Genomic DNA, 57,395 nt, shown 5'->3' with positions numbered 1-57,395 from the left:
CTCTTTTGCAGATCCAAATATCCTTAAATTTTGTAATGTAATTTAAAAATTTTTTAAGAGACTGTATTCTACCAGGTCTTCCAATTAATCTACAATGTAAGCCAACCGACATCATCTTTGGTGAAGTTTTTCCTTCCTCATAAAGGGCATCGAAACTATCTTTTAAATAATTATAAAATTGTTCACCCGAATTAAATCCTTGATTAGTTGCAAATCTCATATCATTGTTATCGAGTGTATAAGGAACCATGAGTTGTTTTTTACTACCTTTTTTTATCCAATAAGGAAGATCATCACTATATGTGTCGCTACAGTATAAAAAATCACCATTTTCGATTACTAAATCTAAAGTATTTGTACTACACCTACCAGTGTACCAACCAGCAGGTTGATAGCCAAAAATCTTTTTTATAGATTTGACTGCAAGTTTCATATCATTCTTTTCTTTTTTCTTTGATACATTTTGATAATCAATCCATCTCCACCCATGACAAGCAACTTCATACTTTGCTTTTTTTATAGCAGAACAAACTTCTTTATTTCTCTCCAATGCCATACCAACTCCAAAAATAGTAAGTGGAATTTTCTTTTTATTAAATAGATCATGAATTCTCCAAAACCCTCTTCTTGATCCATATTCATAAATTGATTCCATATTTAAGTGTCGACCTTTAATTGGTTTTGCTCCTATAATTTCTGATAAAAATACTTCTGAAGTTTTATCACCATGAAGAGTACAATTTTCTGCTCCCTCCTCGTAATTAAGTACAAATTGCAAAGCTAACTTAGCATTACCAGGCCACTTTACCTTAACTTTTTTGGAACCATATCCCACTAAATCTCTTGGGTATTTTTTTTTCATTTTTTCAAAATAATTTTATCTTTTTTAAATTTATAAATAACAAGATTGTTTCCTTTTCCTTTTCTATCAACAATTAGAAAATTCATATTTTTCATAGAAATCAACGGAAAGTGCCAAATACCAGCATTGTAATTAACTCCAGTTTGTTTTGGGACTAAAAAGGATTGGATTTTATTTACATCTGGTTTATCTCCTTTTGGTGCTACAAATACTAAAAATTTTGTATCTTCCATTGGTATAAAGGCTTGGCTTCCTAAAGGATGTTTTTCCATCATGTCAATTTTCATAGGAAACCTTCTTTTTTTTGCTTTAAAAATACTAACAATTGCTTTCCCTTTGTTTTTAGATGCATCTACGTTAATTAAATTATCAAATCTTTTTGCATACCCATCATTAATATTTATAGGATTTTTTTTTGACGTATCTATTAATTGACCAAATTTAGAAAAATTTTTTTTAGTAATTTTTTTTGCTTTTATTATTTTCATCTCACAAAATTTCCAAATGCCCTTATTCTTGAAATTCCACCGTCTGGATAGATATTTATTTTAAGATAATTTTCCTTACTTCTCTTAATTAAGAATTTTTTAAAAATATGTTTCTTGTGAGCTGACAGTTTTGACTTATTTATAATAAACTTCCAATTTTTTGAATTATTGACAATTGATTTATTGGACAGTTTTTTTGAAATGCTTGCAGTTTGAATTGAACAACTATCGGGATAGTTTCCTTTAAAATGATGGGTATCTATCTCTAGCTTTTTTATTAATCCTGGTTTTCCAAATTTTATTATAAGCCAATCAAAGTTTTTTCCTCTACTTCTTCTTGTTTCCCAACCATCTCCCATATTTTTTCCTTTACCAGGTGCTATGATATTTTCAGCTCTGCCAAAATGTTCATTATTACAACCAATAATTGAAGCGCCATTTAAAACAGATGTAAGGTTAATAGTTTTGTTATTTAAAAAGTTTTTCTCCATTTCAATTTTTCCATAAAGCCTTAACCTTGCAACTCCACCATCTGGAAAAATATTTAGTCTTATATAATTAAAAACAGATTTGTTGTTTGATTTGAAGCTATGGTTTCGGCTTGGCCCAAGTTTTTTTTTGCTCAGTAAAGAAATCCATTTAGTTTTCTTATTAGGCTTTGTTTTACTTAAGCAACCCTCTAACGAAGCATGTGTGGGCTGATTTCCATTGAAATGTGTTGTGTCAATGTCTATATCAAATATCTTTCCAGGTTTACCAAGTTTTAAAATTAAATAATCAAAACCTTTTGATCTTCTTCTTCTTGTTTCCCATCCATCCATCCATTTACCATGTTTGTCAAATAGTCCATCTTTAAAAACTGGAGTTTTAATATTTAATATTCTGTGAGCAGCTGCAAAAAAATCGTCAGTCTTAAAAATTACTTTAGATCCAATTCTTGGATCCGCTAAGTTAATCATTTTTGCACTTATAAATTTTTTCATTTTTTATTTATTTCATTCAAACGAAAGGTTGCGATTTTTTTTACTTGTTTTTTTGCTTCAAGGAATTCACTTTCTACATCACTTTGTATTCTTTGTCTAAAATTATTCAAAATTTCATTTTTATCTTTACCTTTTACGGCAATTATAAAAGGAAAATTAAACTTTTTTTTATATTCTGAATTTAATTTTTTAAATTCTTCATATTCATCATTAGAACATTGGTTTAATTTTGCAGAAGCTTGTTCTGATATAGATTCGGAGGTCATTTTTTTTGCTACAGCAAGCTCAGGATGAGCATTTAAAATCTCTAAAATTTTATTCTTTTCGTAATTTTCATAAATATCAAGCATTTTAAACATAATATCTTCGAAGTTTTTAAATGGTTTTGACTCAAATGCTTCCACTGCAACTGACTCAGTTTTTTCAAAAACATTACCAAATAAAGACAAAAAATCAGACTTGTTAAGATCGTTAATGTTATCTATTGTTCTCATATAACTTTAAAATAATTTAAGTTTAAAACTAAATGATATTATAATTTTATGACAAAGCTCACAACTCATGTTTTAGATGTGTATTCTGGTAAACCTGGCAATGGTATCCTAGTTGAGTTGTTTTATATTAATAATTCAGAACGAAAAAAATTAACGTCAACAAAACTCAATGACGATGGTAGAGCTAATTCACCATTAGCTGAGGGCGATATTTTTATTAAGGGTAAATATGAATTAGTTTTTCATATTGGTGATTATTTTAAAAATACATCTGCAGCTAGCGATGTTCCATTCCTGGATGATGTTATTATCAGATTTGGTATTTCAGATCCCTCACAGCACTATCATGTTCCTTTACTTGTTTCACCTTGGAGTTATTCTACTTATAGAGGTAGTTAAGTGATATCGAGCTCTGTTAAATTTCTATTAAATGATAAACTTATAGTAATCAATAATCCTGATCCAAATCAAACCATACTTAATTATATTAGAACCGAATTAAAAAAGACTGGAACCAAAGAAGGATGTTCAGAGGGTGGTTGTGGCGCGTGTACAATTGTTTTAGGTGAATTAGTCGATAATAAGATTATATATAAAGCAATTAATTCCTGTATTTCATTTGTTCCATCATTAAATGGTAAACAACTTTTAATTGTAGAAGATTTGGTTTCCAAAGATGGCAAACTTCACCCTGTACAAGATGCGATGGTAAAATTTCATGGTTCCCAATGCGGTTTCTGTACACCAGGATTTGTTATGGCTTTATTTTCAATGTTTAAAAATAACAAAAATCTTAATAATGAATTAATAACAGATTCTATATCAGGTAATTTATGTCGTTGCACTGGATATAGACCTATATTAGATGCTGCAAAAAGTTTAGACAAGAAAAACAGGAATGATCAATTTAGTAAAAATAATAATAAAGTTATTCAATTATTAAAAAAAATTAAACCAAAAAATATTTATATTAAAAAAGATGATAAAATTTATTTTTCACCAAAGAATATTAAGGATTTAAAAAATATAATTAAAAAATACTCAAATTTTAGTTTTCTTGCAGGTGGAACAGACTTATCTTTAAAAGTTACAAAAGAAAGAAAAGAAATTCCTTTTATAATTGATTTAAAAGAAATAAAAGAATTAGACTTTATAAAAGTAAATAAAAATTACCTTGAGGTTGGCGCCTCTACACCTTTAATAAAATTTGAAAAAGAAATTAAAAAACATTATCCAGATTTTTATTTAGTTCTTAAAAGATATGGTTCTGTTCAAATTCGAAATGTAGGAACTATAGGTGGTAACATTGCAACAGCATCTCCGATAGGTGATACATTACCAATTTTGTTATCTTTAAATGCAGAAATTTTAATTGAAAGCTTCAATCAAAGAAAAGTTATTCCTATAAACAATTTTTTCCTTGATTATAGAAAAACTAAATTAAAAAAGAATGAATTTATTCACTCAATAAAAATACCATTATTTAAGAAAAATATTTTTAAAGCATTTAAAATATCAAAAAGATTTGATGATGATATTTCATCTGTTTGTGGATCTTTTAATTTTGAAATTGATAAAAATAAAATTAAAGAGGTTTTTATTGCTTTTGGAGGTATGGCAGCTGTACCAAAAAGAGCTAAAGCCTGTGAGAAAATTCTTAAGAATAAACCTCTTAATTTAAGTACTTTTAATCAAGCCAAAAATTATCTTGATAAAGACCTAAGTCCTATAGGGGATATGAGAGCAAGTAAAGAATATAGACTAGAGATAGCAAAAAATTTATTGATGAAATGTTTCGTAGAAATACATTCTAATAAGCTAACGAGAGTTAATTAAATGAGCAAAGAGAACTATATTAATGATGTAAGACCACATGATAGTGCTTATAAGCATGTAAGTGGATACGCTGAATACACTGACGACATTAATGAACCAAAAAATACAATTTATGGTGCTATTGGTTTAAGTAAAAAAGCTCATGCAATAATCAAAAAAATAGACTTAAGCGATGTAAAAAAAAGTGAAGGGGTGATATCAGTAGTCACTCAAAGTGATATCTCAGGAAGGAACGATGTAGGCCCTGTTTTTGATGGTGATCCAATATTTCCAGATAAAAAAGTTGAGTTTTTTGGTCAACCTTTGTTCGCTGTAGCCGCCACAACTACTGAACTTGCAAGAAAAGCAGTATTAAAGGCAAAAATCACTTATAAAGATTTAAAACCAGTTATCACAATAAAAGATGCTTTAAATAAAAAACAATTTTTATTTAAGCCTAGAAAAATTAAAAAAGGAAACCCTTCTAAGAAAATTAAAAATTCAAAATATAATTTGAAAGGAAACTTTACAACCGGAAGTCAAGAACACTTTTATTTAGAGGGTCAGGCAGCGTTTGTTATACCTAAAGAAGATGATAATTTTTTAGTTTACAGTTCAACACAACATCCTTCTGAGACACAACAATTAATTGCAAAAATGTTTAATCAGAAAAGTAATTCTATAAATGTTGAAGTAAGAAGAATTGGAGGTGGATTTGGAGGGAAAGAGACAAATTTTATGACTGCATGTATTTGTGCGTTGTTGGCAAAAAAAACAGGTCAGCCTGTGAAATTAAGACTAGATAGAGATGATGATATAATTTTGACTGGTAAAAGGCATGAATTTTTATCTGAATACGAAGTTGGATTTAATGATGAAGGAATTATTGAAGGATTAAAAATTAACTTATCATCAAATTGTGGAATGTCGCCTGATTTATCAGCAGCAATAAATGAAAGAGCTCTTCTTCATATAGACAATGCGTATTACATATCAGATATCGAGGTAACAAATAATTTATGCAAGACAAATATTCCAACTTCAACTGCATTTAGAGGCTTTGGTGGAAATCAAGGAATGATGGCTATAGAAAATGTTATTGATAATATTTCAAGGTATTTAAAAATAGATCCTATTCAAGTTCGAAAGAAAAATTTTTATCAAAAAGATAAAAAAAATATAACTCACTATGGAATGACTATTGAAGACAATGTGATTAATGAAATATTTAAAAATTTAGAAAATAAATCTAATTATAAGAAAAGATATTCAGAGATAAAAAAATTCAATGAAAAAAATAAATTTAAAAAGAAGGGTATAGCTATTACACCAGTAAAATTTGGGATTTCATTTACAACAATTCATTTAAATCAAGCTGGTGCTTTAGTGCATATTTATACAGATGGAAGTGTGTACTTGAACCATGGTGGTATAGAAATGGGTCAAGGGACTCATACAAAAATAGCTCAACTAGTGGCCAATTCCTTGGGATTACCATATAATTTAGTACATATTTCATCAACAAATACAGCTAAGGTACCAAATACTTCAGCTAGCGCTGCATCTTCAACCACAGACCTTAATGGTGCTGCAGCATTAAATGCAGTAGCAAAAATTAAATTAAATTTAGAAAAATTTATTAAAAAAAAATATAAGATTTACAATCAAGAAGCAATTTATAAGGATCAATATATAATATTTGGAAACAGACAATTTGAATTTAAAAGTATTATCCAAGAAGCATATTTAAATAGAATTTCTCTTTCATCCTCAGGTTTTTATTCAACGCCAAAAATAAACTTTGATAAAAAAAAATTTAGAGGAAGACCATTTTATTATTTTTGTTATGGTGCAGCTGTTTCAGAAGTAACTATAGATACGCTAACAGGTGAAAATATCCTAGAAAGAGTTGATATTTTGCATGATGCAGGAAAACCAATAAATCCTGCACTTGAATTAGGTCAGATCGAAGGGGGTTTTGTTCAAGGACAAGGTTGGTTAACTATTGAAGAACTAAATTGGAAATCAAATGGTCAAATTACAACTTTCTCTCCATCAACGTATAAAATTCCTGCTGTAAGTGATATTCCAAAAAAATTTAATGTAGAAATTTTTAAAGATGGAATAAATAAAGAAAAAGTTGTTAATAAAGCAAAGACAACAGGCGAACCTCCTCTAATGTTAGCTATGAGTGTTTTTTATGCAATTAAAGATGCAGTTGCTTCAGTTGGAAATTATCAGTTTGTACCAGAACTTAATGCGCCAGCAACACCTGAAAGAATTTTAATGAGTATTAACAAAATTAAAAATAAAATAAAAAAAAAAAATGGAAGATAAAAAAAAATTTATGGCAAAAGCCATTGAACTTTCAATAAAAAGTGCGAATACTATAGGAGGTCCCTTTGGAAGTGTTATAGTTAAGGATCAAAAGATTATTGCAGAGGGCTCTAACAAAGTTACTTCCACAAATGATCCAACTGCTCATGGAGAAATAGTAGCAATTCGAGAAGCTTGTAAAAATTTAAATACTTTTGATCTATCTGGATGCGAGATTTATACATCTTGTGAACCTTGCCCAATGTGTCTTTCAGCAATTTATTGGTCAAGATTAGGTAAAATATATTATGCTAACACTAGAGAAGATGCAAAAAATATAGATTTTGATGATTCTTTTATTTATACAGAAATTCCAAAAAAAATTGATGATAGAAAAATTAAAATGGTACAAATGCTTAGAGAAGAAGCTTTAAAAGCTTTTGAAATTTGGGATAAAAAAGTAGATAAAATAAAATACTGATGGAATTTTTACCTTATACAATTAAATGGTTAGAAGTTATTCTAAGATGGGGCCATGTAGTATTTGCAATATTATGGGTAGGTAACAGTTTTTTATTTAATTACTTAGACAATAATTTAAATAAAAATATAACAAGTGATGATGTCGATGGAGAAGGATATCTGATGCATTCTGGTTTTTTTTATAAACTTTCAAGGTTAAAAACCTCACCACCACAGGATTATTTAAATAGATTAGTAATTTTTAAATGGCAAAGTTACCTAACTTTTGTAACAGGAATGTTGCTCTTAGTTGTAATTTATTATTATAACGCTGGTGTATTAATGGTCGATAAACGTGTTCTGTTGATGCCTCCTAGTTACGCCATTATTATCTCGCTTTTATCATTAATTATTTTTTGGTTTATATACGATCTATTGTGTAAATCAAAATTGATTGAAAATAATGTACTATTTATATCTACAGCAATTATTTTATTAGCAGCTGTTTCCTTTGGTTTAACAAAATTGTTTGGACCAAAATTTGCAATTTTAAGTGTTGGACTAATTATAGGAACCAATATGTTTGGTAATGTTTTTACAGTTATTATACCCAATCAAATGAACATCATCACCAGTAGTAAAAGAGGTGAAAAATTTGATATGAGTTTATCTCTTGCAGCTAAACAGAGATCAATTCATAATAATTATTCCACTTTTTTAGTATTGTTTATAATGCTTTCTGGACACTCAAGTTTCTTAGTTTATCATCAGTATAATTGGTTAATATTATGTGCATTAGCAGTTATTACTGGAGTAGCACGACATTATTTTAATTTAAGAGGAAGAAACATTCATAGGTTGTATATCTTAATATCTTCAATAATTGCACTTATCGTTCTTGCAGTTTTAGTTTTATTATTTAAATAAATAGATATTAAAAAATTATGACAGAAAAAATGATTGTCAGTTGGGAAGAGTACAACCAGACTGTTGAAAAGTTAGCAATCCAAATTGATGAAAGTGGATATAAACCAACAATACTGATTGGCATCATGCGTGGTGCAGCACCAATGATAGACGTATTAAGCAGAATATTTAAATTAAAATGTGCATATCTTGCAGTTGAGTCTTACAGTGGTAAAGGAGTGGAGGATGAGCAGGGTGATATTGTGTTCTCAAGGGAAATGAGTTCTATCGCACCTAATATGGGTGGTAAAATACTTTTATGCGATGATTTATCTGATACAGGAATAACTTTTAACAAAAGTATAGACTGGTTAAAAAAATATGAACCAATAAAGGATAAAATTGAGGATATCAAGACTGCTACTTTATTTAAAAAAAAGAAATCAACATTTGAGCCAGATTTTTGTGCAAAAAAACTTCCTGATAATCCTTGGATTGTGCAGCCCTTCGAAATTTATGAAGAATTAAGAATTGAAGAAATTAAAAAAAAACATCAAATATAAAAAAGGCCAGTTAAAAAACTGGCCTTTTAAATTTTTATAAGTTTAAGAGCTTACTTCGGTATATCTCCTTCAACACCTTTAACATAAGTCATCATTCCTGCAAGCATTCCATCATCTGCAGTTTTTCCTTCAGCAACCATCAAGTTACCTTTCTGGTCATAAATTGGTCCTGTGAAAGAATGAACTTTTCCAGATGCTAAATCTGCCTGAAGTTTTTTAACTTTTGATCTCAGGTCAGCTGGCATTTGTGAATCCAAATCTGATATCACAACCATACCATCTCCAATACCATGCCAAGTATCTTTTTGGCTCCATGTACCATTTGCAACTGCTTTAACTCTGTCTACGTAATATGGTCCCCAATTGTTCTCAACTGAAGTTAATACAGCTTTAGGAGCAAACTTGTCCATATCACTTGCTTGTCCAAAAGCATATACTCCAGCTTTTTCAGCCATTTGAACAATAGCAGTACTATCTGTATGTTGAGCAATTACATCAGCACCCTGATCGATTAAAGCTTTTGCTGCCTCTGCTTCTTTACCTGGATCATACCAAGTGAAAGCCCAAACAATTTTAGTTTTAATATTTGGGTTAACTTTTTGAGCTGCTAAAGTAAATGAATTGATACCTCTGATAACTTCAGGAATTGGAAAAGATGCAACATAACCAATAACATTTGATTTTGTCATAGTTCCAGCAATTGTTCCTAAGATAGTTCTACCTTCATAGAATCTAGCTGCGTATGTTGAAACATTTGGATGTTCTCTTTTGTATCCAGTAGCATGTTCAAATTTTACATTTGGAAATTCTTTTGCAACTTTGTTAGTTGGATTCATATATCCAAAACTAGTTGTAAAGATAACATCATGACCAGAGTTAGCTAATTGTCTAAGAACCCTCTCAGCATCGGCACTTTCTGGAACACCTTCTACGTAAGTTGTTTTAAATCCGGCAGCTTCAACAGCTTTTCTACCTACATCATGCTGATATGTCCATCCATGGTCACCAGTTGGACCAATATAAACAAATGCTGCCTTAACATCTTTGGCAACTGCAGCTACAGTTAATGTAAATAATAAAACTAAAGAAGAGACGAAAGATCGAATTAAAAATTTATGCATAAATTTATTTCCCCTTTTGATTTTTTAATTATTTAAATTTAAATTAAATTATCTTAAAAAAAATAATTATTTTAGAATTAATTGTCTTTATGAAAAGATTTCCCCAGAGAACTAGGAGTACTTAGCCTAATTTTTCTACTATCACGAGAAATTACAACTAAAACTATTATTGTAACGATGTAAGGTAGAGCTGTTAAAAATTGCACAGGAATTCTTACCCCAATTGCTTGCATATGAAATTGAATAATTGTTAACCCGCCAAAAATCATAGCACCAATCAAAATTTTAATTGGGTTCCAGGTCGAGAAAACCACCAGAGCCAATGCGATCCAACCTCTTCCACCTGTCATATTTTCAATCCACTGAGGAGTATAAATCATGGATAAATATGCACCAGCAAGTCCACTCATTGCGCCTCCATAAAGTATACAAGCGTAACGAACTAGCCTAACATTTATTCCTTGATTAGATGCAGACTCAGGTGAGTCTCCTACAGCTCTTACAATTAATCCAATTTTCGTTTTTTTTAAAAAATAGCTAGTTATGAAGGGAAGGGCAAAAGCAAAATAAAAAACAATTGAATGTCCAAATAATATTGGACCTAAAAGTGGTATTGTATCTTTTAAACCTTCAAATAAAACAGGAAACTCTTTTCCAGGAATACCTACAAAATTTTTTCCTATCATCGCAGAAATACCAATTCCAAATATGGTAAGCGCCAAACCAGTAGCAACATGATTTGTGATCAATGTTTGCGTCAGGAATGCAAAAATAGTTGAAATTAAAACTCCAGCTAACATTGCACCAAAAATTGCAATAATTAAACTTCCTGTCACTGTCATTAGTGCAAAGCCTGATATAGCACCAATGATCATCATTCCTTCAACACCAAGGTTTAAAACTCCAGACCTTTCTGTAATCAGTTCACCACAAGACGCTAGGATTAATGGAACAGCGGAGGCCATGATTGATGCAATTATCAGTCCAATAAAATTTATATCGATGATCATTTTTTTAAACCTATAAATTTAATTTTGAAAAAAAGTAAATAATCTGATGCAAGAAGAAAAAATAAAATCATTCCTTGAAAAACCTGACCAGTATATTTAGGTATTTGCATAAATATTTGAGCTGTCTCAGCACCCAGATAAGTTATTGCAACGACTAGAGATGCAAAGATAATACCGACAGGATGTAAACGACCCAAAAACGCTACAATTATAGCAGTAAAACCATAATCTGGAGAAATTTCTCTATGAAGCTGTCCAATAGGTCCAGTTATTTCTCCAACTCCAGCTAAACCCGCGCAAGCACCACTTATTAGAAAAACAAGGATGATCATTTTTTTACCTTTGTATCCGGCATATTTTGCTGTCTTTAAACTAAAACCCGAAACTTTCATTTGGAACCCTAAATACGTTTTATAAAAAACAAACCAACTGATAACCACCGCAGCTAAAGCTAAGAATATTCCCGCGTGAATTCTCAGTCCTTCAAATAATAACGGAAGTTTAGCAGAGTCACTGAACTGTCTAGTTTCAGGAAAATTAAACCCCTCTGGATTACTCCAAGGGCCAACAACAAGATAGTCTAAAATTAATTTTGAGACATATACCAACATAAGACTTACTAATATTTCATTTGTATTAAAGTAAGTTTTTAATATTGCGGGTATTGATGCATAAAGCATACCACCAATTGCACCAGCTAAAATTACTGTTGGAAGAATGTAAAATCCTTCTTGCTCATAAAACAATAATGCAACTCCTCCAGAAACTATCGCCCCAAAAGTTAATTGTCCTTCGGCTCCAATATTCCAGTTATTACTTTTAAAACAAAAAGATAAACCGATTGCTATTAAACAAAGAGGTGTAGCTTTTAATAGTAATTCACTGAAACCATATTTATCTGCAATTGGAACTATGAAAAAAAATTTAAGAGCTTCAAATGGTTTAAAACCTAAAATAAAAAAAATCAAACCTCCCGCTACTAATGTTAGAAAAATAGCCAACACAGGTGTAAAGAAAAAAATAGCTCTTGATGGTTGGTCTCTTTTTACGATTTTAATCAATTTGCTCCTCCCATTAGTATCCCAAGTTTTTCAGAGGTAACTTCTTCAGAATTCATAATTTTTGACAACTTTCCTTTATGAATCACTGAAATTTTATCACTTAATTTTAATAACTCATCAGTGTCTGTAGATATTAATATAATTGATTTATTTTGTTCATTGATTTTAATCAATGTTTCGTGGATATAATTTATTGCTCCAACATCTAGACCCCAAGTTGGATTAAAACAAATTAATAAATCTGGAGATGTTATTAATTCTCTTCCAATAATTAATTTTTGAAGATTACCTCCGGACAAAAATTGGCTTTTTAATTCAATGTTGTCCGTATTAACATTAAAATCTGAAATTATTTTTTTGGAATGTTCTTTAATTTTGTTTTCGTTTATTAATCCATTATTAAAAAAATTTGATGATTTAAAATTGTTTAGAGCTACATTTTCAAAAATTTTCATTTGTGGAATTGCAGCCTGCTCAAGCCTATCCTCTGGAGAAAAGGCCATCAAATATTCTCTTCTTTCTTGAGGGCTTAAATCTCCTATGTAATTATTGTTAAATTCTATAGAGTTCTTTTCCGAAATAATTTCACCACTTAATACTTGAAATAATTCACTTTGTCCGTTTCCTGATATACCAGCAATTCCTAAACACTCCCCTCGATTAACAGAAAAATTAATATCCGTTAAATTTGTTTCAAAGGGGTCTTCACTTGTAAAATTAAGATTCGTTATTTTAATTAATTGATCTGATGAAGTTTTTGCTTTTTTTTTCTTAATTGTTTTTAGGTTCTGACCCACCATTTTGTTAGCAAGTGACTCAATATTTTCGTTCTTTATTTCACTTACAGAAACTAACTTTCCTCTTCTCATTACAGCAACTTCATCACAAAGCTGCATAACTTCCTTTAGTTTATGTGTTATATAAATAATTAAAATTCCTTCTTCTGAAAATTTTTTCAAAGATAAGAATAATTCACTCGTTTCTTGTTCTGTTAATACAGATGTTGGTTCATCCATAATTAAAACTTTTGGATTCCTTATTAGGCATCTTATTATTTCCACTTTCTGTTTTTGACCTGCTGATAGATTTAGAATAGGAATATCAAGATCAATTGAAAAATTATATTTTTTCATAATTGTATCAATTTTTTCTCTTAAACTTTCCCTTTGTTCATCTGAATCTATTATTAAGTTTTCAAATACGGACAATGTTTCAAAAAGATTAAAATGCTGGAATACCATTCCGATATCATTTTTTTTTGCATCTAATGGCGAATTAAGCTTTAGATTATTTTCATTTAAATAAATTTTACCTTCGTCAGGAATGATGACGCCTGATAGAATTTTAACTAGTGTAGATTTTCCAGCACCATTTTCTCCGAGAAGAGCATAAATTTTACCACTATTAAATTCGAGTGAAATATTGTCGTTTGCAACACACCCAGGATATATTTTAGTTACATTTGAAATTTTAAGGTTTGTATTCATTAATTAATTTAATGGTATAGAATTTCCATCCTTATTTTCCTGATATTGATTTGATAATTTTTTATATTTTTTTTTAATTTCGTCTAATTGATTTAAAATGTTTTCTTTTTTTGAAGAAGGTAAATTTTCAACAAGTAAATTTATATTCTGACTTTTCCAATAGGAATTTTCTTTATTATATTCTCCATCATTAATTTTAAATACTTCTTTGAGTATATTTAAATCATGTGGAATATTAAATTCATCATTTGTGGCAGTATACGGAAACAAATAATAAAAATTATCAAATCCAGAAAATGTGATTGCACTCAAACACATACTGCAAGGCTCATGAGAACTTAAGAACATGCAGTCTTTTTCTTTTGGTCTTTTATTTGCATCTAATTCATAAAATTTTTTAAGAGTATGCATCTCACCATGCCACAATGGATTTTCTATTTCATTGTTTGTTTCTGAAACTACAAGAGATAAATCATCTTTTTTAATTATTGCGGCACCAAATATTTTACTACCTTTGGCAACACCTTGTTCAGTTAAGGGTAAAACTTCTTTTAAAAATATATTTAGTATCTTTTCTAGGGCTTTTTCATTCATATGCTTGGACCATCAAATAAAGAACACAATTGTTACTATAATTAAACTTAAAAGTAATAAGAAATAAATTATTTATACAACTTTAAAGTTAATAATTTGTGAAACAAAAGATGTTAATTTAAACTTATGTCAAAATTTAAATCATTAATAAGTCTTGTAATTATATTAATTTTTTTTTCAGGGTGTCAAACTGTTAAAGATAAAACAGATGCTATTGTTGAAAAGGAAAATGAAAAATTAAGTAAATTTCTTGGAAAATCAGCTAGTGAACTTCAGATGGAGCTTGGAAAACCAGACGAAGATTTTAAAAATGCTAAAGGCAATTTTGAGTTTGTTTATAATAGTAAAAAATACCTTGTTCCATGCGAACGTAGGTTTGAAATAAATTCAGAGAATATAGTTGTGGGTTTTGTTTCAAACGGTTGCTTTTAAATTTTATAAATTAAAATAAATCTGCTCATTATAGGTTTTTTTCACTATCTAAGGTGGAGTTGTTCTAAACTAATCAGTTTTTTTATATTAATTCATAGCCAATAATGTAACGTCTATTTAGTTAACGACGGAGGTTATATGGCTTCAAAAAAAACAAAAGCGGGCTCTACAAACAGTCCGGATAAAAAACTTCCATTAAATAAATCCATACCTTTAGGAATTCAGCACGTACTAGCAATGTTTGCTGGTAATATAACGGTTCCTATTATTGTGGCTGGAGTTTTTGGTCAAACGCCTGAACAAAAAATATTTTTGATTCAAATGGCTTTGTTTGTTGCAGGAGTTGCAACAATTATCCAAACAGTTGGATACAAAGAAATTGGTGCAAGACTTCCTATTGTTCAAGGAACAAGTTTTGCGTTTATACCAATTATGCTACCATTTAAAGCAGCAGGATTAGGTGCTGTATTTACAGCAGCGTTCATTGGAGGAATTTTTCAAATTTTTATTGGAAAAGTTTTAAAACCAATAAGACATCTATTCCCACCATTGGTCACAGGAATAGTTGTACTAATGATTGGATTTAGTTTGCTTAAAGTTGGTTTTATGTATGCTGGTGGAGGTGGATGGTTAATGAATAATAAACCTGAAATCTTTGCAAATGCAAATCATTTAACTGTTGCTTTCACAGTGTTTATAGTTGCTATCTTTTTTAATCTTAGAGGAAAAGGGATGGCTTCTGCAGGATCAATTTTAATTGGAATAGTAGCTGGCTTCATAGTTGCAGCTGCACTAGGAATGGTTAACTACGGAAAAATTGCTTCCGCATCATGGTTTGCATTTCCAATGCCACTTCAATATGGAATTGATTTTGTACCTGGTGCAATAATTTTAATGTTGTTTATGTCAGTTGTTACAACAATTGAAACAATTGGAGACATAAGTGCTACGACAATGGGTGGTGCTAAACGAGAGGCAACGGATAAAGAAATATCAGGTGGAATTATGGCAGATGGTGTTGGTACTGCATTTGGTGCAATATTTAATGCGATGCCAAATACATCTTATTCGCAAAATGCTGGACTAGTTGCGTTTACAGGAGTTGTAAGTAGACATGTTGGAACTATAGCTGGAATAGTTTTGGTTCTTATGGGATTATTTCCAAAATTAGGTGGAATAATTGCAGCGATGCCAGAATCTGTGATAGGTGGTGCAGCAATTATTATGTTTGGTATGATTGTAGCTGCTGGCATTAAATTGATTTCAAGGGCAGAAATGGATCAAAGAAATTTATTAATCTTAGCTCTTTCTTTGTCTTTTGGAATTGGAATGTCATTGTTACCAGACTTTGTGAAAAATATTCCAGATTTTGGAATAAGTTTAAAACTACTGTTAACAACTGGACTTATACCTGCTGGGTTACTAGCATTTGTTTTAAATGCTATAATGGCAAAGAAATAATTAATTTAAACTTGTGGGGAGAAATCCCCACAAGCAAGGTTTAAGACTTATTTAATTTCAATAAGCTTCTTTTTTTTATGTTCTGGAATTATTCTTTCACAAGATATTGTTAAAAGACCATCTTTAAGTTCAGCACCATTAACTTTTACATCATCAGCAATAGTGAATGATCTTGCAAATTGTCTTTGAGAAATACCTTTATGAATAATTTCTCCATTAACATCATTGTCCTCAGACTTATTAACTTGTTTTGTTCTTACTGTTAATAAATTGTCTTCGAACTCAACCTCTACGTCTTTTTTGCTAAAGCCAGCTAATGCTACCTCAATTGCATAGTTGTCTTTGCCTGTCTTTCGTATGTTGTATGGTGGATAATTTGACTGCATCGTCAAATTCCCATTTCCCAACATATTTTCGAATTGGTCGAACATATCATCAAAACCAATTGAAAAAGGTCTAAGTGAGTTAAATATAGATAGATCCTTACTTGTCATAATATCCTCCTTTGTTAAGCAAGTTTATTTATGTAAGCCCCATTAGGCGACTTACTAAGTTTATATGGGAATTAATTTGTTTTTTTCAAGATTTAAAGTGTACTAAATTTTTTTTGAAATTTTTAATGCAAATGCATAGTCAATAGCAATTTCTTCTATTGCGCCATCTCTTCCTGATTTTCCACCATGACCAGCATTCATTTCGGTTTTCAAGAGAAGCAAATTATTATCTGTTTTATAGTCTCTAAGTTTTGCTGTGAACTTTGCAGGTTCATCAAATAAAACTCTATTATCACTTAAACTTGTTGTAATAAAAATATGTGGATAATCCATTTTTTTAATATTGTTGTAGGGTGCATATGAAAAAATATAATCAAAGTGTTCTTTATTCTCTTTTGCATTTCCAAATTCGTCAAATTCTCCAACAGTTAAAGGTAAAGAATGATCTAGATTTGTTGTTAAAGAATCTACAAAAGGAACAGCCATAATAATTCCTAAAAATAATTCAGGAGATTGATTGACAACAGCTCCCATTAATAATCCTCCAGCTGATCCACCCATTCCAATAATATTTCCTTTTGACGTATAATTCTTTTCGATCAAATATTTTGCTGCGTAAATATAATCTTCAAAAGTGTTTTTTTTGTTTGTTAATTTTCCCTCTTTCCACCATTTCATACCTTTTTCCATACCACCTCTGATATGAGCTGTGGCCCAAATTATATCTCTATTTATAAGACTTAGTCTTGTAGAAGAAAAACTTGGGGACATAGAATTTCCATAAGACCCATATCCATACAATAAAACGTTTGCAGACCCATCAATTTTTGTTTTTTTGTGTCTAGTAATTGTTAATGGAACCATTCTTCCGTCATGAGATTTAAACTCAACCCTCTCAACAATATAGTCATCTTTATTATGACCAGATGGGATCTCTTGTTCTTTAACAAGTTCTTTAGATTTTGTTGCTAAATTATACTTAAATACTCTAGAAGGAGTTTTAGGTGATGAATATCCCAAATGAACTTCATCAGTATTTCTATCTTTTTGAGTTAAGCTTACTCCTGGAACATAAACAGTTTCATCAGAAAAAATTAATTCCTCTTCTACATTTGTAGAAATATTTTTGACAAATAATTTATCTAATGCATCTGATGTTTCACCACGAATAATCCAATTTTTAAGGAATGTTAATCCACCAATTAAAACTTCGTCTTTTGCTGGAATATATGTTTGCCAATTTTGATTTTCTAAATTGTCACAAATATCAATTTTAAAGTCTTCAGCATTTTTATTTGTATGATTATAAAATTTACCATTCCATGAATTAACAGAATACAGAACACCTCTTTCTCTTTTAATAATAAGTTTTGGAGATGGATTTAATTCATCTGATTTAAAGTAATATTGCTCTGAAGTATTATGGTCAGAAGTATTTATGAAATAATATTTTTCATCTGAGCTTTTTCCAATTCCCACTGTAAAAGCCTCACTTTTCTCCTCAAATATTAATTCATCTTTGCCCTCAAAATCACCTATTCTGTGCCTGTATATTGTTCTTGCTCTATGATTTTCATCAAGTTTAGAATAAAAAATATATTTATCATCCAAACTAAATGTTATTCCCCCTGATGTTTCTGCAATTTCTTTTGAAATAATTTTGTTGGTTTTTATATCTCTTAAATAAATTGTGTAATACTCAGAACCTTTAAGATCTAAAGAGTATCCTAGATATTTATCATTGTTACTTACTTCTAAATCTCCAACCCCAAAATATTCAGTTTTAAGTTTTTCTTTTTCTTTATCTCCATTCCATATTTCCTCAATATTTTCTGAACCAATTTTTTTTCTAAGTTTTATGGAATAATTTCCTTTTGTTGTAGTTTTTGTCCAATACTCATAAGTGTGATCTTTATAGGGCAAAGATTCATCATCTAATTTAATTCTTGCTTTAATTTCATCAAATAATTTTTTTTGGATATCTTTTGTATCTTTTAAATGATGCTCTGAGTAAGCATTTTCATCTTCTAAATATTTTTTCACTTCAGGATCTAACTTGCTTTTATCTTTTAGAACTTCTAAAATATTATGTTGATGAATCCAGCTGTAATTGTCTTCCCACTCAATATTGTGACAAGTTTTTATCTCTAGTTTTTTTTTAAGTTGTGGTACTTTCATTTAATAAGGAAATATATGAATATTATTATTTATCTACTTGTAATTTTAGTCATCTTATATTTTTTATTAAGATGGTGGTCAAATATTTCTCCAAAAAAAATGTCAAAAGGAGTGAGGCTGATAACAATTTTATTGTTGGCTTTATTAGCGATTTTATTTGCTATTGGTGGAAAATTTCTACTCACATTACCATTAACTCTTGCAAGTCTTGCTTTAGTTAAACTTAAAGGTTTATCATTGATACAATTGCTTTCTCTTTATAGACTTATTCAAACGTTGAGAAATTCTGGAAGATTTTCTTTCAATCAATATCAAAATAATAATTCTTCATCATTATCGATATCTGAGGCATATAAGATTTTAAATTTAGATATTAATAAAAAACCAACCAAAGAAATAGTTAATAAAGCTTATCAAAAAATTCAAAAAAAAATACACCCAGATATATCTCCCGAAACATCAAGACTTTCTGCAATAGTTAATGAGGCTAAGGAAATTGTATTAAAAGATATTAGTTAATTTTTTATTTTATTAATTATTTCAACTACATCATTTACTAAAATTAAATTTGGATCCGCATTAGTACCATGGGTTATTTCATCAATTTTATATCCATCAGGAACTAATCTATAATAGTTCTCGCTATAGTCTGTATATGCTTTTGGAGCATCTAAGAGAAATACAACACTTTTTTTTCCACACTGTGAAACTATATGTGAACCAAATGAATCGTTTCCAACATACATGTCTGAAATACCAAGGTATGGAATTAAATCATATATTCTTTTGCTACTTAAAGTTAAAAAATTTTTTTTCTTTAATTTAGATAAAATTTGATTTTCAATTTCTTTTTCATTTGGACCACATAAGATAAAAAAAAAATAATCATCTAGTTCATTTAACTTATTTATTAAATTAGCATAATTACTTGTCCCCCATCTTGTGGTTGGACCAGACGAACCAGCACCAATTACTATTTTATAACTATTATTATTTAATTCTTCTTTAACTTTTTTGATTCTATCTTTATCTATAAAAAAGTTGGTTTCGGTGAGACAATTGTCAATATTAAGAAAATTTTCTGTTAATTCTTTTGCTGATTTAACTAGGTGTAAATTTTTTTTATTTTTAGATTTATATGACCATATGTTCTCAATACCAGCGATTTTTGCTGCAAAATATAATCTTAAACTTGGATAATAAATTAATAAATTTTGAAAATGAAATTTCTTAAGAATCTTACTAAGATTAAAAATGTCTAAAAGTTTTTTGTGATATTTATCTAGGTAATATACATCTTCAATAAGAGGATCATCAGCTAGTGCTTCTTTTAAATTTTTACAGAGAGTTACAATAGTTACTGGTCCATGCTTTTTGGCAATTTGATGACAATAGGAAAGATGAAGTAAATTTGCACCCAAGCCAGTATAACTTAAATAGATACCTGTTTTCATAAACTTTGATACATTTTTTTTATTAATTTTTTACCAAAAATATTAAATTTAAAATTATGTTTATTTTTTAGGTGTAAAGAATTTTTATTTGATCCAATTAAGAATTTATTTTCTTTCTTTCTAAAAAATTTTTTACTAATTGAAAAATATTTTCGATAATCTAATTTGTTAAGATTATAAGCTGTTTTAATTATTTCAATGCCAGAAAGTTTTTTTCCTGCTGAAATAATATAATCTTTAGATTTTAAATTAGATGTGAGAACTATTGCTTTGACTACATCTGTAATCCAAGAATAATCTCTAAATGTTTTTAAATTTCCAACCACAATCTTTTTTTTATTTTTAGCTCCCAAACAAACCTTTTTGATAAAAAAATCATTTTTCCTTAATGGAGACTCAATTTGCATAAATATCAAATTTGATAAATTTAATCCAAATTTTCTATATATTTTAATTAAATTAAATACTTTTTGCTGTGCTTTGATATATGGATTGTTGTTTGAAGAGAATTTACAATTTAAATTAATAAGACCGTTTTGTGGTGAAAATATATAACCTGAGTTGGCTTTAAAAAATTTAGTATCTAATTTTAGACTTTTTAAAATATCTAAGAAATTTTTAGTACCATTATAATGTGAAATTAGAGTTTCTTTTTTACTTTTAATACTTTTCGTTAGGGAGCTTTGTCCACTAAAATAGAAAATTTTATTAGGATTATATTTTTGAATAATATTTTTAATTTGATTTTTGTTACTTGTATTGAGTTTTTCAAATTTAATTTTGTGTTCTATTTTGAGGTATTTATAATTAATAAATTTTTTATTTACTGATCTTGAAGTTACAATTACTTTTTCTTTTTTTTTTAAAAGTTCAGCTGATAAATACGCACCTAATACACCAGAACCAATAATCAAGTTTACTCTTTTATTCATTATTTTTTTAATTATTATATGTTTTAAAAAATATATGAGTTTAATAAAAGGAATATATGCAGCCTCAATATCAGTGTTAAATGATGATTTAACACTAAATGTTGAAAAAACTATTAAACACGCTGAAATGGTTATTGATAATGGTTGTCATGGAGCAGCTATTTTTGGAAGTACTGGACAGGCCCAACTTATACCTATCTCTGAAAAAATTAATTTGTTAAATCATTTGACTTCAAGCAAATACAAAGAAAAGTATATCATCGGCACTGGTTTAAATTCTTTAGGTGAAACAATTAATTTGATGAGAGTTTCTCATTCTTTAGGTTTTAATAGATTCTTAATTATGCCACCTGCTTACTATAAATATGGAGATAAAGAGGTAATAGAATTTTATAGCAAAATATTGGAGGTAATTTCTGATTGCAAAATAGTACTATATAATTTTGAAAAACTATGTGGTTATAAGTTTAGTATTGAGTGTATTGAAGAGTTAGTTAAAAAATACCCAAAAAATATTATTGGAGTAAAAGATAGTTCTTACAATCTTTTTGAAAACTTAAAAATTGATAATTTTTCAGTTTTACCTGGATCAGAATCTAAATTATTTAAAGGACTTCAATTAGGCTGCTCAGGAATTATAACAGCTACATGCAATGCCACTTCTGCACTGGCAAGAAAAGTATACGATGATTTTAATAATGGAAACGATCAGACAGTAAACCAAAACCTTTGTGATGTAAGAGCTGAATTTGAAAAATATAATTTAATCTCAGGTTTACATACATACTTTAGTAAAAAAGAAATTTACTATAAAAACCTTTTACCACCACTTAGCATTCTAAATGCTAAAGATGAATCGGATTTAATCAATAATTTAGAGAAATTAAATTTTTCAATTAAAAGTACCAAGGCGGCTTAGATGCAACTAGCTAGATTTTTAAATAATGTTTTTAAAAAAGATGGATTTATATTAGTTGATGCTAATTCAAAAAGTTACATTATTGGAAATCCAAAAAGTGAAAACCCAATAAAAGTTAAAATTTTAAATAAAAATCTTCATTATAAATTATTGTTTCATCCCGATTTATACTTTGGTGAGGCTTATACAGATGGTGAAATAACTATTGAGAATGGAACATTAACTGATTTTTTGGATCTTTCTTTAATGAATTTTGGTAGAGGAGACTTAAATTTTTTTAGTTATTTAATTAATAGATTAAGAGGTTCTTATAGATATTTAACTAATTTTAATTTTATAAAAAAATCTAAAATGAATGTGTCTCATCATTATGATATTTCAGACGATTTATATGACTTATTTTTAGATCCTAAAAGACAATACTCATGTGCATATTTTAAAAATGAAACAGATACACTGGAAACTGCTCAAAATAATAAAATTCAACACATAATTAAAAAACTTAACATAAAGCCAAATCAAAAAGTTTTAGATATTGGATGTGGATGGGGTTCTTTAGCAGTAGATATTGCAAAAAGTGCAAACTGCGAAGTAACAGGTATTACACTTTCAGAAAACCAATTTAATTACTGTAAGCAAAGAGCAAAAGAACTTAATTTAGAAAATCAATTGCACTTTAAATTAATGGATTATAGAGAGCTCAATGAAAAATTTGATAGAATAGTCAGTGTTGGTATGTTTGAACATGTAGGAAGAAAATTTTATAAAAAATTTTTTTCACAAGTTGAAAAACTTTTAAAAGATGATGGAGTGTCATTAATTCATACTATAGGATCAGTAAATCCACCAAGAGATCCACATCCATGGATCACTAAGTATATTTTTCCAGGAGGTTATACTCCAAGTTTAAGTGAGGTAACAACACCAATTGAAAAAGCAGGCTTAATTGTTGCAGATATTGAGGTTTTAAGACTTCATTACTCACATACACTAAGACATTGGAAAGAAAATTGTATTCGAAATAAAGATAAAATAGTTGAAATGTTTGATGAAAGATTTTTTAGGATGTGGGAATTTTATCTTGCTGGTTGTGAGATGGCATTTAAGTGGGGTGATCAAGTTGTATACCAATTTCAATTAACAAAGAATTATTCTTCTACACCTGTTACAAGAGACTATATTTATCAATAAATAATTGGTAGAAACTAACTCTCTTAAAATGAAAAAAAAGAAAAAAAAATTAAAAAAAAGTATTTCTATAAATCAAAGAAAAACCAAAAAAAGAGTTAAAAAAATATCTAAAAAGTCTAATAAATTTAAGATTAAAAATAAATCTGTAAAGAAAATTAATAATCGAAGAAAACAAAAAAATGAAAAACAAAAAAAGTCAAAAAAACCAAAACAATCAAAAAAAATTTCAAAAAAATCTAAATTTACTGTACAAAAGAAACAAGATTTTCTTTTAAAAGTAGTTAACTTACAAAATTCTTTAAAGCCTGAATTTAAGTTTAGATTAAATTTTGGTTTTGAAAAATATATCCAAGCATTTTTTGATAAAATAGCAGACACAATTTCACAGTATAAAATTTTAAAAAAAGACGAAGCAAGAAGGTTAAAATTAGAAAAACAAGAAAGAGAAAGATTAGAAAAGATTGAAGCTGCAAAAAAAAAACAAAAAGAGGCTGAATTAAAAGTTAAATTAAAAGAACAAGCTTTAAAAGATGAAATTAGATTAGAAAAACAAAGAACAAAAGAAATAAAATTATTCTTAAGAAAAGAACAAGCTCTTTTAAGAATTGAACAAGCAGAAAAACAAAAGCAATTTTTACAACAATTAAAATTAGATAAGCAAATTGAAAAATTTAGAGTTAGAGAGATTAAAGAATTAGAGAAATTGGAAAAAATTTCCTTAAGAGAAAAGAGAGAGGATTATGCTGGATTACAACAAAGAATAGAAAAATTAAAAGAAAAATATCGAATTATTAGAGATCAAAAAATTAGAGAAAGAGTAGAGGCTTTAGGAGTTAAAATTCAAGGAGATGAAGATAGAGAAACACTGTTACAAAAAGAAAAAGAATATACTTTAGCTAGACAGAAAATTGAATTTGCTCTCGAAAGTTTTTACAGAAGTGCTAGCAGTTTAGTATTTCAATTAAACAAAAGACACATAACAAGACATATGTCTATCTTTAGATGTATAGACAGAAGATTTGAAACAGGAGAAATATTTGTTAAATGGGATGAAGCCTCAGATGATGAATGGCTTTTATTAATTTATATAAAAAATAATTCACCAGATGAAGGAATAGTTATTGAAGACAAAACTAATCCAGAAAAAAATATTTCTCATGAGTTTAAAAATAATGAAATATTTAAGGCCTCAGATACTATGGTTGATGCTCTTACGCAGTTAATCGCAAGAAAAAGAGCCAAAAATATCAATTAAATTATCATACATAATTAAGTATCATTCAAAATGTTATTTTCTTCAATACTAATGATTATTTTGTATCTAGTATTAAAATATGTTCTTGCTTGGATAAGATATTTTAACAGTCTCGACTCTAGATTAGGCCAATCTACATGGCGATGGAGTTATGACTATCCCGTAGTTGGTGAAAGAGATATTTCAGATCTAGATGATAAAACTTTTGTTAGACTGAGGAGAAAAAGAAATAGAGTTATAACTCTAATGTATTCGATATTATTAATTATGTTTTTATTATCTATGTCTTTACTTAGTGAATTTTTAATATTTTTTTTAACTTAGTTTTTTAAGTTGTTTTTTATTTTTTAAATATAAAAAAAAGGCAATTATCTCATATCCATATTTAAAGATTGTGAAAATTATTGGTAGTTTGAAAAATTTATATAAAAATTTATATTTTGGAATTTTTTTCCAAACATAAAGAAATGCCTCTGCACCTTGAATAATTTTACCATTCTCCTTAACATGTAATCTTCTTAATAATTCTTTATCATTTCTAGATGTTTCTTTTTCAGCATCTGAGTTATTTGTTATATCTATCCAGTCAATATCTTTGATATTTTCTTTTTTATATAAGTTAATTTCTGATCTACATATTTTACAAGAGTTATTAAAAAATACTTTCATTTAACAATAATTAACTTTTAGTAATAAATTGTACATGCGTAAAATGATCAGTTGAAAATTATCAACAAACCTCTATTTAAGATGAATGAATAATTTCTTTAACAAATCTGATTTAACAAGACAAGATGCTGATAAAATAGTATCTGAAACACTAAATAATTGTGATGATGGTGAGCTTTATTTAGAGGAGTCTAAATCAGAGTCAATTTTGTTAGATGACAATAAAATAAAAAGCTCAAATTATAGTTCTGATTTAGGATTTGGCTTCAGAGCTATTTCAAACGAGGTTGTTGCCTATTCATATTCAAATGAAATATCAAAAGATTCACTAAAAAATTCCTCAGAAAATCTTAAATCAACTCTTAAATCAATTAAAGGCACATATAATCATGAAATTCCAAAATCTAATAAAAAATTTTATAAAGACATTAATCCAATTGAACAAAAAACTTTAGACTCGAAATTAGAAGTTTTAAATAAAGTAAACGATTTTTTAAGAAAAAAAGATGAATCAGTAAAACAAGTGACTGCTAGTTTTGCTGGTGAGCAAAAATCAATTGAAATTATTCGACCAGGTGGAGAAGCGCTTACTGATGTACGTCCATTAATTAGATTTAATGTATCTGTAATGTTGGAAAAAAATGGAAGAAAAGAAACGGGAGTATATGGAATTGGTGGCAGACAATCTTATGATGATTATTTAAAAAATGATAATTGGAAAAATGTTTGTGAAGAGGCTTTTAGAATTGCATCAGTAAATTTAGAAAGTAAACCAGCACCTGCTGGTGAGATGAAAGTAGTCTTGGGACCTGGTTGGCCCGCTATATTAATTCATGAAGCAATTGGTCATGGTCTAGAAGGAGATTTTAATAGAAAAAAAACCTCAGCATTTCATGACCTGATGGGAGAAAAAGTTGCAAGTGAGGGAGTAACAATTGTTGATGATGGTACGATAGATAATAGAAGAGGTAGTCTAACTATTGACGATGAGGGAACGCCAACTGAGCGAACAGTTTTAATTGAAAATGGTATTCTAAAAAACTTTATGCAAGACAGGCATAATGCGAGATTAATGAATACAAGATCTACTGGATCTGGGAGAAGAGAAAATTATAGACATATTGTTTTGCCAAGGATGAGAAATACAATGATGTTAAGTGGAAATCAAACTCAAGATGAAATGATCAAATCTGTTGATAAAGGAATTTTTGCAGTAAGTTTTGGAGGTGGCCAGGTAGATATTACATCTGGAAAATTTGTATTTAATTGTACTGAAGCTTACGAGATAAAAAATGGGAAAATTGGATCTCCAATTAAAGGTGCAACACTTATTGGTGATGGACCATCAATACTTAAAGAAGTATCGATGGTAGGAAATGATATGATGTTAGATCCAGGCATAGGAACTTGTGGAAAAGCAGGACAAGGTGTTCCTGTGGGAGTCGCTCAACCTTCAATTTTAATCGATAAAATGACAGTTGGTGGAACAAAACTTTAAAGTATTATGGTTAAGGATCAAGAATTTCTAAAATCGAAAGCTTCATATTGTTTAGATTTGGCAAAAAAAATGGGAGCAACTAATGCAAGTGTTACAGTTGGTCACTCAATTTCAGAAACAGTTAATTTTAGAAATAAATCCCTAGAAGCTTCAGATAGATCAGATGGATTGGCATTAAGAATAGAAACTTATTTAGGCAAAAGAAGGTCATCAATTTCATCTTCAAATTTACTAGATGAAAATATAAAAACTTTAATTGAAAAGTGCTTTGAAACTACAAAAATGACACCAGAGGATGAATTTAATTCTTTGCCTGATAAAGATTTATTAGCCAAACAAATTAGTAGTCTTAATTTGTATGATGAAACAAGATTTGAAAATGATAAAAAAATAAAATATTTAAAAGATTTAGAGGAATCTGCCTCATCAAATAATCAAATCATAAATACAGAAACTAGTTTCACTGAAAACAAATCAAATTTTATATTAGCAAATAGTGACGGTTTTTGTGACGGTTATAAAACTTCTTCTTTTTCGGCTTCTTGCGTAACAGTTGCAAAAGATGAAAATAGTATGGAAAGAGACTATGAATTTTCTAGCAAACGTCATTTGTCTGATATTAAGCAAGCAATAGATCTCGGAAATAAAGCTGCCAAGCAAACTATTAGAAAATTGAGCCCTAAAAAAATTGGAAGTGAGAAGATCAGTATAATTTTTGATAAAAGAATTTCAAAGGGAATGTTAAGTGTTTTTGCAAGTGCAATATCTGCATCCGCAATTGCAAGAGGCACTTCATTTTTAAAGAATAAAATTGATCAACAAGTTTTTGCTGATTCAATAAATGTAATTGATAAACCAGATATAATTAAAGGAATGGGTTCTCAAAATTTTGATTCAGAGGGTGTAAACTCAAATACATTACAACTTATAGAGAACGGAATACTTAAAAATTATCTTGTGGACACTTACAATGGAAAAAAATTAAATTTACAATCAAATGGAAGAAGTGGTGGAACTACCAATTTATATTTTGAAAAAGGAAATAAAAGCTACGAAGATCTTCTAAAAAAAAATTCAAGAAGTCTTTATATTACTGAAACTATTGGTCACGGATCTAACATTGTAACAGGAGATTATTCAGTAGGTGCCACTGGTTTTTTAGTTGAAGATGGAGAATTTAAATATCCTGTTAATGAAATAACAATTGCTGGTAATTTTAAAGATATGTTCAAAAATATAATTTTAGCTAATGATTTAGAATTTGAATATTCAGTCAATTCACCGACTATGATGATAGAGGGTATGACTGTTGCAGGGAAATGAGTAGTTATTGTGTCATTGGTTCTGGAATTTCAGGAGCAACAATAGCTAATTTATTAAGTAAAAAAAATTCTGTACACATTTATGACAAAGCTCGAGGTCCAGGTGGCAGATCTTCTTTTAAAAGATTAAATAAGTCAAAAGGATTTGATCACGGAGCACAATATATTTCTCCAAAATCAATTCAATTTAAAAAATTTATTGAAAAATTACGAAAAAAAAAAATTCTGAAAAAATGGAGTGGCAAACATATTTTTTTAAAAAAATTAAAAAAAGAAAATAAAAATCATGTCAAAATTATTGGCTGCAAAGGCAACAATGATATTAGCAAACATTTAATAAAGAATATAAATTGTAATTTTCAAAGTGAGTTAAAGAGGATTAAATATGTTAAAAATAAATGGAAATTAGATTTTAAGAACAAACAAATAAAATATTATGATAAATTAATATTAACTTGTCCATTCCCACAATTAAAAAAATTATCAAAAAAATTTATTAAGGATTCATTCATTAAGCAAAAAATCAAAATGGATGCAAATATTACAGTCATGATCGAAATTAAAAAAACAAATATAAACATATCAAGTTATTTATTTAACGATAAAATTTTAGGTTGGGCGGCTAAAGAAAATAGTAAAAAAAGATTTAAAAGTAATAATGATTTATGGACTTTGCAAAGTACAAATCTGTGGGCAAATAAAAAAATAAATAAAAATAGAGAGAATAAAGAAAAAAATTCAAAGATTTTAATTGATCGATTTTTTAAACTTACCGGAATTAAAAAAACAAAAATATCAACTTCAATAAATCATGGTTGGAAATATTCCTCAAACTCTAGGCCCTTTAAAATCAAAAGTTATTGGAATTCTAAATTAAAATTAGGTGTATGTGCAGATTGGTTTGTAGGTCCTAGAGTAGAGGCTGGATGGATAAGTGCAAATGATCTTTATAAAAAAATAAATAAATAATTTTATTCAAGATTTTTTAAACGATATTCCCAATTTCCCATTCTTTCATATGTAATTTTAACAATCACTGCTGTTTTTTTATCAAGCCAAATATCAAAATTTAATTTTTTATCTTCAGGAAGAGACATATCTTTAGATGTAAGTTTGAAATGATCTGTTTCGTATTGTTTGCCATTAATTGAAACATTTTCTTTGCCAACAAAATTAACTATTTGTTCTTTTATACTTCCAGAAATAGGACTTATTTGGCTTTCTGCTTGTAAAATTTTATGACTCCACCAATTTCCAATAATATTTTTTACAGAGGCTTCACCTGAATAGGAAGATCCTTTAATATCAAATTTTTTATTATTTTTATCCAGTTTTAAGTTCACAAATTTTTCTTTTTTATTTTGAAGCGTCTTTGATTGAAAAGATATTAAATTATCTTTTAAATAAATTTCTTCTCCATAACCCTCTACTTTAAATATTGTTGCAGATAGTAATTTTACCTCAAATTTATATTGATTTTTTACTATCGTTTTTTCACCATCTCTTTTAAAATAATAATTGTTATATCCAATTACTTCATCATTTCTCAAGATCTCCATTTCTATTTTATTAAATTTGTTATAATGACCTATATGGGCTAAAGAAATTGATGAGAAAAATACAATAAGTAAAGTAACTACAAACTTTTTCATTTGCTAGTTATAATATTAGAATTTTACATTAATAGATATAGCTTATTACAAATATGTTTTTAAAAATAAAAAAAATTCCAAAAGTAAAATGGAGCTCAGAAAAACCATTTAATTTTAAACCAAAGTTTTCTACATTTTTTTTCTTATGTTTTGGTTTATCTTTATTTGGATTAGGTGAGGGATTGTTAATTGTTTCATTTACTGGAGCCTCTCCTTGGAGTGTTTTAGCCCAAGGTATTTCTTTAAATGTTAATTTAAGTATTGGAACTATCACATTATTAATAAGTATTGCTGTTTTAATTTTATGGATCCCTCTTGGCCAAAAACCAGGGATGGGTACAATATTTAATGCTTTGATAATTGCAATTATGATTGATCTTTGCATTAAATATGTTCCAACACCATCAAATTATATTTATCAATTATTATTAGCTGTAATTTCTGTAATCATGGTTGGAATAGGTGGCGGTATTTACTTAGTATCTAATTTAGGAGCCGGTCCTAGAGATGGATTAATGATAGGATTACAAAAATTAACTAATTTTCCTATAGCTGTTGTAAGAGGAACATTAGAAATTTCAGTTGTTAGTATTGGGTGGTATTTAGGAGGAACAGTTGGGGTTGGAACTTTATTATTTGCATTTGGCATAGGTCCTTGCGTTGCTTTAGGACTTTATTTAGTTGATAAAACTTTTGATTAGGCTGCAGCTATAGCTTTTTCACTTTTTTTTCTTTCATGTGGATCAAGAATTGCTTTTCTTAATCTGCATGAGTCTGGTGTTATCTCTAAAGCTTCATCTGTATTCAGTATACTTAATTGTTCTGCAATTGACATCTTTCTTACTGGTGTAAGAACAACATTCTCATCAGTACCTTGAGTTCTCATATTAGTCAATTTTTTACCCTTCATTACATTAATAATCATATCACCTGGTTTAGGTGAAAGACCAACTATCATTCCAGGATAAACAGAGTCATTATGTTTAACAAACATTTCTCCTCGTGCCTGTAAGTTAAAGATAGCAAATGCAACAGCTTTTCCTTGCTCCATTGAGATTAATGCCCCATTTCTTCTACCTTCCATCTCTCCTTCAAAAGGACCATAGCTATGGAATATTCTGTTGATCACTCCATTTCCTTTTGTAAGTGTAAGAAATCTGCTTGTGTAGCCCATTAAACCTCTAGTAGGTGCATGAAAAATTAATCTTTTTTTGTTAGTTCCAGTATCTTTTAGTTCTATTAGTTTACCTTTTCTTCTGTTCATTGAGTCAATTACTTTTGATGAATGTTCTTCATCAAGATCCATAGTAATTTCTTCAATTGGCTCAAGTTTGTTTCCACTTTCATCAGTTTTATATAAAACTTTTGGAGGACTAACTGTCATTTCAAAACCTTCTCTTCTCATTTGAGTTAAAAGAATTTCCAACATCAACTCACCTCTACCACTAACAACAAAAGAGTCTTTTCCCTCGTTTTCAGAAAATGTAATTCCAACATTATTTTGTGCCTCTTGAACTAATCTATCTCTTATTTGGGTGCTGGTTAGTCTTTTACCTTCAGTTCCAGCTAAGGGTGAAGTATTTACAGTAATTGTAATTGACATTGTAGGAGGATCTATTGGTGTAGCAGGGATTGGCTCATTAACCCCTAGATCACATATCGTATCAGCAACATTTGCTTTTTCTAACCCGGCTACAACTACGATATCCCCAGCCTCTCCAACATCTATCGGAACTTTTTTTGTCCCTTCATATCTAAAAATTTTTGTTAATTTTCCTTCATCAACTTTTTCACCATTTAAATTTATTGCTTTTATAGATTGATTAGCTTTCGCAGTTCCCTGTGCAATTCTTCCAACTAAACTTCTTCCTAAAAAACTATCTGCATAAAGTAGCGTTGACAACATTGCAAAAGGTTTATTTTTATCAAGTTCAGCAGGTTTTACATGATCAACAATTAAATCTAACAAAGGGTTTAAATTTTCTCTTGGACCATCAACTTCATGATGAGCCCAACCTGATCTTCCACTTGCATACAGAACTGGAAAATCTAATTGTTCTTCATTTGCATCTAAGCTAACAAACAAATCAAATGTTTCATCCAAAACTTCATTAGCTCTTTGATCAGCTTTATCTAATTTATTAATAACAACAATTGGCTTTAATCCTTGTTTAAGAGCTTTGGATAATACAAATTTAGTTTGAGGCATAACACCTTCTGCAGAGTCAATTAATAGTAATGCTCCATCTGCCATACTTAAAACTCTTTCAACTTCAGCAGCAAAATCTCTGTGGCCTGGGGTATCGATTATATTTATTCTTGAATTATTCCAATTAATTGAAGCAGGTTTAGCTAAAATTGTAATTCCTCTTTCTTTTTCGAGCTCACCTGAGTCCATTAATCTTTCATCAACAACTTCATTCTCTCTAAATGAACCACTTTGTTTCATTAAATTATCAATTAGAGTAGTTTTGCCATGATCAACATGGGCTATGATTGTGATGTTTCTGATATTATTACTCATAAATTCTGGCTCTTATACATATTTAAAAGGATATTAAAACTCAAAAAAACTCATAACAGGCTTGAATAATTTTCAAAATTCAGGATTAATTTGTCTTTTTTTGCTTATCTTTTTTAAGTTTTCTTTTTTCTTTGAAGCTCAATTTAGGTTTTTTTTTAACACTAGAGTCTTTAAATGATTTGCCGCTATATCTTTTTGACATAATTAATCTTCACATAAAAAAAAGGCCATCTTAAGATGGCCTTTTAAATTTATTCAAGAAAATGAGGGATTACATTCACACACATATTACGCCAATACTCACTTATTTAACTTCTTCACTGCAAACTTCACTGCAGAAACACCCTAAATAGAAAGCAAACAGAAAGGTGACTTCATTTAAGAGTTGAGTTAAATTTCCAATACAACATTTGAATGACTAGAATTATTTATTTTATCCTTTCTTTCTTTATAATGGTCGGCGTAACATTCGCTGGTGAGAAATATTGTTTTAATTGTCACCACAAATACAAAATAGGTGATAAAAAAAATGAAACCTATGATTTTGAGTTTGATTTACAAACTAATAAATTATCTGTAAAAGTTAAAAAACAAATATCACGTAAAGATACTGGTTTAGTTTCTTACATCTTATTTGAAAACAATAAGATTTTAGTTGATGAAAATAGAAAAAGTAAATATCGGGGACCATATCCTTCGCATTCCATAGGTAAGTCTTTGGTATCTTTAGTTACAGGTTATGCAATGTGTGGTGGTTATATTAATCATACTGTTTATGACAGAATAGATTACCCAACGGTTGAAGGTACTTTATATGAAAATCAAAAATTAATTAACTTACTTAATATGCAGGCAGGTGATGATAAAATAGTAGGACAAAGAATTTACGCATGGGACAACCCTATCAAAGGTAAAGGTCCTAATGTTAATACTATACCTATCAAAAAAGTTATGAAGAAATACTTTAAAAATGTTGATGGTTTAGAACCTGGTACTTATTATAACTATAGTGCCATGACAACCAATGTTATTATGAACTATGTTATTTACAAAACTGGTGATAACTGGAACAAGTTATTACATAAGATATTTGTAGAAGACGCTAAAGTTGCTAAAAGAGTTTATTTTCATAAAACTTTATATGCTAATAAAACTGGTAACAGAAAATCTGGTGAATACGGAAGATATTCTTTCTATGCTGATAGATATGATTATGTAAGAATTGCTAACATGATGATGATTCATTGGAACAATGATACTTGCGTTGGTAAGTATTTAAAAACAATGTATGAAAATAGAGTTGATAAACAACATGGTGAGTATAGTATATATAAAGGCAATCATAGATCAGCACAAACTTACGGTGGTCAGTTTCACTTTGACCCAATCGGATTAGAAGACAGACCTATTTTAATGATGGATGGTGCTTACGGACAACAAGTAGTGATTGATTTTAATAATAACAGAATTATTACTGCTCATTCTGTTGAAAGAAATTACGACTATCATAGTTTAATATATTTACCATTGGGTTATAAGAAACAACCTAAAAAATGTGGAGAGAGAGATTCTATGGGCAGAGTAATAGAATGTCCAAATCCTGCTTAAGAAATTAATTACTCTTTGTTGTTAATAATAAACTAGGGTTGCCTTCAGCACCGTTTTTTGATTCTAAAAACTTCATTGAACATTCATTGCAGATTTTTGTTTAGGGTAAAAAAAAGGGCAGTAAAATCTGCCCTTTTTGAATTTTGATTTGGGTTGGAACGATTACATTCCCATTCCGCCCATGCCACCCATGCCGCCCATACCACCAGGCATACCACCAGGCATTCCGCCAGCAGCATCTTTTTCCTCTGGTTTGTCAGCGATCATTGCTTCTGTAGTTACTAATAATCCAGCAATTGAAGCAGCGTCTTGTAAAGCAGTTCTTACAACTTTTACTGGGTCTATGATACCCTTTGCAAACATATCACAATACTCTTCGTTTTGAGCATCGTAACCGTTAGTTTTTTTCTTCTGCTCTAATAATTTACCAACTACCACTGAACCATCTACACCAGCATTTTTAGTAATTTGTCTAATTGGAGCTTCCAATGCTTTTCTGACTAGATCAACACCTGCTTTTTGGTCATCACCTTTTGCTTTAACTTTATCAAGCTCTTGAGCAGCATAAAGAAGAGCACATCCACCACCAGTTACAATACCTTCTTCAACGGCAGCTCTAGTAGCGTTTAAAGCGTCTTCAACTCTGTCTTTTCTTTCTTTAACTTCAACTTCGGTTGCACCACCAACTTTGATAACTGCAACTCCACCAGCTAACTTAGCAAGTCTCTCTTGAAGTTTTTCTCTGTCATAATCAGAAGTAGTTTCTTCAACCTGTTGTTTGATAGAAGCACATCTAGCTTCAATATCAGATTTTTTACCACTACCATTAACGATAGTGCTGTTATCTTTATCAACTTTGATTTTCTTGCAAGATCCAAGATCATCAAGCTTAACATTTTCAAGTTTGATACCTAGGTCTTCAGATATAACCTGACCTCCTGTTAAAATAGCAATATCTTCAAGCATAGCTTTTCTTCTATCACCAAAACCTGGAGCTTTAACAGCTACAACTTTCAAACCACCTCTAAGTTTGTTTACTACTAAAGTTGCTAAAGCTTCGCCTTCAACATCTTCAGAAATAATCATTAACGGTCTACCAGCTTGAACCACTGCTTCTAAAAGAGGAACCATTGGTTGTAAATTAGTTAATTTTTTTTCATGTAATAAAATAAAAGGATTATCTAATTCTGTAGTCATTTTATCACTGTTAGTAATAAAATACGGTGATAGATATCCTCTATCAAACTGCATACCTTCAACTACATCTAATTCTGTTTCAATACCTTTATTTTCTTCAACAGTAATAACTCCCTCGTTTCCAACTTTTTGCATTGCTTTAGCAATCATAGTTCCAATTTCTTTATCACCATTTGCAGAAATTGTTCCTACTTGAGCAATTTCATCACTGTCTTTTACCTTTTTGGCAGATGCAACAAGACTATCTTTTACTGTTTCTACAGCTGCATCAATTCCTCTTTTTACATCCATAGGATTCATGCCAGCTGTTACATACTTCACACCTTCTTTTACAATAGCTTGCGCAAGTATAGTTGCAGTCGTGGTTCCATCACCAGCTTCATCGTTAGTTTTGCTAGCAACTTCTTTAACCATTTGTGCACCCATATTCTCAAACTTATCTTCAAGATCTATTTCTTTAGCTACAGACACACCATCTTTAGTAATTCTAGGTGCACCATAAGATTTATCCATTACGACATTTCTTCCTTTTGGTCCTAAAGTTACTTTAACAGTGTCAGCTAAGATATTTACACCTCTAATCATTGCTGCTCTTGCTTCAGCATCAAATTTAACAACTTTTGCCATTATTTTTCTCCTTTAAATTAAATTACTTACCTGAAATACCCATAATGTCAGACTCTTTCATTATGCTGTATTCTTTACCATTAATTTTGACTTCAGTTCCTGACCACTTGCCAAATAAAACTTTATCACCAACTTTAACGTCCATTGGAATTATCTTTCCATCCTCAGTTTTTGCTCCACCACCTACAGCTACCACTTTGCCTTCTTGAGGTTTTTCTTGAGCCGTATCAGGTATAATTATTCCTCCAGCAGTCTTTTCACTGCCGTCTAATACTTCGATTAAAACTCTGTCATGTAACGGTTTAAACTTCATAAATTCTCCTTTATAAATCTTTATAAATATGCACTTCATATAGATATTTCACCGCCTATTTCAAGATCAGAAAGACTTAAGGATATTAATAATGCTAGTAAATTCAGGATTTTATGGTTTATACCTTAAAATATGACCAAAAATTTAGATTCAAATGGCTTACAATCAATTGCCGATAATTATGATCTTTTTTATGTAGACTTATGGGGTGTTGTTCATAATGGGGTTAATCTTCATGAAAAAGCAATAGGTGTTTTAAATGAGCTTTTAAAAAAAAAGAAAATGTTCGTACTTTTAACAAATGCCCCAAGACCAAATAAAACTGTTCAAAATTTTTTGGAAAAGATGGGTATGGACAAAGTACTCAGAGATCACGTATTTACCTCAGGAGAAGCAGCATTGAATTATTTGAAAAAATCTTATTTATCGAAAAAGTTTTATCACATAGGTCCACCCAGAGATTTTGATTTATTTTATTTATTTGAGAAAAATAAGTGTGAAGATATTAGTGATAGTGAATATTTATTGTGCACAGGGTTATTTGATGATCACGATAAGGATTTAAAATTTTACAAAGATTTACTTGAGAAACATATTACCAAAAAAATGATTTGTACAAATCCAGATTTAATCGTTGATCGTGGTGAAGTTAGAGAGTTGTGCGCAGGTTCAGTCGCAATGGTTTTTGAAAAAATGGGCGGAGAAGTGGTATATTTTGGAAAACCACATCCAGAGGTCTATAATCAGTCAACTGACAATAAAAATAAAAAAATATTAGCAATTGGTGATAATTTAAATACTGATATCAAAGGTGCAAATCTTTTAAATTATGACTCTTTATTAATTAGTAATGGAATACATAGATATGAAATAAAAAATAAAGGTATACAAGATGTTTCAAAAGAGTATGAAGCGATAGTTAATTTTATTCAATCAGATTTAAAATGGTAAAACATTATACAAATTTTAATATTAAAAAAACACACAGAGGATCAATTATTTTAATAGGTAATTTTGATGGTTTACATTTGGGGCATCAAAAATTATTTCAATTAGCACAGTCATATAAGAAAAAATATAATTTAAAAATTGGTGTTGTGAATTTTGATCCAATGCCAAAAATGTTTTTTAATAATAAATTAAAAAATTTTAGGCTTTCTAATAGTAATCAAAAAATTAAATTACTTAGTAACTTAAAAGTAGATTTTGTTATTACAAAAAGATTTGATAAAAAATTTTCAAAAACTAAAGCACTTAATTTTATATCTCATATTTTAAATAAAAAACTTAGTTCCAAATTTATTTTTGTCAGTAATAATTTTAGATTTGGAAATAAAAGAGAAGGAAATGTTAATTTACTAAAAAGATACGAGCAATTATTTAATTATAAAGTTGTTAAACCTGAACCATTAATTAAAAGTAAAAAAATTGTATCATCATCTTTAATAAGAAATCTTTTAGAAAAGGGTTTGTTGGATAAAGCTAATAATCTTTTAAAAAGAAATTGGACTATCCAAGGAGTAGTTAAAAAAGGAAGACAAGTTGGAAAAAAAATTGGATTTCCAACCTGCAATATAGACATTGGCGATTATGTTTTAGCAAAACCGGGGGTTTATGCTGTCAAAGTTTTGAGAAAAAATAGCTCAAAATATATAAAAGGTATTGCTAATCTTGGGTATAGGCCAACATTTAATCAAAAAAAAATATTATTAGAAGTTCATCTATTTAATTTTTCTGGAAATCTTTATAATAAGCTTTTATCAGTAGAGTTTTTAAAGTTTATAAGGAAAGAAAAAAAATTTAAAAATGTAAATCAATTAAGATCTCAAATAAAAAAAGATTTAAATATTGCAAAAAAAACCAAATGACTAAATCACAAATAAATCTGCCTAAAACAGCTTTTTCCATGAAAGCTAACTTACCTACTCGAGAGCCAGAAATTCTTGAATATTGGAAAAAAATAAATCTTTATGACGAGCTAAGAAATGAAAGTAAAGGAAAGGAAAAATTTGTTCTTCATGATGGGCCCCCTTATGCGAATGGAAATATCCATATGGGAACAGCTCTTAATAAAATTCTTAAAGATATAATTGTAAAATTTCATCAAATGGATGGAAAAGATTCTATTTATGTTCCGGGTTGGGATTGTCATGGTTTGCCCATTGAGTGGAAAATTGAAGAACAATATAAAAAAAACAAAAAAAACAAAAACGAAGTTCCTATAGTTGAGTTTAGAAAAGAATGTAGAACATTTGCTGAGAAGTGGATTGAAATTCACAAAAGTCAATTTAAAAGATTAGGTGTCGTTGGAGATTGGGAAAATTATTATTCCACAATGAGCTTTGATGCAGAGGCACAAATAGTTAGGGAGCTTGGTAAATTTTTAAAAGAAGGAAGTTTATATAGAGGTTTTAAACCTGTGTTGTGGTCAACAGTTGAGAAGACTGCACTTGCTGATGCCGAAGTAGAATATCAAGATCATAAATCAGATACAATTTATACTTCGTTTAAAGTTAAATCATCTAATTTAAAAGATTTGGTTGGAGTTGAAATTGTTATTTGGACAACAACTCCATGGACAATACCAGCTAATAAAGCTTTAGCATATAATGAGTCTCTTGAATATGTTATTTTAGAAATAAATGACGAAGGTGATTTTAAAAATAGAAAAATTGTTATTGCTGACGCTCTACTTGAATCAGTCGTTAAAGAGTGTGGATTAAAAGAATATAAAAAAATTCTTACGTTTAAAGGTAAAGAATTTAAAAATACTATTTGCAGTCATCCATTTTTGAACCTTGGTTATGATCACGATATCCCTATGTTGGAAGCTAGATTTGTAACAACTGAGCAAGGAACTGGAATTGTTCACTGTGCACCAAGCCACGGACCTGATGATTTTAATTTATGTCTGAACAATGATATTAAAGCTATTGAAACTGTGGATGGAGATGGAAAATATACAAATAATGTTAAATTGTTTGAAGGAATTCATATTTTTAAAGCAAATCCCATTGTAATTGAAAAACTCAAAGAACAAAAAAATTTATTATTTAATGGTGAGCTAGTCCATTCTTATCCACATTCATGGAGATCTAAAGCCCCACTTGTTCATAGAGCTACACCTCAGTGGTTTATATCAATGGAAAGTCATAAATTAAGAGATAAAGCATTGAAAGCAATTGATGAAACTACTTTTTATCCAAACAAAGGTAAAGAAAGATTAAAATCAATGATTGAAACAAGACCTGACTGGTGTGTTTCAAGACAAAGAGTTTGGGGCGTGCCTCTTCCAATTTTTGTGAATAAAAAAACAAAAGAAATTTTAATTGATGATGAGGTTATCGAAAATATTTCATCAATTTATGAAAAGGAGGGTTCAGATTGTTGGTTTTCAGATGATCCTCAAAGATTTTTAGGTAAGAAATATAAAGCTGATGATTATCAAAAATTAAGTGATATCGTTGAAGTTTGGTTTGATAGCGGTTCAACTCACTCTTTTGTATTGGAAAAAAGAGAGGATTTAAAATGGCCAGCATCAATGTATTTAGAGGGTTCAGATCAACATAGGGGCTGGTTTCATTCATCATTATTAGAATCTTGTGGAACGAGAGATAGAGCACCTTTCGAGTCAATTTTATCTCATGGTTTTGTTGTAGATGGCAAAGGCCTAAAGATGTCGAAATCGCTGGGAAATGTAATAGCACCTGAAGATATTTTGAAAAAATATGGCGCTGATATTTTAAGAATTTGGGTAGCATCATCAAATTATGCTGAGGACTTAAGAATAGATTACTCCATTTTAGATCAACACGCAGAGTCTTATAGAAAAATTAGAAATACTTTTAGATATTTACTAGGAAACATTAATGATAAATATGAAACAATAAATTTTGATGAGCTAGATGTAGATAGTTTACCTGAGTTAGAACAGTTAATGCTACATAAAATTTATGTTTTAAATAGTAATTTTAAAAAATATTTTAAAAATTATGATTTTCACAATTTATATAAAGAATTATTAAATTTTTGCACTGTTGATTTGTCTGCTTTTTACTTTGATATTAGAAAGGATAATCTTTATTGTGATTCTATAGACACAGAAAAAAGAAAATCAACAATTTTACTTCTTAATATTATTTTAAATGCTCTACTAAAATGGTTTGCACCCATACTATCTTTTACAACAGAGGAAATTTTTAAATTGTTGTTTAAAGACCAAAAAAGTATTCACCTTGAAAAATTTTTAGAATTTCCTGATAAATTTAAAAATGAAAAGCTTAGTAATAAATGGATTGAATTAGTAAAAATAAGAAATATTTGCAACATAAGTATTGAAGAAAAAAGAGCTAGTAAGGATATAGGATCTAGTTTAGAAGCAGATTTAAAGATACAACTAAATCAAAAATTAAAAAGTCTTACAGAAAATACAGATTTTTCAGAACTTTGTATAACGTCAAGTGCTGAAGTTAGTTATAAGGATGATATCGAGACAACCGCAATTACTAGCAAGGCAAATGGATCGAAGTGCTCTATTTGTTGGAAGATAAAAGAATCATCTTGTAGTAGAGCTAATTGTGCTGTGAACATAGCATGATAAAAAAAAATTTTTTTATTAGTTCATCTGTTATTTTTTTAATTTTTTTACTTGATAGGGTTTCTAAAACTTATGTAATTTATTTAAATGATAAATTATTAGGAATTGAAATATTATCTTCAAAATTTTTGAATATACGTTTAATTTGGAATGAAGGAATTGCATTTGGCTTATTATCGTTCAATGATAAAATTATTTATAATTTATTAACTTTTATAATTTTTATTATTATTTTAATAATTTTTTTTATGGTTCTAAAGAGTTATGGACTTAAAAAATACTCTTTTTTAATGATATTAGGAGGTGCAATAGGAAATGTTTATGACCGTATATTTTATGGAGCTGTTCCAGATTTTATAGATTTTCATATAGGAAATTTTCATTGGTTCATATTTAATGTGGCTGATATATTCATTACTTTAGGTGTTATTTTTATGATAATAATTGAAATTACTGGTAATAATAAAAACAATAAATATGAAATACTTTAAAATATTAGTTTTTTTTAAATTAATTTTATTTCTTTATTCATGCTCAACACTTAAAGAAGGATTTACAAATCAAAAAAAGTCAAGCAGCGATGAATTTCTAGTCGAAAAAAAATCACCACTTGTAATGCCTCCAGATTATAATGATTTGCCTGTACCTGATCAGAATAATAAAACGGCAGAGACCAATGAAAATAAAATAAAAGATCTTGTATCAAAAAAAAACAATGAAAATGCTGAAATGAATAATGCTGAAGATGGTAATTCGAATATAGAACAGTCAGTATTAAAAAAAATTAAGAATTAATGCTAACCTCGGGTATTAGCTTTGTTAATTTTAAAAAAAAAAACAAGTCTTTTAAACTAAGAAAAAATTTACAATTAATTATTAATGATAAAAATGAGATACTTAACTCATTAAGTAAAAATTATCAAGATAGTTATAAAAAAAATTTAATTAATAAGTATAAAGCATTTTCAAATTACAGAATAATAGGAATGGGGGGTTCAATACTTGGAACTCGAACAATTTATGAATTTTTACAACATAAAATAAAAAAAAATTTTTTATTTATTGATAATCTTCAGAATACTTTATCTCAAAGTAAAAAAAAAACTGTTAATATAATCGTGTCAAAATCGGGAAATACAATTGAGACGATTACAAATTCAAATATAATTATAAAGAAAAATAATAGAAATATTTTTGTCACCGAAAACAAAAAGAATTATCTTTATCGATTAGCAGAAAATCTCAAAGGAGAAATCGTCCATCATAATAATTATATTGGTGGAAGGTATTCAGTTTTATCTGAAGTAGGAATGTTACCAGCCGAATTGATGGGTTTAAAATCTAAAAATTTTAGACAATTTAATTCTTTAATAAAAAATAGAAGATTTTTAAATTCACTTATTACCAATGTTGGTTCAATACTTTATTATATTAAAAAAAGAAAGTTTAATTCTATAATTATTAATTATGACGAAAAGTCTGAAAGTTTATTTAAATGGTATCAACAACTAGTTGCAGAAAGTTTAGGTAAGAAAAAAAAAGGACTTTTGCCAATAGTATCAAATATGCCAAAAGATAACCATAGTGTAATGCAACTTTATTTAGATGGTTTTCAAAATAATTTTTATACATTCTTTTATGTTTATGAAAAAAAATCAAAAAAACTAAATAATAAAATTATATTACCATCACATAAATTCTTAAAAAATAAATCAATATCAAAAATTATTTATTCTCAAAAAAAAGCCAGTGAAAATATTTTTTTGAAAAAAAATATACCATTTAGAAGTTTTGAAATTAAAAAAAGGGATGAAAAAACTTTAGGGGAATTGTTTTCCTTTTTTATTTTAGAAACAATTTTACTTGGTAAGGCACTAAAATTAAACCCTTATGATCAACCAGCTGTTGAATTAATTAAGAAAGAAACAAAAAAAATTTTAACTTAAATTGGATAAAAAAATTATCTTTGAAATTCCATATTTTTTTTCTTCTATGATTTTGAAGTTTTTTGGAAAAATATCTTCTTCTTTATGATGTCTATGAAGAATAATAATGGCGTTTTTTTTAAGTATTTTATAATCAGTAATCTTTTCAAATATTATATTTATATTTTTATCTTTGTATGGTGGATCTAAAAAAATAATATCAAATTTATTTTCAAAGTTATTAAAAATATCATCTTTATAAATATCTTTTTTTATTATTTTACAATTATTGATTGACTTTAAGTTGGATAGATTTTTTTCTAAAATTGGTAAAACTCCTATATAATTTTCTATAAAAAATACTTCTTTTACTCCTCTTGATAAGCATTCTAGACCAAAAGACCCAACTCCAGAAAATAAATCTAAAATAGTAGAATTATTAAAATCAATTTTAAATTTATTTGAGTGGTTAATGATATTAAAAATAGATTCTTTTGCTAAATCCTTTAGAGGTCGTGTCTTTTTATCTTTTGGTTCTAAAATTTTTTTTCCTTTAAAAGAGCCAGATATTATTCTCATTATTCAACAACCTTATAACCTATATCTTTCCTAAAAAAACCACCAGTCCAGTTTAATTTTTCTAAATTTTCCACTACATTTTTTTTAGCTATTTTGAAATCATTTGAAAGACTAACAAAATTTAAAACTCTTCCTCCAACTGCTAAAATTTTTTCATTTTTTTTTATAGTACCCGCATGAAACATATAGTTATCTAAATTAAGTTTAATATTATTTAAGTTATTAATTTGAATATTTTTTTTAAATGCATCGGGATAACCATTCGAGCACAAAACAACACATAAACTTTTTGCATTTTTCCATTCAATATTAATTTCTTTAAGCTCTTTTTCACAACAGGCTAAAAATATATCAATAAGATCTGTTTTTAATCTTGGAAGTATAGTTTGACATTCAGGATCACCCATTCTCACATTATACTCAATTAAATAAGGTTCATTATCTACAATCATTAATCCTGTGTATAAAAAACCCTTATACTCAGATCCCATTTCCGATAAACCTTTTAGGGTAGGATTAATTATTTTATTTATAATTTTTTTCTCTAGTTCATTATTAATTAACCTTGAGGGAGAGTAGGCGCCCATACCTCCAGTATTTTTCCCTTTATCGCCTTCCAAAACTCTTTTATGATCTTGTGCAGTTTCAAATGTTTTAAATGAGACACCATCATGAATAGTAAAAAAACTCATTTCCTCACCTTTTAGAAACTCTTCTATTAAAATATTTTTAGCTATACCAAACTTTCCATTAAAAATTTCATCTATTGCTGTTTCTGCTTCCTCTTTACTATGACAAATATAAACTCCTTTTCCAGAAGCTAGATTATCTGCTTTAACAACTATTGGAAAATTGGAATTATTGACAAAATTTTTTGCTTTACTACTATCTTCAAAAATTCCAAACTTAGCAGTTGGAATTTTATATTTTTTACAAAGTTCTTTAGTAAAAATTTTCGATCCTTCAAGTTGAGAGGAAAATTTATTTGGTCCAAAGACTTTTATTTGAAATTTTTCTAAATAATCCACCAAACCATCAACTAACGGTTTCTCTGGACCTACAATTATTAATTCAATTTTATTTTCAAAAATAAAGTTTTTTAAATTTTCAAATTTCTCAAGATCAATTTTAACGTTTTCTGCAATTTGCTGAGTTCCAGCATTTCCTGGAAAACAAAATATTTTATTGATTTTGTTGGAATTCTTTAAACTTTGACATATTGCGTGTTCTCTTCCACCACTTCCTATTATTCCAACTTTCATATAAAACTGTATAAACTAAAAATGAAAAAAAAATTAGCAAAAATAAAATATTTACCAAATAATTTTCAAATTATTGAACAAGGGGATTATGTTGAATGTGCTGTCTCTGGAAAGAGAATTGATCTAGAAAATTTAACTTATTGGAATGTAGAATTACAAGAACCATATTTCTCATATATGGAAGCGGATAAAAAAAGATCAGACACAAACAAAAAATAAACTTATTTCCATCTATTGTGCGACCATATCCAATTCTCTGGCTTACTTAAAATAAACTTTTCAAGAATTTGATTTAAATTGTCAGTTATTTGTTGTTGGGTTAAGTTTTGAGGAAAGAAAAGAGGTTGATTTATAGTAATTTTGAATTTTAACCCATTAATCCTTTCAATATAAACAGGGACTATTGGTATATTGAATTTTTTAACTAACTGAGCTGGTATAGTGGTGGTAAGTGCTTTTTCTTTAAATAAAGGTGATAAGATGCCCTCCGACACTCTCTGGTCAATCATTAGAGCAGTAGAGTAATTTTTTTTTTTTAATTTAATTAATTTTTTTAATCCAGCTAAACCTTTTTTAATTTGATTTTTACAAATATATTTTTTTCTAATACTTTCCATTATTACATTTAAAAATATATTATTTAAAGGGCGATAAATAGCAGATAAGTTTATACCAGATTTTTCTATAAACATTGCCATAAGTTCAAAATTACTCAAATGACCAGAAATAAAAATTACTTGTTTGTTGTTTTCTTTAATATCATTTAAAATTTCTTTACCTTCAATTTGTACTTCAGAAGCCAATTTTCCATATCTAAAATCTTTGAGAAAAATATACTCTGCAAAAATTCTTCCATAATTATTCCACATCGAGTTTTCAATATTCTTTAAATTAGTTTCATCAATTTCAGGCAAAGCTCTTTTTATGTTATTATGAATTACTTTTTTTGATCTAAAAAAAGGACCGATCATTTCAAATATTTTTCCACTTATATTTGAAGATAGTTTAGGTCCAATAATTTTAAAAAAAATAAAGAAAAAAATTGAGAATAAAAATTCAAAAAAATATTTAATATATTTCATAATTAATTAATAAATTTAATTAGTTTCTCCTCATCAATTATTTTTAATTCTGATTTTATAAATTTTATTTTACTATCATTTTTTTCATTTAATCTTAAAAAATCCTTTTCAGTTGTAATTATTTTGCAATTTAATAATTCTGCTTCTGAAATGATTTTATTTAAATCATTTCCATTGTATTGATAATGGTCAGAAAATTCTAAATCTTTTTTAATTTTAAATCCATGTTCTTTAAGCATCGCAACAAAGGTTGCATGATTGCCAATTCCAGAAAATACCAAATAATCATTTTCTTTTTTAAATTCGTTTAAATTTGTAATCTCATATTTTCCTAAATGAATATTTATTTTAGAATTAATTTTTAGTATTTGTGTTTTTATTTCATCTAAATTTTCTAAATTGCCATTTAAAAATACGTGATCATAATTCTTCAAATTTCCTATATCCTCCCTTAATGGTCCAGCAGGAATAGTCATTCCATTTCCTATCCAGTTAATATTATTAAAACAAATAAAACTTAAATCGTATGTAATAGATTTATCTTGAATTCCATCATCAAGTATCGCTACTTCATAATTTTCATCAATGGCATTTTGTAAAGCTTTTCTTCTATATGAGGATAAAAATAGCTTACCATAATTACTTAAAAGTTTTTGCTCATCAGCTTGATTTTTATAAGACTTTTTAATAAAGCAGGATTTAATTTTTCTTTTTTTAAAGATTTTATTTATTTTAATACATAATGAAGTTTTACCAGTGCCACCGATATAAAAATTTCCTACACAAATAGTTTTGATATTCATTTTAGCATTATCCGGTTTTTTTTTAAGATAATTAAAAATTTGTATTATTAATGCTGCTGGAAATAATAAATATGCCAATATATTTGGTCTCTTTTTATCCCAAAAATTAGGTTTTTTTAAATTCATTATTAATTAGATAATTTAATTCATTTATAGTTTTCTTTAAAATTTTTTTTCCTATTTGTTTTATTTTTTTACCTGAATTTTTATTTTTTTTAAAAACAATTGATGATGCAAGTTGCAATGGTGTATTAATTTTTTTAGCAATATTTAATAACTCTAAATGCTTATATACATCCTTAAAATTATCTGTATTAGGTCCATGTAGTATTTTTGATCCTAATCTTGCAGCTTCTAGAGGGTTCTGTCCCCCTCTATTAATTATAGATCCTCCTAAAAAGACTGTGGAACTGATTTTATGAAATAATTTAGTCTCACCAAATGTATCAACAATATAAATATCAATATTTTTTAAAGTTTTAATTTTTGAGCTGTGATAAGCTACTTTTAAATCAATTTTTTTCATTTCTAATGCTATTTCATTTGCTCTATGTACATGTCGAGGAATAATTATAGTAATTAGGTTTTTAATTTTTTTTTTAAGTTCTTTGTGAGCATAGGCGCAAAAAATTTCTTCATTTTTATGTGTGCTAGAGGCTACCCAAATTTTATTTCTATTAAATTCAGATTGTAATTTTTTATTTTTTATTATGAAATTCTCTTCTGGATTTGCAGCAAATTTGAGATTTCCTATGAGATTTATTTTTTTGGTGTTTATTTTTTTTAAAAAATATTTGGTTTCAATATTTTGTGGATAGGCAATTGTTACCATTTTAAAAATTAATTTTGAGAAAAATTTAATTTTTAACCATCGATTAAAGGTTTTGTTTGTAATTCTTGCATTTAATAAAATTAAAGGAATTTTTTTTTTTTGTAAATTTTTAAACATATAAGGCCATATTTCTGACTCTATAAAAATTGCCAAACTTGGTTTCCAATAGTTTAAAAAATTCTTTGTAAACAAAAAATGATCAATAGGATAAAATTGATGAACAGTTTTTTTAAAATTAAATTTTTTTAAAACATATGAAGAACTTAGTGTAGATGAGGTGATTAATATTTGGTCAATAGATTTTTTTTTTTCATAATATTTTATGATTGGTATAATACTTAGAACTTCACCTACACTAGCACCATGAAACCATATAATTTTACCTTTTCTTCTTTTAACTGTCGATATGCTAAATTTTTCAATAAATCTTTTTTTATCCTCTTTTTTTTTAAAAATTCTAAAGATAATAACAAAAGGAGAAATTATTATGAGCAAAGAAATAATAATTTGATAAATTAAAAACATATTTATTTTTGAATTTGTTTTTCATAAAAACTCTTATACAACTCTGACTTATTCATTAGGTCATTATGTTTGCCACTATCTACTACTTGTCCAGAATCAATTACATAAATATTATTTGAATTTAAAATTGTTGATAGTCTATGAGCAATAACAATTGTAGTTTTGTTTCTTGTTAAAATTTTCAATGCTTCTTGTATTTTATTTTCTGTTTCAGAGTCCAATGATGATGTTGCTTCATCTAATAATATGATTGAACTCTTTTTTAACATCGCTCTAGCTATAGATAGCCTTTGTTTTTCACCTCCAGATAATCTAACACCATTTTCTCCTATTAAAGTTTCATATTTATTTGGAAGTTTATTAATAAACTCCTCACAAAATGAGAGTTTTGCAACTTTGTAGACCTCCTCATTTGTTGCATGCTCATTCGCGTATTTAATATTATTTTTAATTGTATCATCAAACAAAGTAGTTTCTTGACTTACCATTGATATTTCGTTTCTAAGAGACTCAATTTTGATTTTATAAATGGATTGATTATCTATAGTTATATCTCCAGATTGTGCATCATAAAATCTTGGTATTAAATTTAAAATTGTCGATTTTCCTGATCCACTATGCCCTACTAGTGAAGTCATTTTTCCTCCTATGAATTCAAGGTTAATAGAATTTAATGTAGTCTTTTCATCTGTTTCATAAGAAAATTTAAGGTTTTTAAATTTTATATCTGAATTTTTAACATTAAGAGTATCAGCGTTATTTATATCAATAATATTATTTTTTTGATCAATAATAGGTATAATCCTTGAAGCAGCAGATAAACCTTGATTTAAGGTTATATTTAAAGTTGATAGTGCTCTGACAGGTTGATATGCTAACATCATAGCGGCTAAGAAGGAGAAAAAATTATTTATATCAACTTCTCCATTAGCCATAAGCTTTCCTGAATAAAAAATTAAAACAGCAATCATTATGCCTGTTAATATTTCCATTATTGGAGATATTCTTATAAATACGGTTTGTATTTTTTGATTTTTTTCTTTCAATTCTGATAAATGTAGGTTTGCTCTTTCCTTTTCGTAATCTTCTTTTTGAAAGATTTTAATTAATTTATGATTTTTAAATAATTCAACTAAATAAGTTGTTAAAAAACCTGATTTTTCTTGAGCCTCAGTCGCTACCTTGCTCATTCTTTTACCGAGAGTTTTTGCTGAAATACTTGCAAGTGGTATCATTACAATTGATATTAATGCTAGTTTCCAATTCTGAAAAAACATTACAGCTAATAATCCTATTAAAGTAAGAGAATCTTTGAATAAGGACAATACTGCTGTACTTAATAAATTTGTAATATGCATAACATCATATGTTAAATTTGAAATAAATTTTCCTGAGTGTTTTTTGTCTATTATTTGTGTATCAGTTCCAATTAGAGTATTTATCATATCATACTGCAATTTCTTTTTAATCGCCTCGCCAACACCAATCATAATAGATTTTGCAAAATATAATGATAAACCTTTTGTTGTAAAAGCAAGAATAATTAACAATGGAATGAAAAATATTAACGTTTGATCTTTTTCAATGAAAAGTTTTTTAATTGCTGGATCTAGAAGCCATGCAATAGATGAGGTGCTGCCTGCTACTAATATTGAAAAAAAACCTGACAAAAAAATTTTATTTAAATAAATTTTTGAATAATCATTCCATAATCTTTTATAAATTTCAGATTTCTTCATATTAGATACTTTGCAACTAAAATATTTAAAAATATAATTAAACCAAGAAAATTATTACTCTTGAATGCCCTAAGGCAACTTGAAGGATTTTTAAAATTAAAAATTTTCAATTGAAAAAAAAGTAGATGAAAAGAAGGAATTACAAACAATAAAAAATAAATATAATTAAACTTCATAAAATATCCTCCGATCAAAAATAAAATTATTAAAGAAGTGTAACAAAAGAATAAAAACTTTTTCGGTTCCTCTTTAAATTTTATAGAAGTTGACTTAAGTCCTATAATTTCATCATCTTTGATATCTTGATATCCATACACCGTGTCATAACCGAGTGTCCAAAATATGGCTCCTAGATAGAATAGAATTGGGGTGAAATCTATACTCCCTTTTGTTGAAGTCCATCCAAGAATTAGTCCATAGTTAAATGTTACCCCTAAAAACAACTGAGGCCAATAAGTATATCTTTTCATTAAAGGGTAAGAAAAAGCAAGGGGCATTGAACTTAAAGCTAAAATAATTGTAAAAGGATTAAAATTTAATAACACTAAAAGGGCTAAAAAACATAGTCCTGCTGAATAAATAATTGCAAGTTTTATAGAAATTTTTCCTGAAGCAATGGGGCGATTTTTTGTACGAAATACTTTCGTATCAAATTCTTTATCCAATATATCGTTTACAATACACCCAGCAGATCTCATTAAGACAGATCCTAAAAAAAATAGAAATAAATAAAAAAAATAAAGATTTAAACTATCTTTAAAGTCATAAGCTAAAGTTAATCCCCAGGCACATGGCCAAAATAAAAGCATGAAACCAATTGGTTTTTTTAATCTTGTAAGTTCTATAAATAACTTTATTTGGTTCATAATTTACTTGTAAATAACAAAGGGTAGATTCATAATCAAATTGATTCGTATGAATATAGATTACACAGTCACAGCATTAATGTTTCCTGCAATTCCTTTAATGATGGCTGTTTATAGTAATAGATTTCATTCTTTAAGTATTTTAATCAGACAGCTACATGATGAGCATGTTTATGAAAAGCATATTCCACCAGAATGGAAAAAACAGTTTATCAATCTAAGTGGAAGAATAACTCTTTTAAGATGGACAATACTTTTTGCTTCATTTGGATTTCTTTTTAATATGTTGACTGTATTTGCTTTATATTTAGATGAAGTTTTTCTCGCTAGGGTAATTTTTGGATCTTGTTGTTTATCAATGATAATATCAATATTATTTTTTATTAGAGAAATTCAAATTTCAACTAATGCTCTTAAACTTCATATGTCAGATATGGATGTTGATGTTAATTAGGAACTATTACAGCGGGGCCTAAAATTTTTCTTCCCTCAAGATCTTGGTGAGCTTGTATAACTTCCTCTAGCTTATATTTTTTGAAAATTTTAATTTTTACTTTTCCAGAGCTAATTTTTTCAAACATTGTTTTTGAAGCTTCATCTAATTCTTCTCTAGTTGAAAGGTATTGTTGCATTGATGGTCTTACAAGATAAAGACCTTTAGGTTGAATAACTTTTGGCACATTGATATCTGACAATGGTCCAGATGCATTTCCAAAAGAAACCATCATTCCTCTAATAGCTAAACATTCAATAGATCCATCTAGTGTATCTTTACCCACACCATCATAAACAACTGGGACACCCTTACCGTCAGTAATCTCTAAAATTTTTTTTGCAAAATTTTCTTTATTATAATTTATAACATGATCATAACCATTTTCTTTTGCTATATTTACTTTTTCATCCGATCCAACTGTACCTATAACAGTACATCCTAAATTTTTTGCCCATTGTCCAAAAATTTGACCAACACCACCAGCAGCTGCATGAAATAAAATTGTTTCACCTGATTTAATTGGATAAGTTTTATGCAAAAGATAAAAAGTTGTTAAACCTTTTGTCATTAATGTTGCAGCTATTTCTAGATCAATACCATCTGGTACTTTAACCAAATTCTTAGTTGGATAGTTTCTGTGAGAACTATATGAACCTAAAGGAATACCTGCATAAGAAATTTTGTCACCAACTTTGAAATCTTTAACGTTCTCTCCAACATCAGTAATAATTCCAGCACCTTCTAAACCTAAACCAATCGGCAGTTTTAAAGGGTATAAACCTGATCTATGGTAAGTATCAATGTAGTTAAGACCAATTGCTTTTTGTTCAATGGTTACTTGATCAGGACCCGGTTTGTCTAAAGATATATCTTTAACTTCTAAAACTTCAGGTCCACCAGTTTTATTGATTTGTACAGCTTTCATAATTTATTTTACAAACGTACCATTATGATAATCTTGAACTGCTTGCAAGATTTCTGCTTTGGTATTCATCACAAACGGTCCGCCTCTAGCTATTTCCTCATTTATTGGTTTACCCGAAATCACTAAAAACTTAGCATTTGATTTTGCTTTAATACTTAAATTTTCACCTTTAGTTAATAATATTAAAGTACTATCTATAACTTGATCGTGTTTATCTTTTCCAATTTCAATTTCACCACTAATTAAATAAACAAAAGTATTGTGGGTAGATGGTAATTTAAAATTAAATTCTTTACTTTTGTTGAGTTCAACATCAAAATAAACTGGTTCTACGTTATGACCTTTTACTGGTCCTTCAGCATTCTCGAATTTACCAGCAATAACTTTTACTTGTTTCTCATCATCTTTATGAACACTCATTTTATCAGCATCAATATAAAGATATTCAGGCTTACTCATTTTTAATTTAGCAGGCATGTTAATCCATAATTGAAAACCATGAAGTCTTCCTTCTTTCATAGCAGGCATTTCTGAATGAATGATCCCACTTCCCGTTTTCATCCATTGAACATCTCCTGCAGTCATTCTACCTTCACCACCTGTACTATCTTTATGCTCAAAATCTCCAGCCAACATATAAGTCACTGTTTCAATTCCTCTATGAGGGTGGGGTGGGAAACCCGCAATATAATCCTCACTATTTTCTGATCCAAATTCATCAAGCATTAAGAAAGGATCAAAATAATTTGGCTCAACACCAATGCTTCTTTTTAATTTTACTCCAGCACCGTCAGAGGCTGGAATAGGATCAATAATTTTACTTACTTCAATATTTTTCATAATTAGTACATAAGAATTTTTTATATTATATCAAGTAACTTACTAAGGTCTTCGATTTGATGTTTTGGTAAATAATCTAGATTGTCAAAAGTATTACTATTTCTATTAACCCAAATAGAATTATAACCATAATTTCCACCACCAGATACATCCCAAGTATTTGCACTTAAAAAAGTAATTTCATTTCTTTGAATTTGATATTTCTTAACCGGAATATCATAAACTTTAGAGTCTGGTTTATAAACTCCAACTTCCTCAATTGAAAAAATATCATCAAATATATTTTCTAAATTGTTGCTCTTAACCAATTCATTAAGAAGGGCAGGTGTACCATTTGAAAGAATAGCAAGTTTAAAATTTTTTTCTTTTAATGATTTTAAAACTTCAGGAACTTCTTTAAAGGTCGATAGAACTTTATAAAGATCTAATAACTCATTTCTCATAGAAGAATCTATCTCATAAGTTTTCATAGATTTATCTAAACTTTCTTCTGTCACTTGCCAAAAATTCTTATGACGTTTCATTAAACTTCTCAGCCAAGTATATTCTAATTGTGTGGTTCTCCAATAATTGGCGAAACCTTCCCACTTATTACCTATTTTATCTTTACATTTTTCAGCAGCTGAATTCACATCAAATAAGGTACCGTAAGCATCAAAAATTATTGCTTTAATATTTTTCATAAACTAACTTATCCATATGAGTAACATTAGATTATTTTATTCAAAAAGTTTATATCTTAATTTGACTAACAAACTTGATAAATCTCAATCACACTATGTTTCAAAAGTCATGAGACTTAAAGAGAAAGAAGTTTTCTCTCTCTTTAATAGTACTGGCGAATGGGAAGCGAAAATCTTAAATATCTCACAAAACTTAGTTGAATTTAATGTTACAAAACAATTAAGACAGAAAGAAAATAACAAAGATCTCTGGCTGGCTTTTTCTCCAATCAAATCAAATTACTTTAATTTTATGATCCAAAAAGCTACAGAGCTAGGTGTAACTAAGTTTTTACCAATTATCTTTGAAAGAACGATTGTTAGAAAGGTCAATAAAGAGAGATTGGAAAAAGTAATAATTGAAGCAGCTGAACAGTCAAATAGAATAACAGTTCCATCAATTGCGGATCCTCAAAAATTAAAAAGCTTTCTAAGCAATGATATGGATTTAATCTTTACTGACCTCAATACTGCTAATACAAAAATTGATCTTACAAAGTTAACAAATAAACCCACTTGCGTAATCATAGGGCCTGAAGGAGATTTTTCTGAGCGGGAGAGAGAAGAGATTCTCAAATTTAATGGTGTTCAGTCTGTTAAAATCAATGAAAACATCTTGAGATCTGAAACGGCTGTAATTTCTGCTTTATCGATCATAAATTACGCCATTAATTGATATTTTGTCGCTAAAAGTAAAAGTGTATTTTTTTAAAAGACACTCTATATAGGGTAAAAAAATGAAAAAATTTTTATATATATTTCTAACATTTTTTATCACTTCAAGTGCATTCGCTAATCAACCAGTTGATTGGCAACTAGGTTTTCAAAAGGCTGCTTCCGAGACTATGAGAGATATCGTTAATTTCCACGATAAATTGTTGTTACCAATTATAATAGCAATCAGTGTTTTTGTTCTATTTTTGATGGTTTATGCATGTATAAAATTTAGAGCTTCAGCAAATCCAGTTCCATCAAAAAGAACTCATAATGTTGCTGTTGAAGTTTTATGGACTTTAATACCGTGTTTAATTCTGATCGTGATGGCGGTTCCATCATTCAAAATTTTATACAAACAAGATGCAATTCCAAAGGCAGACATAACTGTAAAAGCTATAGGATACCAATGGTACTGGGGATACGAGTATCCAGATGAAAATATTTTTTTCGATTCTTATATGATTGAAACTAAAGACTTAAAAGAAAACGAGCCAAGACTGTTAGCCGTAGATAATGAACTGGTTGTTCCAGTAAATAAAGTTGTTAAGGTAATGATCACTGCTAATGATGTTTTGCATGCATGGGCACTTCCTTCATTTGGAGTAAAACGAGACGCTGTGCCTGGAAGAATAAATGAAACATGGTTTAAAGCAGAAAAAGTTGGAACTTATTATGGTCAATGTTCTGAATTGTGTGGAATTAAACATGCGTTTATGCCAATTGAAGTTAGAGTTGTTACTGAAGAGGAATATCAAGAGTGGTTGTTAGATGCCAAAGTTAAATTTGCAAAAGAAATTAATGAAGAAGATCGATTTAAAAAACTAGCGAGTAAATAATATGTATACACAAACAGCATCACACGACGATCATCATACACCAACTGGTTGGAAGCGTTGGGCTTATTCAACTAACCACAAAGATATTGGAACTATGTATCTGATATTTGCAATTATCGCAGGTGTGATTGGTACTGCATTCTCAGTTTTAATGAGAATGGAATTGATGCATCCAGGTGATGGAATTTTAGGTGGAAATTATCATTTATATAACGTGTTGGTTACTGGTCATGGTTTGATAATGATTTTCTTTATGGTTATGCCGGCAATGATAGGCGGATTTGGTAACTGGTTTGTTCCAATAATGATTGGTGCTCCAGACATGGCATTTCCAAGAATGAACAATATTTCATTCTGGTTACTACCTACATCTTTTATCTTATTAATAATGTCGATTTTCATGGATGGCCCTCCAGGTCAAACAGGAGTAGGAGGAGGATGGACTATTTATCCTCCATTATCATCTACAGCAGGTCAACCAGGTCCGGCAATGGATTTTGCAATTTTAAGTCTACACTTAGCTGGAGCTTCTTCAATTTTAGGTGCAGTAAACTTTATTACTACAATTTTAAACATGAGAACACCTGGCATGACACTTCATAAAATGCCATTATTTGCTTGGTCAATATTAGTTACCGCTTTCTTATTATTGTTATCATTACCTGTTTTAGCAGGAGCAATTACGATGCTTCTTACAGATAGGAACTTTGGAACAGCTTTCTTTGATGCACAAACTGGAGGAGATCCAGTACTATTCCAACATTTATTTTGGTTCTTTGGTCACCCAGAAGTTTATATTTTAATTTTACCAGGTTTTGGAATGATCAGTCATATTGTTTCAACATTTTCTAGAAAACCAGTTTTTGGATATTTAGGAATGGCTTATGCAATGGTTGCAATTGGAATAGTTGGTTTTGTTGTATGGGCTCACCACATGTACACAGTAGGTTTAAGCACAGATACAAAAGCATACTTTTTAGCTGCAACAATGATCATTGCAGTTCCGACCGGTATAAAAATATTTTCATGGATAGCAACTATGTGGGGTGGATCAATTTCATTTAAAACTCCAATGGTTTGGGCCTTAGGATTCATATTTTTATTTACAGTTGGTGGAGTTACAGGTGTAGTTCTTGCGAATGCTGGTGTTGATACTGCAATGCATGATACATATTATGTTGTTGCTCATTTTCATTACGTTTTATCATTAGGAGCTGTGTTTGCCATCTTTGCTGGTTTTTATTACTGGTTTGGCAAAATGACTGGTTACGAGTATTCAGAATGGATGGGTCAATTACACTTCTGGTTAACGTTTATAGGAGTAAACTTAGTTTTCTTCCCACAACACTTTTTAGGCCTTGCAGGAATGCCAAGAAGATATGCTGACTATCCAGATGCTTTTGCGGGATGGAATTACATATCTTCAATTGGTTCCTACATTTCTGTAATTGGATTGGTAGTATTTTTTATAAACCTCGCTTATGCGTTTTATAAGAAAAAGGCTGCAGCACAAAACCCATGGGGAGAAGGTGCTACAACTTTAGAATGGACTGTACCATCTCCGCCTAATTTTCATACTTTTGAAGAATTACCAAAGTTTGAAGATGAAGAGGGTGTTGAAAAATCTACTAGCTAAATATAGCTAACAAGATTTTTTAACTTTAAATTAATGATTAAGTCTAAATTAAAAAATAGAAACTTATCTCAAGAAGACGACTTTAATTTATCTGAATTATTTAAATTAATGAAACCAAGAGTAATGTCATTGGTTATCTTTACATGTGCAGTTGGTTTGTTAATGGCCCCAAATATTATCCCAACAAAGGATGCAATAATCGGAATAATTTTAGTTTCAATTGGAGCAGGTGCTGCTGGAGCTTTAAACATGTGGTATGAGTCTGATCTTGATGCATTAATGACAAGAACTTGCCTTAGACCAATACCCACGGGAAAGGTAAACAAAAATCAAGCTCTAGTTTTTGGAATTTCCCTTTCAATATTTTCTGTAATTGCGCTTGATTATTATTCTAACAGAATATCAGCTAGTTTATTACTTTTTACTATTTTGTTTTATGTGTTTGTTTATACAATTTGGTTAAAAAGAAAAACTCCACAAAATATAGTGATAGGAGGAGCTGCAGGAGCATTACCCCCAGTGATTGGTTGGACTATAGCTACCAATTCTTTAACTTTTGAGCCAATTACATTCTTTTTGATTATATTCTTTTGGACGCCTTCACATTTTTGGGCTTTAAGTTTGTATAAATCAGATGATTACAAAAAAGCGAAAATTCCAATGCTTCCACTAACAAACGGTGTTGAGAGTACAAAATTAAATATATTTGTCTATTCTTTAACAATGTTACCAGTAATTGTTTTACCTTATGCAATTGGCTTTGTAGGTATAACTTTTTTAATCCCATCTTTAATTTTGACAATTTATTATAATTATTTATGTTTCGACCTTTATAAATTTAAAAAAAACAAATTTGATGCAAAAAAGGCAAAATTTATTTTTGGATATTCAATTTTGTATTTATTCTTAATTTTTGTTCTTTTTTTAATTGATAAAATTTTATGATAACACCTGACAAAAAAACAAAGAAAAAAAATATTATAACTGCAATAGCAATTTTAGCGTTTATGGTATTTTTATTTGTTTTTACTTTATACAATGTAGGAGTATTTGATAGACAGATATGATTAAAGGCAAAACATTAACTCCTTTACTTTTAGCTGGGATTTTTGTCCTTATGTTGGG

Annotated in this window: 60 protein-coding genes (2 of these 60 only partly in view); 32 read left to right on the top strand and 28 right to left on the bottom strand. The window is 28.6% G+C overall.

From position 1 onward, the window contains the following. The 4 genes in view from puuE to uraD are tightly spaced (each overlapping or abutting the next) and all read right to left on the bottom strand, a layout consistent with a single transcriptional unit that may run on beyond the window. Positions 1-862 carry the 5' portion of an allantoinase PuuE gene (gene puuE, locus ACTT88_RS05885; protein ID WP_440908376.1) on the bottom strand. It extends 38 nt beyond the left edge of the window, so the window shows 862 of its 900 coding nt (coding positions 1-862); the start codon lies at positions 860-862; its stop codon lies off the left edge, out of view. Continuing rightward, entirely contained in the window at positions 859-1,350 is a 492-nt protein-coding gene (locus ACTT88_RS05880; RefSeq protein ID WP_075536560.1) for an ureidoglycolate lyase, read from the bottom strand. The genes puuE and ACTT88_RS05880 overlap by 4 nt, the downstream gene beginning before the upstream one ends. Further along, entirely contained in the window at positions 1,347-2,333 is a 987-nt protein-coding gene (gene alc, locus ACTT88_RS05875) for an allantoicase (RefSeq protein ID WP_440908375.1), read from the bottom strand. Before alc ends, ACTT88_RS05880 begins: the two co-directional genes overlap by 4 nt. Next, complete coding sequence (uraD, locus tag ACTT88_RS05870; protein WP_440908374.1) at positions 2,330-2,827, bottom strand: 2-oxo-4-hydroxy-4-carboxy-5-ureidoimidazoline decarboxylase; 498 nt, start codon at positions 2,825-2,827, stop codon at positions 2,330-2,332. Before uraD ends, alc begins: the two co-directional genes overlap by 4 nt. A gap of 48 nt (positions 2,828-2,875) precedes the next feature. Between uraD and uraH the strand changes: the two genes are divergently transcribed. From uraH to ACTT88_RS05840, 6 genes are read left to right on the top strand one after another with little or no spacing between them, the layout of a single operon-like run. Next, positions 2,876-3,226: a hydroxyisourate hydrolase gene (gene uraH, locus ACTT88_RS05865; RefSeq protein WP_440908373.1), complete on the top strand. Its 351-nt coding sequence runs from the start codon at positions 2,876-2,878 to the stop codon at positions 3,224-3,226. Continuing rightward, entirely contained in the window at positions 3,227-4,663 is a 1,437-nt protein-coding gene (gene xdhA / locus ACTT88_RS05860) for a xanthine dehydrogenase small subunit (RefSeq protein WP_440908372.1), read from the top strand. After that, positions 4,664-6,979 carry a xanthine dehydrogenase molybdopterin binding subunit gene (gene xdhB, locus ACTT88_RS05855; protein ID WP_440908371.1) on the top strand — a complete coding sequence of 772 codons (2,316 nt, stop codon included), beginning with the start codon at positions 4,664-4,666 and terminating at the stop codon, positions 6,977-6,979. Then, a complete protein-coding gene (locus tag ACTT88_RS05850; RefSeq protein ID WP_440908370.1) occupies positions 6,969-7,439 on the top strand; it encodes a nucleoside deaminase in 471 nt (156 codons plus the stop codon). Before xdhB ends, ACTT88_RS05850 begins: the two co-directional genes overlap by 11 nt. Beyond that, positions 7,439-8,347 (top strand): urate hydroxylase PuuD, encoded by a 909-nt coding sequence (locus ACTT88_RS05845; RefSeq protein WP_440908369.1) that lies wholly within the window; start codon positions 7,439-7,441, stop codon positions 8,345-8,347. Before ACTT88_RS05850 ends, ACTT88_RS05845 begins: the two co-directional genes overlap by 1 nt. Before the next feature lie 17 nt (positions 8,348-8,364). Then, entirely contained in the window at positions 8,365-8,889 is a 525-nt protein-coding gene (locus ACTT88_RS05840; RefSeq protein ID WP_440908368.1) for a phosphoribosyltransferase, read from the top strand. Positions 8,890-8,939: 50 nt separating this feature from the next. Here the strand turns inward: ACTT88_RS05840 and ACTT88_RS05835 are convergent, their stop codons facing one another. The 5 genes from ACTT88_RS05835 to ACTT88_RS05815 all read right to left on the bottom strand — a co-directional run bounded on the left by ACTT88_RS05835 (position 8,940) and on the right by ACTT88_RS05815 (position 14,162). After that, positions 8,940-10,010 (bottom strand): BMP family ABC transporter substrate-binding protein, encoded by a 1,071-nt coding sequence (locus ACTT88_RS05835; protein ID WP_102133207.1) that lies wholly within the window; start codon positions 10,008-10,010, stop codon positions 8,940-8,942. A gap of 77 nt (positions 10,011-10,087) precedes the next feature. Next, positions 10,088-11,008: an ABC transporter permease gene (locus ACTT88_RS05830; RefSeq protein ID WP_425319189.1), complete on the bottom strand. Its 921-nt coding sequence runs from the start codon at positions 11,006-11,008 to the stop codon at positions 10,088-10,090. A gap of 8 nt (positions 11,009-11,016) precedes the next feature. Continuing rightward, positions 11,017-12,081 (bottom strand): ABC transporter permease, encoded by a 1,065-nt coding sequence (locus tag ACTT88_RS05825; RefSeq protein WP_440908367.1) that lies wholly within the window; start codon positions 12,079-12,081, stop codon positions 11,017-11,019. Next, positions 12,078-13,568, bottom strand: a complete 1,491-nt coding sequence (locus tag ACTT88_RS05820; protein ID WP_440908366.1) for an ABC transporter ATP-binding protein — start codon at positions 13,566-13,568, stop codon at positions 12,078-12,080. Before ACTT88_RS05820 ends, ACTT88_RS05825 begins: the two co-directional genes overlap by 4 nt. 3 nt (positions 13,569-13,571) lie before the next feature. Further along, the gene (locus ACTT88_RS05815; RefSeq protein ID WP_440908365.1) at positions 13,572-14,162 is read right to left on the bottom strand and encodes a nucleoside deaminase; all 591 of its coding nucleotides are present in this window, start codon (positions 14,160-14,162) and stop codon (positions 13,572-13,574) included. A 126-nt stretch (positions 14,163-14,288) separates the two neighbouring features. On the opposite strand from ACTT88_RS05815, the gene ACTT88_RS05810 reads away from it, so the two are divergent. Continuing rightward, entirely contained in the window at positions 14,289-14,594 is a 306-nt protein-coding gene (locus ACTT88_RS05810; RefSeq protein WP_440908364.1) for a hypothetical protein, read from the top strand. A 138-nt stretch (positions 14,595-14,732) separates the two neighbouring features. Further along, positions 14,733-16,055 carry a uracil-xanthine permease family protein gene (locus ACTT88_RS05805; RefSeq protein ID WP_440908363.1) on the top strand — a complete coding sequence of 441 codons (1,323 nt, stop codon included), beginning with the start codon at positions 14,733-14,735 and terminating at the stop codon, positions 16,053-16,055. Positions 16,056-16,102: 47 nt separating this feature from the next. Here the strand turns inward: ACTT88_RS05805 and ACTT88_RS05800 are convergent, their stop codons facing one another. Both ACTT88_RS05800 and ACTT88_RS05795 read right to left on the bottom strand, forming a co-directional pair. After that, positions 16,103-16,549, bottom strand: a complete 447-nt coding sequence (locus ACTT88_RS05800) for an Hsp20 family protein (protein ID WP_440908362.1) — start codon at positions 16,547-16,549, stop codon at positions 16,103-16,105. A gap of 102 nt (positions 16,550-16,651) precedes the next feature. After that, on the bottom strand, positions 16,652-18,727 hold the full coding sequence (locus tag ACTT88_RS05795) for a S9 family peptidase (protein ID WP_440908361.1): 2,076 nt from the start codon (positions 18,725-18,727) through the stop codon (positions 16,652-16,654). 15 nt (positions 18,728-18,742) lie between these two features. Here ACTT88_RS05795 and ACTT88_RS05790 point away from each other — a divergent pair, with 15 nt between their 5' ends. After that, a complete protein-coding gene (locus tag ACTT88_RS05790; RefSeq protein ID WP_440908360.1) occupies positions 18,743-19,246 on the top strand; it encodes a J domain-containing protein in 504 nt (167 codons plus the stop codon). Here ACTT88_RS05790 and ACTT88_RS05785 read toward each other — a convergent pair. Further along, complete coding sequence (locus tag ACTT88_RS05785; RefSeq protein ID WP_440908359.1) at positions 19,243-20,181, bottom strand: glycosyltransferase family 9 protein; 939 nt, start codon at positions 20,179-20,181, stop codon at positions 19,243-19,245. The two genes, ACTT88_RS05790 and ACTT88_RS05785, sit on opposite strands and share 4 nt — an antisense overlap. Continuing rightward, positions 20,178-21,113 carry a GDP-mannose 4,6-dehydratase gene (locus ACTT88_RS05780; protein ID WP_440908358.1) on the bottom strand — a complete coding sequence of 312 codons (936 nt, stop codon included), beginning with the start codon at positions 21,111-21,113 and terminating at the stop codon, positions 20,178-20,180. Before ACTT88_RS05780 ends, ACTT88_RS05785 begins: the two co-directional genes overlap by 4 nt. 34 nt (positions 21,114-21,147) lie before the next feature. On the opposite strand from ACTT88_RS05780, the gene ACTT88_RS05775 reads away from it, so the two are divergent. From ACTT88_RS05775 to ACTT88_RS05760, 4 genes are read left to right on the top strand one after another with little or no spacing between them, the layout of a single operon-like run. Continuing rightward, positions 21,148-22,032: a dihydrodipicolinate synthase family protein gene (locus ACTT88_RS05775; protein WP_440908357.1), complete on the top strand. Its 885-nt coding sequence runs from the start codon at positions 21,148-21,150 to the stop codon at positions 22,030-22,032. Continuing rightward, positions 22,033-23,223, top strand: a complete 1,191-nt coding sequence (locus ACTT88_RS05770; protein WP_440908356.1) for a class I SAM-dependent methyltransferase — start codon at positions 22,033-22,035, stop codon at positions 23,221-23,223. 28 nt (positions 23,224-23,251) lie between these two features. Beyond that, positions 23,252-24,478, top strand: coding sequence for a hypothetical protein (locus ACTT88_RS05765; protein ID WP_440908355.1), 1,227 nt, complete (start codon positions 23,252-23,254; stop codon positions 24,476-24,478). Between the two features lie 51 nt (positions 24,479-24,529). Continuing rightward, positions 24,530-24,802 (top strand): hypothetical protein, encoded by a 273-nt coding sequence (locus ACTT88_RS05760; RefSeq protein ID WP_440908354.1) that lies wholly within the window; start codon positions 24,530-24,532, stop codon positions 24,800-24,802. On the opposite strand, the gene ACTT88_RS05755 is transcribed toward ACTT88_RS05760, so the two are convergent. Then, the gene (locus tag ACTT88_RS05755) at positions 24,794-25,147 is read right to left on the bottom strand and encodes a thiol-disulfide oxidoreductase DCC family protein (RefSeq protein WP_440908353.1); all 354 of its coding nucleotides are present in this window, start codon (positions 25,145-25,147) and stop codon (positions 24,794-24,796) included. The genes ACTT88_RS05760 and ACTT88_RS05755 overlap by 9 nt on opposite strands. Positions 25,148-25,232: 85 nt before the next feature. Between ACTT88_RS05755 and ACTT88_RS05750 the strand changes: the two genes are divergently transcribed. Genes ACTT88_RS05750 through ACTT88_RS05740 form a run of 3 tightly spaced genes read left to right on the top strand, consistent with a single transcriptional unit; the run spans position 25,233 to position 28,936 of the window. Further along, entirely contained in the window at positions 25,233-26,645 is a 1,413-nt protein-coding gene (locus tag ACTT88_RS05750) for a TldD/PmbA family protein (RefSeq protein WP_440908352.1), read from the top strand. A gap of 6 nt (positions 26,646-26,651) precedes the next feature. Next, positions 26,652-27,968 (top strand): TldD/PmbA family protein, encoded by a 1,317-nt coding sequence (locus ACTT88_RS05745; protein ID WP_440908351.1) that lies wholly within the window; start codon positions 26,652-26,654, stop codon positions 27,966-27,968. After that, positions 27,965-28,936, top strand: coding sequence for an NAD(P)-binding protein (locus ACTT88_RS05740; protein ID WP_440908350.1), 972 nt, complete (start codon positions 27,965-27,967; stop codon positions 28,934-28,936). The genes ACTT88_RS05745 and ACTT88_RS05740 overlap by 4 nt, the downstream gene beginning before the upstream one ends. Before the next feature lie 2 nt (positions 28,937-28,938). Here the strand turns inward: ACTT88_RS05740 and ACTT88_RS05735 are convergent, their stop codons facing one another. Next, a complete protein-coding gene (locus ACTT88_RS05735) occupies positions 28,939-29,619 on the bottom strand; it encodes a DUF6134 family protein (RefSeq protein WP_440908349.1) in 681 nt (226 codons plus the stop codon). Between the two features lie 53 nt (positions 29,620-29,672). On the opposite strand from ACTT88_RS05735, the gene yczE reads away from it, so the two are divergent. Beyond that, the gene (yczE, locus tag ACTT88_RS05730) at positions 29,673-30,320 is read left to right on the top strand and encodes a membrane protein YczE (RefSeq protein WP_440908348.1); all 648 of its coding nucleotides are present in this window, start codon (positions 29,673-29,675) and stop codon (positions 30,318-30,320) included. Here yczE and typA read toward each other — a convergent pair. Beyond that, positions 30,317-32,143 carry a translational GTPase TypA gene (typA, locus tag ACTT88_RS05725; protein ID WP_440908347.1) on the bottom strand — a complete coding sequence of 609 codons (1,827 nt, stop codon included), beginning with the start codon at positions 32,141-32,143 and terminating at the stop codon, positions 30,317-30,319. The two genes, yczE and typA, sit on opposite strands and share 4 nt — an antisense overlap. A gap of 414 nt (positions 32,144-32,557) precedes the next feature. Here typA and ACTT88_RS05720 point away from each other — a divergent pair, with 414 nt between their 5' ends. Then, the gene (locus ACTT88_RS05720; protein ID WP_440908346.1) at positions 32,558-33,751 is read left to right on the top strand and encodes a hypothetical protein; all 1,194 of its coding nucleotides are present in this window, start codon (positions 32,558-32,560) and stop codon (positions 33,749-33,751) included. Between the two features lie 162 nt (positions 33,752-33,913). Here ACTT88_RS05720 and groL read toward each other — a convergent pair whose 3' ends face one another. After that, positions 33,914-35,575: a chaperonin GroEL gene (gene groL, locus ACTT88_RS05715; protein ID WP_440908345.1), complete on the bottom strand. Its 1,662-nt coding sequence runs from the start codon at positions 35,573-35,575 to the stop codon at positions 33,914-33,916. A gap of 22 nt (positions 35,576-35,597) precedes the next feature. Further along, the gene (gene groES, locus ACTT88_RS05710) at positions 35,598-35,888 is read right to left on the bottom strand and encodes a co-chaperone GroES (RefSeq protein ID WP_023854741.1); all 291 of its coding nucleotides are present in this window, start codon (positions 35,886-35,888) and stop codon (positions 35,598-35,600) included. 132 nt (positions 35,889-36,020) lie between these two features. Here groES and ACTT88_RS05705 point away from each other — a divergent pair, with 132 nt between their 5' ends. The 6 genes from ACTT88_RS05705 to ACTT88_RS05680 are packed head-to-tail and all read left to right on the top strand — an operon-like array spanning position 36,021 to position 42,431. Continuing rightward, complete coding sequence (locus ACTT88_RS05705) at positions 36,021-36,839, top strand: TIGR01459 family HAD-type hydrolase (protein ID WP_440908344.1); 819 nt, start codon at positions 36,021-36,023, stop codon at positions 36,837-36,839. Beyond that, positions 36,833-37,756, top strand: a complete 924-nt coding sequence (locus ACTT88_RS05700; protein WP_440908343.1) for a bifunctional riboflavin kinase/FAD synthetase — start codon at positions 36,833-36,835, stop codon at positions 37,754-37,756. Before ACTT88_RS05705 ends, ACTT88_RS05700 begins: the two co-directional genes overlap by 7 nt. Continuing rightward, entirely contained in the window at positions 37,753-40,485 is a 2,733-nt protein-coding gene (ileS, locus tag ACTT88_RS05695) for an isoleucine--tRNA ligase (RefSeq protein ID WP_440908342.1), read from the top strand. The genes ACTT88_RS05700 and ileS overlap by 4 nt, the downstream gene beginning before the upstream one ends. Then, the gene (lspA, locus tag ACTT88_RS05690; protein ID WP_440908341.1) at positions 40,482-40,976 is read left to right on the top strand and encodes a signal peptidase II; all 495 of its coding nucleotides are present in this window, start codon (positions 40,482-40,484) and stop codon (positions 40,974-40,976) included. The genes ileS and lspA overlap by 4 nt, the downstream gene beginning before the upstream one ends. Continuing rightward, positions 40,963-41,280 carry a DUF3035 domain-containing protein gene (locus ACTT88_RS05685; protein WP_440908340.1) on the top strand — a complete coding sequence of 106 codons (318 nt, stop codon included), beginning with the start codon at positions 40,963-40,965 and terminating at the stop codon, positions 41,278-41,280. Before lspA ends, ACTT88_RS05685 begins: the two co-directional genes overlap by 14 nt. Next, positions 41,280-42,431 (top strand): glucose-6-phosphate isomerase, encoded by a 1,152-nt coding sequence (locus ACTT88_RS05680; protein WP_440908339.1) that lies wholly within the window; start codon positions 41,280-41,282, stop codon positions 42,429-42,431. The genes ACTT88_RS05685 and ACTT88_RS05680 overlap by 1 nt, the downstream gene beginning before the upstream one ends. On the opposite strand, the gene rsmD is transcribed toward ACTT88_RS05680, so the two are convergent. Together rsmD and purD are read right to left on the bottom strand one after the other, a co-directional pair. Continuing rightward, positions 42,423-42,989: a 16S rRNA (guanine(966)-N(2))-methyltransferase RsmD gene (gene rsmD / locus ACTT88_RS05675; protein WP_440908338.1), complete on the bottom strand. Its 567-nt coding sequence runs from the start codon at positions 42,987-42,989 to the stop codon at positions 42,423-42,425. The two genes, ACTT88_RS05680 and rsmD, sit on opposite strands and share 9 nt — an antisense overlap. Continuing rightward, complete coding sequence (purD, locus tag ACTT88_RS05670; protein ID WP_440908337.1) at positions 42,989-44,251, bottom strand: phosphoribosylamine--glycine ligase; 1,263 nt, start codon at positions 44,249-44,251, stop codon at positions 42,989-42,991. Before purD ends, rsmD begins: the two co-directional genes overlap by 1 nt. A 21-nt stretch (positions 44,252-44,272) precedes the next feature. On the opposite strand from purD, the gene ACTT88_RS05665 reads away from it, so the two are divergent. Continuing rightward, entirely contained in the window at positions 44,273-44,470 is a 198-nt protein-coding gene (locus ACTT88_RS05665; protein WP_440908336.1) for a DUF2093 domain-containing protein, read from the top strand. A gap of 2 nt (positions 44,471-44,472) precedes the next feature. Here the strand turns inward: ACTT88_RS05665 and ACTT88_RS05660 are convergent, their stop codons facing one another. Genes ACTT88_RS05660 through ubiA form a run of 5 tightly spaced genes read right to left on the bottom strand, consistent with a single transcriptional unit; the run spans position 44,473 to position 50,098 of the window. Continuing rightward, positions 44,473-45,333: a lysophospholipid acyltransferase family protein gene (locus ACTT88_RS05660; protein ID WP_440908335.1), complete on the bottom strand. Its 861-nt coding sequence runs from the start codon at positions 45,331-45,333 to the stop codon at positions 44,473-44,475. A 2-nt stretch (positions 45,334-45,335) separates the two neighbouring features. Next, positions 45,336-46,262: a tetraacyldisaccharide 4'-kinase gene (gene lpxK / locus ACTT88_RS05655; protein ID WP_440908334.1), complete on the bottom strand. Its 927-nt coding sequence runs from the start codon at positions 46,260-46,262 to the stop codon at positions 45,336-45,338. After that, on the bottom strand, positions 46,243-47,493 hold the full coding sequence (locus ACTT88_RS05650; protein ID WP_440908333.1) for a 3-deoxy-D-manno-octulosonic acid transferase: 1,251 nt from the start codon (positions 47,491-47,493) through the stop codon (positions 46,243-46,245). The genes lpxK and ACTT88_RS05650 overlap by 20 nt, the downstream gene beginning before the upstream one ends. Before the next feature lie 2 nt (positions 47,494-47,495). Further along, positions 47,496-49,232, bottom strand: coding sequence for an ABC transporter ATP-binding protein (locus tag ACTT88_RS05645; protein ID WP_440908332.1), 1,737 nt, complete (start codon positions 49,230-49,232; stop codon positions 47,496-47,498). Then, positions 49,229-50,098 carry a 4-hydroxybenzoate octaprenyltransferase gene (ubiA, locus tag ACTT88_RS05640; protein WP_440908331.1) on the bottom strand — a complete coding sequence of 290 codons (870 nt, stop codon included), beginning with the start codon at positions 50,096-50,098 and terminating at the stop codon, positions 49,229-49,231. The genes ACTT88_RS05645 and ubiA overlap by 4 nt, the downstream gene beginning before the upstream one ends. A gap of 49 nt (positions 50,099-50,147) precedes the next feature. Between ubiA and ACTT88_RS05635 the strand changes: the two genes are divergently transcribed. Beyond that, positions 50,148-50,552, top strand: coding sequence for a DUF2721 domain-containing protein (locus tag ACTT88_RS05635; RefSeq protein WP_440908330.1), 405 nt, complete (start codon positions 50,148-50,150; stop codon positions 50,550-50,552). On the opposite strand, the gene ACTT88_RS05630 is transcribed toward ACTT88_RS05635, so the two are convergent. Genes ACTT88_RS05630 through ACTT88_RS05620 form a run of 3 tightly spaced genes read right to left on the bottom strand, consistent with a single transcriptional unit; the run spans position 50,545 to position 53,042 of the window. Beyond that, positions 50,545-51,519 carry a quinone oxidoreductase family protein gene (locus tag ACTT88_RS05630; protein WP_440908329.1) on the bottom strand — a complete coding sequence of 325 codons (975 nt, stop codon included), beginning with the start codon at positions 51,517-51,519 and terminating at the stop codon, positions 50,545-50,547. The two genes, ACTT88_RS05635 and ACTT88_RS05630, sit on opposite strands and share 8 nt — an antisense overlap. A 3-nt stretch (positions 51,520-51,522) precedes the next feature. Then, positions 51,523-52,359 (bottom strand): pirin family protein, encoded by an 837-nt coding sequence (locus ACTT88_RS05625; RefSeq protein ID WP_440908328.1) that lies wholly within the window; start codon positions 52,357-52,359, stop codon positions 51,523-51,525. Positions 52,360-52,379: 20 nt separating this feature from the next. Beyond that, positions 52,380-53,042 (bottom strand): haloacid dehalogenase type II, encoded by a 663-nt coding sequence (locus ACTT88_RS05620; protein WP_440908327.1) that lies wholly within the window; start codon positions 53,040-53,042, stop codon positions 52,380-52,382. A 16-nt stretch (positions 53,043-53,058) separates the two neighbouring features. On the opposite strand from ACTT88_RS05620, the gene ACTT88_RS05615 reads away from it, so the two are divergent. The 6 genes from ACTT88_RS05615 to ACTT88_RS05590 form a co-directional block, all read left to right on the top strand. Then, the gene (locus ACTT88_RS05615; RefSeq protein WP_440908326.1) at positions 53,059-53,757 is read left to right on the top strand and encodes an RsmE family RNA methyltransferase; all 699 of its coding nucleotides are present in this window, start codon (positions 53,059-53,061) and stop codon (positions 53,755-53,757) included. Between the two features lie 61 nt (positions 53,758-53,818). Further along, positions 53,819-54,634: a cytochrome c oxidase subunit II gene (gene coxB / locus ACTT88_RS05610; protein ID WP_440908325.1), complete on the top strand. Its 816-nt coding sequence runs from the start codon at positions 53,819-53,821 to the stop codon at positions 54,632-54,634. Between the two features lies 1 nt (position 54,635). Further along, positions 54,636-56,270, top strand: coding sequence for a cytochrome c oxidase subunit I (gene ctaD / locus ACTT88_RS05605; protein ID WP_271560297.1), 1,635 nt, complete (start codon positions 54,636-54,638; stop codon positions 56,268-56,270). 33 nt (positions 56,271-56,303) lie between these two features. After that, complete coding sequence (gene cyoE, locus ACTT88_RS05600; protein ID WP_440908324.1) at positions 56,304-57,215, top strand: heme o synthase; 912 nt, start codon at positions 56,304-56,306, stop codon at positions 57,213-57,215. Continuing rightward, positions 57,212-57,337, top strand: coding sequence for a serine protease (locus tag ACTT88_RS05595; RefSeq protein ID WP_072090818.1), 126 nt, complete (start codon positions 57,212-57,214; stop codon positions 57,335-57,337). Before cyoE ends, ACTT88_RS05595 begins: the two co-directional genes overlap by 4 nt. Beyond that, positions 57,334-57,395, top strand: partial view of a cytochrome c oxidase assembly protein gene (locus tag ACTT88_RS05590; protein ID WP_440908323.1) — the 5' end (the start) only. Its footprint extends 472 nt past the window's final position; the window shows 62 of its 534 coding nt (coding positions 1-62); its start codon is at positions 57,334-57,336; its stop codon lies beyond the right edge, outside the window. Before ACTT88_RS05595 ends, ACTT88_RS05590 begins: the two co-directional genes overlap by 4 nt.

The organism is Candidatus Pelagibacter sp., assembly GCF_052046145.1.
Taxonomy (GTDB): Bacteria; Pseudomonadota; Alphaproteobacteria; order Pelagibacterales; family Pelagibacteraceae; genus Pelagibacter.
Note: the sequence above shows the minus strand (reverse complement) of the source record. Positions and strands in the feature narration are given on the sequence as shown.

What these genes read in the sequence shown, in the direction of transcription:
- ACTT88_RS05770 (WP_440908356.1), top strand. Translation starts at nt 22,033, where the DNA reads ATGCAACTAGCTAGATTTTTAAATAATGTTTTTAAAAAAGATGGATTT.
- ACTT88_RS05620 (WP_440908327.1), bottom strand. Translation starts at nt 53,042, where the DNA reads ATGAAAAATATTAAAGCAATAATTTTTGATGCTTACGGTACCTTATTT.
- ACTT88_RS05665 (WP_440908336.1), top strand. Translation starts at nt 44,273, where the DNA reads ATGAAAAAAAAATTAGCAAAAATAAAATATTTACCAAATAATTTTCAA.
- groES (WP_023854741.1), bottom strand. Translation starts at nt 35,888, where the DNA reads ATGAAGTTTAAACCGTTACATGACAGAGTTTTAATCGAAGTATTAGAC.
- ACTT88_RS05755 (WP_440908353.1), bottom strand. Translation starts at nt 25,147, where the DNA reads ATGAAAGTATTTTTTAATAACTCTTGTAAAATATGTAGATCAGAAATT.
- ACTT88_RS05595 (WP_072090818.1), top strand. Translation starts at nt 57,212, where the DNA reads ATGATAACACCTGACAAAAAAACAAAGAAAAAAAATATTATAACTGCA.
- ACTT88_RS05735 (WP_440908349.1), bottom strand. Translation starts at nt 29,619, where the DNA reads ATGAAAAAGTTTGTAGTTACTTTACTTATTGTATTTTTCTCATCAATT.
- uraD (WP_440908374.1), bottom strand. Translation starts at nt 2,827, where the DNA reads ATGAGAACAATAGATAACATTAACGATCTTAACAAGTCTGATTTTTTG.
- ACTT88_RS05815 (WP_440908365.1), bottom strand. Translation starts at nt 14,162, where the DNA reads ATGAATGAAAAAGCCCTAGAAAAGATACTAAATATATTTTTAAAAGAA.
- coxB (WP_440908325.1), top strand. Translation starts at nt 53,819, where the DNA reads ATGAAAAAATTTTTATATATATTTCTAACATTTTTTATCACTTCAAGT.
- ACTT88_RS05720 (WP_440908346.1), top strand. Translation starts at nt 32,558, where the DNA reads ATGACTAGAATTATTTATTTTATCCTTTCTTTCTTTATAATGGTCGGC.
- ACTT88_RS05805 (WP_440908363.1), top strand. Translation starts at nt 14,733, where the DNA reads ATGGCTTCAAAAAAAACAAAAGCGGGCTCTACAAACAGTCCGGATAAA.
- ACTT88_RS05820 (WP_440908366.1), bottom strand. Translation starts at nt 13,568, where the DNA reads ATGAATACAAACCTTAAAATTTCAAATGTAACTAAAATATATCCTGGG.
- ctaD (WP_271560297.1), top strand. Translation starts at nt 54,636, where the DNA reads ATGTATACACAAACAGCATCACACGACGATCATCATACACCAACTGGT.
- ACTT88_RS05705 (WP_440908344.1), top strand. Translation starts at nt 36,021, where the DNA reads ATGACCAAAAATTTAGATTCAAATGGCTTACAATCAATTGCCGATAAT.
- ACTT88_RS05750 (WP_440908352.1), top strand. Translation starts at nt 25,233, where the DNA reads ATGAATAATTTCTTTAACAAATCTGATTTAACAAGACAAGATGCTGAT.
- ACTT88_RS05835 (WP_102133207.1), bottom strand. Translation starts at nt 10,010, where the DNA reads ATGCATAAATTTTTAATTCGATCTTTCGTCTCTTCTTTAGTTTTATTA.
- ACTT88_RS05760 (WP_440908354.1), top strand. Translation starts at nt 24,530, where the DNA reads ATGATTATTTTGTATCTAGTATTAAAATATGTTCTTGCTTGGATAAGA.
- uraH (WP_440908373.1), top strand. Translation starts at nt 2,876, where the DNA reads ATGACAAAGCTCACAACTCATGTTTTAGATGTGTATTCTGGTAAACCT.
- ACTT88_RS05680 (WP_440908339.1), top strand. Translation starts at nt 41,280, where the DNA reads ATGCTAACCTCGGGTATTAGCTTTGTTAATTTTAAAAAAAAAAACAAG.
- ACTT88_RS05850 (WP_440908370.1), top strand. Translation starts at nt 6,969, where the DNA reads ATGGAAGATAAAAAAAAATTTATGGCAAAAGCCATTGAACTTTCAATA.
- cyoE (WP_440908324.1), top strand. Translation starts at nt 56,304, where the DNA reads ATGATTAAGTCTAAATTAAAAAATAGAAACTTATCTCAAGAAGACGAC.
- ACTT88_RS05880 (WP_075536560.1), bottom strand. Translation starts at nt 1,350, where the DNA reads ATGAAAATAATAAAAGCAAAAAAAATTACTAAAAAAAATTTTTCTAAA.
- ACTT88_RS05645 (WP_440908332.1), bottom strand. Translation starts at nt 49,232, where the DNA reads ATGAAGAAATCTGAAATTTATAAAAGATTATGGAATGATTATTCAAAA.
- ACTT88_RS05700 (WP_440908343.1), top strand. Translation starts at nt 36,833, where the DNA reads ATGGTAAAACATTATACAAATTTTAATATTAAAAAAACACACAGAGGA.
- ubiA (WP_440908331.1), bottom strand. Translation starts at nt 50,098, where the DNA reads ATGAACCAAATAAAGTTATTTATAGAACTTACAAGATTAAAAAAACCA.
- ACTT88_RS05630 (WP_440908329.1), bottom strand. Translation starts at nt 51,519, where the DNA reads ATGAAAGCTGTACAAATCAATAAAACTGGTGGACCTGAAGTTTTAGAA.
- ACTT88_RS05740 (WP_440908350.1), top strand. Translation starts at nt 27,965, where the DNA reads ATGAGTAGTTATTGTGTCATTGGTTCTGGAATTTCAGGAGCAACAATA.
- ACTT88_RS05660 (WP_440908335.1), bottom strand. Translation starts at nt 45,333, where the DNA reads ATGAAATATATTAAATATTTTTTTGAATTTTTATTCTCAATTTTTTTC.
- ACTT88_RS05790 (WP_440908360.1), top strand. Translation starts at nt 18,743, where the DNA reads ATGAATATTATTATTTATCTACTTGTAATTTTAGTCATCTTATATTTT.
- lpxK (WP_440908334.1), bottom strand. Translation starts at nt 46,262, where the DNA reads ATGAATTTAAAAAAACCTAATTTTTGGGATAAAAAGAGACCAAATATA.
- lspA (WP_440908341.1), top strand. Translation starts at nt 40,482, where the DNA reads ATGATAAAAAAAAATTTTTTTATTAGTTCATCTGTTATTTTTTTAATT.
- alc (WP_440908375.1), bottom strand. Translation starts at nt 2,333, where the DNA reads ATGAAAAAATTTATAAGTGCAAAAATGATTAACTTAGCGGATCCAAGA.
- ACTT88_RS05845 (WP_440908369.1), top strand. Translation starts at nt 7,439, where the DNA reads ATGGAATTTTTACCTTATACAATTAAATGGTTAGAAGTTATTCTAAGA.
- ACTT88_RS05810 (WP_440908364.1), top strand. Translation starts at nt 14,289, where the DNA reads ATGTCAAAATTTAAATCATTAATAAGTCTTGTAATTATATTAATTTTT.
- ACTT88_RS05685 (WP_440908340.1), top strand. Translation starts at nt 40,963, where the DNA reads ATGAAATACTTTAAAATATTAGTTTTTTTTAAATTAATTTTATTTCTT.
- groL (WP_440908345.1), bottom strand. Translation starts at nt 35,575, where the DNA reads ATGGCAAAAGTTGTTAAATTTGATGCTGAAGCAAGAGCAGCAATGATT.
- ACTT88_RS05785 (WP_440908359.1), bottom strand. Translation starts at nt 20,181, where the DNA reads ATGAAAACAGGTATCTATTTAAGTTATACTGGCTTGGGTGCAAATTTA.
- typA (WP_440908347.1), bottom strand. Translation starts at nt 32,143, where the DNA reads ATGAGTAATAATATCAGAAACATCACAATCATAGCCCATGTTGATCAT.
- ACTT88_RS05800 (WP_440908362.1), bottom strand. Translation starts at nt 16,549, where the DNA reads ATGACAAGTAAGGATCTATCTATATTTAACTCACTTAGACCTTTTTCA.
- ACTT88_RS05650 (WP_440908333.1), bottom strand. Translation starts at nt 47,493, where the DNA reads ATGTTTTTAATTTATCAAATTATTATTTCTTTGCTCATAATAATTTCT.
- rsmD (WP_440908338.1), bottom strand. Translation starts at nt 42,989, where the DNA reads ATGAGAATAATATCTGGCTCTTTTAAAGGAAAAAAAATTTTAGAACCA.
- ACTT88_RS05615 (WP_440908326.1), top strand. Translation starts at nt 53,059, where the DNA reads ATGAGTAACATTAGATTATTTTATTCAAAAAGTTTATATCTTAATTTG.
- ACTT88_RS05635 (WP_440908330.1), top strand. Translation starts at nt 50,148, where the DNA reads ATGAATATAGATTACACAGTCACAGCATTAATGTTTCCTGCAATTCCT.
- ileS (WP_440908342.1), top strand. Translation starts at nt 37,753, where the DNA reads ATGACTAAATCACAAATAAATCTGCCTAAAACAGCTTTTTCCATGAAA.
- xdhB (WP_440908371.1), top strand. Translation starts at nt 4,664, where the DNA reads ATGAGCAAAGAGAACTATATTAATGATGTAAGACCACATGATAGTGCT.
- ACTT88_RS05765 (WP_440908355.1), top strand. Translation starts at nt 23,252, where the DNA reads ATGAAAAAAAAGAAAAAAAAATTAAAAAAAAGTATTTCTATAAATCAA.
- ACTT88_RS05780 (WP_440908358.1), bottom strand. Translation starts at nt 21,113, where the DNA reads ATGAATAAAAGAGTAAACTTGATTATTGGTTCTGGTGTATTAGGTGCG.
- ACTT88_RS05840 (WP_440908368.1), top strand. Translation starts at nt 8,365, where the DNA reads ATGACAGAAAAAATGATTGTCAGTTGGGAAGAGTACAACCAGACTGTT.
- purD (WP_440908337.1), bottom strand. Translation starts at nt 44,251, where the DNA reads ATGAAAGTTGGAATAATAGGAAGTGGTGGAAGAGAACACGCAATATGT.
- yczE (WP_440908348.1), top strand. Translation starts at nt 29,673, where the DNA reads ATGTTTTTAAAAATAAAAAAAATTCCAAAAGTAAAATGGAGCTCAGAA.
- ACTT88_RS05625 (WP_440908328.1), bottom strand. Translation starts at nt 52,359, where the DNA reads ATGAAAAATATTGAAGTAAGTAAAATTATTGATCCTATTCCAGCCTCT.
- ACTT88_RS05795 (WP_440908361.1), bottom strand. Translation starts at nt 18,727, where the DNA reads ATGAAAGTACCACAACTTAAAAAAAAACTAGAGATAAAAACTTGTCAC.
- ACTT88_RS05745 (WP_440908351.1), top strand. Translation starts at nt 26,652, where the DNA reads ATGGTTAAGGATCAAGAATTTCTAAAATCGAAAGCTTCATATTGTTTA.
- ACTT88_RS05775 (WP_440908357.1), top strand. Translation starts at nt 21,148, where the DNA reads ATGAGTTTAATAAAAGGAATATATGCAGCCTCAATATCAGTGTTAAAT.